The 57,671-nt window shown below is 53.4% G+C and carries 52 protein-coding genes and 1 pseudogene (2 of these 53 cut by a window edge); 30 read left to right on the top strand and 23 right to left on the bottom strand.

Translation table 11 applies throughout. From position 1 onward, the window contains the following. From hutH to EC840_RS04000, 4 genes are all read left to right on the top strand, one after another. Positions 1 to 368, top strand: the 3' portion of a protein-coding gene (gene hutH, locus EC840_RS03985; RefSeq protein WP_132964033.1) for a histidine ammonia-lyase. The gene continues 1,183 nt to the left of window position 1, outside the view; 368 of the gene's 1,551 nt are visible here — the last part of the coding sequence; its start codon lies off the left edge, out of view; the stop codon is at positions 366 to 368. A 42-nt stretch (positions 369 to 410) separates the two neighbouring features. Continuing rightward, the gene (hutU, locus tag EC840_RS03990; protein WP_132964034.1) at positions 411 to 2,093 is read left to right on the top strand and encodes a urocanate hydratase; all 1,683 of its coding nucleotides are present in this window, start codon (positions 411 to 413) and stop codon (positions 2,091 to 2,093) included. Between the two features lie 702 nt (positions 2,094 to 2,795). Then, entirely contained in the window at positions 2,796 to 3,842 is a 1,047-nt protein-coding gene (locus EC840_RS03995) for an oxidoreductase (protein ID WP_132964035.1), read from the top strand. A gap of 79 nt (positions 3,843 to 3,921) precedes the next feature. Then, positions 3,922 to 4,941 carry a bile acid:sodium symporter family protein gene (locus EC840_RS04000; RefSeq protein WP_132964036.1) on the top strand — a complete coding sequence of 340 codons (1,020 nt, stop codon included), beginning with the start codon at positions 3,922 to 3,924 and terminating at the stop codon, positions 4,939 to 4,941. 65 nt (positions 4,942 to 5,006) lie between these two features. On the opposite strand, the gene add is transcribed toward EC840_RS04000, so the two are convergent. The 3 genes from add to malX form a co-directional block, all read right to left on the bottom strand. After that, positions 5,007 to 6,005: an adenosine deaminase gene (add, locus tag EC840_RS04005; protein WP_129638217.1), complete on the bottom strand. Its 999-nt coding sequence runs from the start codon at positions 6,003 to 6,005 to the stop codon at positions 5,007 to 5,009. 115 nt (positions 6,006 to 6,120) lie between these two features. After that, positions 6,121 to 7,308 (bottom strand): MalY/PatB family protein, encoded by a 1,188-nt coding sequence (locus EC840_RS04010; RefSeq protein ID WP_132964037.1) that lies wholly within the window; start codon positions 7,306 to 7,308, stop codon positions 6,121 to 6,123. A gap of 61 nt (positions 7,309 to 7,369) precedes the next feature. Continuing rightward, a complete protein-coding gene (malX, locus tag EC840_RS04015) occupies positions 7,370 to 8,983 on the bottom strand; it encodes a maltose/glucose-specific PTS transporter subunit IIBC (RefSeq protein ID WP_132964038.1) in 1,614 nt (537 codons plus the stop codon). Positions 8,984 to 9,249: 266 nt separating this feature from the next. On the opposite strand from malX, the gene malI reads away from it, so the two are divergent. Then, the gene (gene malI, locus EC840_RS04020) at positions 9,250 to 10,281 is read left to right on the top strand and encodes a Mal regulon transcriptional regulator MalI (RefSeq protein ID WP_132964039.1); all 1,032 of its coding nucleotides are present in this window, start codon (positions 9,250 to 9,252) and stop codon (positions 10,279 to 10,281) included. On the opposite strand, the gene EC840_RS04025 is transcribed toward malI, so the two are convergent. Next, a complete protein-coding gene (locus EC840_RS04025; RefSeq protein WP_129638220.1) occupies positions 10,278 to 11,192 on the bottom strand; it encodes a LysR family transcriptional regulator in 915 nt (304 codons plus the stop codon). The two genes, malI and EC840_RS04025, sit on opposite strands and share 4 nt — an antisense overlap. 252 nt (positions 11,193 to 11,444) lie before the next feature. On the opposite strand from EC840_RS04025, the gene EC840_RS04030 reads away from it, so the two are divergent. Next, on the top strand, positions 11,445 to 12,050 hold the full coding sequence (locus EC840_RS04030; RefSeq protein WP_132964040.1) for a cysteine dioxygenase: 606 nt from the start codon (positions 11,445 to 11,447) through the stop codon (positions 12,048 to 12,050). Beyond that, positions 12,043 to 13,668 (top strand): rhodanese-like domain-containing protein, encoded by a 1,626-nt coding sequence (locus tag EC840_RS04035; RefSeq protein WP_132964041.1) that lies wholly within the window; start codon positions 12,043 to 12,045, stop codon positions 13,666 to 13,668. The genes EC840_RS04030 and EC840_RS04035 overlap by 8 nt, the downstream gene beginning before the upstream one ends. A 43-nt stretch (positions 13,669 to 13,711) precedes the next feature. Here EC840_RS04035 and EC840_RS04040 read toward each other — a convergent pair whose 3' ends face one another. Continuing rightward, the gene (locus EC840_RS04040) at positions 13,712 to 13,978 is read right to left on the bottom strand and encodes a DUF3811 domain-containing protein (protein WP_015697358.1); all 267 of its coding nucleotides are present in this window, start codon (positions 13,976 to 13,978) and stop codon (positions 13,712 to 13,714) included. Positions 13,979 to 14,238: 260 nt separating this feature from the next. Further along, entirely contained in the window at positions 14,239 to 14,610 is a 372-nt protein-coding gene (locus EC840_RS04045) for a protein YebF (protein WP_112287020.1), read from the bottom strand. Positions 14,611 to 14,830: 220 nt separating this feature from the next. Between EC840_RS04045 and EC840_RS04050 the strand changes: the two genes are divergently transcribed. Beyond that, entirely contained in the window at positions 14,831 to 15,730 is a 900-nt protein-coding gene (locus EC840_RS04050; RefSeq protein WP_129638223.1) for an NAD(P)-dependent oxidoreductase, read from the top strand. A 157-nt stretch (positions 15,731 to 15,887) separates the two neighbouring features. Continuing rightward, positions 15,888 to 16,901: an isopenicillin N synthase family oxygenase gene (locus EC840_RS04055; protein WP_132964042.1), complete on the top strand. Its 1,014-nt coding sequence runs from the start codon at positions 15,888 to 15,890 to the stop codon at positions 16,899 to 16,901. 11 nt (positions 16,902 to 16,912) lie between these two features. Here EC840_RS04055 and EC840_RS04060 read toward each other — a convergent pair whose 3' ends face one another. The 3 genes from EC840_RS04060 to EC840_RS04070 all read right to left on the bottom strand — a co-directional run bounded on the left by EC840_RS04060 (position 16,913) and on the right by EC840_RS04070 (position 20,401). Continuing rightward, on the bottom strand, positions 16,913 to 17,962 hold the full coding sequence (locus EC840_RS04060; RefSeq protein WP_132964043.1) for an HlyD family secretion protein: 1,050 nt from the start codon (positions 17,960 to 17,962) through the stop codon (positions 16,913 to 16,915). 48 nt (positions 17,963 to 18,010) lie between these two features. Further along, positions 18,011 to 19,753, bottom strand: coding sequence for an MFS transporter (locus tag EC840_RS04065; protein WP_132964044.1), 1,743 nt, complete (start codon positions 19,751 to 19,753; stop codon positions 18,011 to 18,013). Positions 19,754 to 19,942: 189 nt separating this feature from the next. Further along, complete coding sequence (locus tag EC840_RS04070) at positions 19,943 to 20,401, bottom strand: MarR family transcriptional regulator (RefSeq protein ID WP_120163891.1); 459 nt, start codon at positions 20,399 to 20,401, stop codon at positions 19,943 to 19,945. 200 nt (positions 20,402 to 20,601) lie between these two features. Here EC840_RS04070 and EC840_RS04075 point away from each other — a divergent pair, with 200 nt between their 5' ends. Beyond that, the gene (locus tag EC840_RS04075) at positions 20,602 to 21,015 is read left to right on the top strand and encodes a VOC family protein (RefSeq protein ID WP_112287025.1); all 414 of its coding nucleotides are present in this window, start codon (positions 20,602 to 20,604) and stop codon (positions 21,013 to 21,015) included. 184 nt (positions 21,016 to 21,199) lie between these two features. Further along, positions 21,200 to 22,633: an L-fucose/L-arabinose isomerase family protein gene (locus EC840_RS04080; protein WP_132964045.1), complete on the top strand. Its 1,434-nt coding sequence runs from the start codon at positions 21,200 to 21,202 to the stop codon at positions 22,631 to 22,633. A gap of 133 nt (positions 22,634 to 22,766) precedes the next feature. Here the strand turns inward: EC840_RS04080 and gap are convergent, their stop codons facing one another. Then, positions 22,767 to 23,777, bottom strand: coding sequence for a type I glyceraldehyde-3-phosphate dehydrogenase (gene gap, locus EC840_RS04085; RefSeq protein ID WP_132964046.1), 1,011 nt, complete (start codon positions 23,775 to 23,777; stop codon positions 22,767 to 22,769). Positions 23,778 to 23,855: 78 nt separating this feature from the next. Beyond that, the gene (locus tag EC840_RS04090; RefSeq protein WP_132964047.1) at positions 23,856 to 24,833 is read right to left on the bottom strand and encodes a GlxA family transcriptional regulator; all 978 of its coding nucleotides are present in this window, start codon (positions 24,831 to 24,833) and stop codon (positions 23,856 to 23,858) included. 217 nt (positions 24,834 to 25,050) lie between these two features. Here EC840_RS04090 and EC840_RS04095 point away from each other — a divergent pair, with 217 nt between their 5' ends. The 4 genes and pseudogenes from EC840_RS04095 to yqfB all read left to right on the top strand — a co-directional run bounded on the left by EC840_RS04095 (position 25,051) and on the right by yqfB (position 27,944). Beyond that, positions 25,051 to 25,656, top strand: coding sequence for a transglycosylase SLT domain-containing protein (locus tag EC840_RS04095; protein ID WP_112287029.1), 606 nt, complete (start codon positions 25,051 to 25,053; stop codon positions 25,654 to 25,656). Between the two features lie 128 nt (positions 25,657 to 25,784). After that, entirely contained in the window at positions 25,785 to 26,144 is a 360-nt protein-coding gene (locus EC840_RS04100; RefSeq protein WP_132964048.1) for a cupin domain-containing protein, read from the top strand. Between the two features lie 351 nt (positions 26,145 to 26,495). Beyond that, positions 26,496 to 27,599, top strand: a pseudogene (locus EC840_RS04110) (Fic family protein); the annotation flags it as partial. 39 nt (positions 27,600 to 27,638) lie between these two features. Beyond that, a complete protein-coding gene (yqfB, locus tag EC840_RS25235) occupies positions 27,639 to 27,944 on the top strand; it encodes a N(4)-acetylcytidine aminohydrolase (RefSeq protein ID WP_165929008.1) in 306 nt (101 codons plus the stop codon). A gap of 81 nt (positions 27,945 to 28,025) precedes the next feature. Here the strand turns inward: yqfB and EC840_RS04115 are convergent, their stop codons facing one another. Continuing rightward, complete coding sequence (locus EC840_RS04115; RefSeq protein WP_132964050.1) at positions 28,026 to 28,592, bottom strand: DNA-3-methyladenine glycosylase I; 567 nt, start codon at positions 28,590 to 28,592, stop codon at positions 28,026 to 28,028. A 181-nt stretch (positions 28,593 to 28,773) separates the two neighbouring features. Here EC840_RS04115 and tus point away from each other — a divergent pair, with 181 nt between their 5' ends. Next, positions 28,774 to 29,709 (top strand): DNA replication terminus site-binding protein, encoded by a 936-nt coding sequence (tus, locus tag EC840_RS04120; RefSeq protein ID WP_132964051.1) that lies wholly within the window; start codon positions 28,774 to 28,776, stop codon positions 29,707 to 29,709. A gap of 69 nt (positions 29,710 to 29,778) precedes the next feature. Here tus and fumC read toward each other — a convergent pair whose 3' ends face one another. After that, on the bottom strand, positions 29,779 to 31,176 hold the full coding sequence (gene fumC / locus EC840_RS04125; protein WP_120162570.1) for a class II fumarate hydratase: 1,398 nt from the start codon (positions 31,174 to 31,176) through the stop codon (positions 29,779 to 29,781). A 247-nt stretch (positions 31,177 to 31,423) separates the two neighbouring features. Here fumC and manA point away from each other — a divergent pair, with 247 nt between their 5' ends. The 4 genes from manA (at position 31,424) to fetB (ending at position 35,860) form a co-directional block, all read left to right on the top strand. Next, positions 31,424 to 32,605: a mannose-6-phosphate isomerase gene (gene manA / locus EC840_RS04130; RefSeq protein WP_129638233.1), complete on the top strand. Its 1,182-nt coding sequence runs from the start codon at positions 31,424 to 31,426 to the stop codon at positions 32,603 to 32,605. 134 nt (positions 32,606 to 32,739) lie between these two features. Then, entirely contained in the window at positions 32,740 to 34,275 is a 1,536-nt protein-coding gene (locus tag EC840_RS04135; protein WP_129638234.1) for a YdgA family protein, read from the top strand. A 153-nt stretch (positions 34,276 to 34,428) separates the two neighbouring features. Next, positions 34,429 to 35,100, top strand: a complete 672-nt coding sequence (fetA, locus tag EC840_RS04140) for an iron ABC transporter ATP-binding protein FetA (RefSeq protein ID WP_132964052.1) — start codon at positions 34,429 to 34,431, stop codon at positions 35,098 to 35,100. Continuing rightward, a complete protein-coding gene (fetB, locus tag EC840_RS04145; protein ID WP_129638236.1) occupies positions 35,087 to 35,860 on the top strand; it encodes an iron export ABC transporter permease subunit FetB in 774 nt (257 codons plus the stop codon). The genes fetA and fetB overlap by 14 nt, the downstream gene beginning before the upstream one ends. 52 nt (positions 35,861 to 35,912) lie before the next feature. Here the strand turns inward: fetB and EC840_RS04150 are convergent, their stop codons facing one another. Beyond that, positions 35,913 to 36,608 (bottom strand): GntR family transcriptional regulator, encoded by a 696-nt coding sequence (locus EC840_RS04150; protein ID WP_129638237.1) that lies wholly within the window; start codon positions 36,606 to 36,608, stop codon positions 35,913 to 35,915. A 265-nt stretch (positions 36,609 to 36,873) separates the two neighbouring features. Between EC840_RS04150 and EC840_RS04155 the strand changes: the two genes are divergently transcribed. Next, positions 36,874 to 37,482, top strand: a complete 609-nt coding sequence (locus EC840_RS04155) for a hypothetical protein (protein WP_129638238.1) — start codon at positions 36,874 to 36,876, stop codon at positions 37,480 to 37,482. Positions 37,483 to 37,549: 67 nt separating this feature from the next. Here the strand turns inward: EC840_RS04155 and EC840_RS04160 are convergent, their stop codons facing one another. Genes EC840_RS04160 through EC840_RS04170 form a run of 3 tightly spaced genes read right to left on the bottom strand, consistent with a single transcriptional unit; the run spans position 37,550 to position 41,393 of the window. Then, on the bottom strand, positions 37,550 to 39,280 hold the full coding sequence (locus EC840_RS04160) for an iron ABC transporter permease (RefSeq protein ID WP_132964053.1): 1,731 nt from the start codon (positions 39,278 to 39,280) through the stop codon (positions 37,550 to 37,552). A 19-nt stretch (positions 39,281 to 39,299) separates the two neighbouring features. After that, positions 39,300 to 40,295 (bottom strand): ABC transporter substrate-binding protein, encoded by a 996-nt coding sequence (locus EC840_RS04165; protein WP_165929005.1) that lies wholly within the window; start codon positions 40,293 to 40,295, stop codon positions 39,300 to 39,302. Positions 40,296 to 40,325: 30 nt separating this feature from the next. Further along, positions 40,326 to 41,393 (bottom strand): ABC transporter ATP-binding protein, encoded by a 1,068-nt coding sequence (locus tag EC840_RS04170; protein WP_132964054.1) that lies wholly within the window; start codon positions 41,391 to 41,393, stop codon positions 40,326 to 40,328. Between the two features lie 320 nt (positions 41,394 to 41,713). Here EC840_RS04170 and EC840_RS04175 point away from each other — a divergent pair, with 320 nt between their 5' ends. Continuing rightward, positions 41,714 to 42,040, top strand: coding sequence for a type II toxin-antitoxin system RelE/ParE family toxin (locus tag EC840_RS04175; protein ID WP_240783287.1), 327 nt, complete (start codon positions 41,714 to 41,716; stop codon positions 42,038 to 42,040). Continuing rightward, a complete protein-coding gene (locus EC840_RS04180; RefSeq protein ID WP_112288591.1) occupies positions 42,040 to 42,339 on the top strand; it encodes a helix-turn-helix transcriptional regulator in 300 nt (99 codons plus the stop codon). The genes EC840_RS04175 and EC840_RS04180 overlap by 1 nt, the downstream gene beginning before the upstream one ends. Here the strand turns inward: EC840_RS04180 and xdhC are convergent. The 6 genes from xdhC to EC840_RS04210 form a co-directional block, all read right to left on the bottom strand. Next, positions 42,332 to 43,120 (bottom strand): xanthine dehydrogenase accessory protein XdhC, encoded by a 789-nt coding sequence (xdhC, locus tag EC840_RS04185; RefSeq protein WP_132964055.1) that lies wholly within the window; start codon positions 43,118 to 43,120, stop codon positions 42,332 to 42,334. The genes EC840_RS04180 and xdhC overlap by 8 nt on opposite strands. An 11-nt stretch (positions 43,121 to 43,131) precedes the next feature. Further along, positions 43,132 to 45,531, bottom strand: a complete 2,400-nt coding sequence (gene xdhB, locus EC840_RS04190) for a xanthine dehydrogenase molybdopterin binding subunit (protein ID WP_132964056.1) — start codon at positions 45,529 to 45,531, stop codon at positions 43,132 to 43,134. Next, positions 45,524 to 46,927: a xanthine dehydrogenase small subunit gene (xdhA, locus tag EC840_RS04195; RefSeq protein ID WP_132964057.1), complete on the bottom strand. Its 1,404-nt coding sequence runs from the start codon at positions 46,925 to 46,927 to the stop codon at positions 45,524 to 45,526. Before xdhA ends, xdhB begins: the two co-directional genes overlap by 8 nt. Then, a complete protein-coding gene (locus EC840_RS04200; RefSeq protein ID WP_132964058.1) occupies positions 46,924 to 47,562 on the bottom strand; it encodes a TetR family transcriptional regulator C-terminal domain-containing protein in 639 nt (212 codons plus the stop codon). Before EC840_RS04200 ends, xdhA begins: the two co-directional genes overlap by 4 nt. Beyond that, positions 47,559 to 48,911 carry a guanine deaminase gene (guaD, locus tag EC840_RS04205; RefSeq protein WP_132964059.1) on the bottom strand — a complete coding sequence of 451 codons (1,353 nt, stop codon included), beginning with the start codon at positions 48,909 to 48,911 and terminating at the stop codon, positions 47,559 to 47,561. Before guaD ends, EC840_RS04200 begins: the two co-directional genes overlap by 4 nt. 120 nt (positions 48,912 to 49,031) lie before the next feature. Next, a complete protein-coding gene (locus EC840_RS04210) occupies positions 49,032 to 50,204 on the bottom strand; it encodes an ROK family transcriptional regulator (protein WP_207914739.1) in 1,173 nt (390 codons plus the stop codon). A gap of 307 nt (positions 50,205 to 50,511) precedes the next feature. Between EC840_RS04210 and EC840_RS04215 the strand changes: the two genes are divergently transcribed. From EC840_RS04215 to EC840_RS04245, 7 genes are all read left to right on the top strand, one after another. After that, complete coding sequence (locus tag EC840_RS04215) at positions 50,512 to 51,762, top strand: extracellular solute-binding protein (RefSeq protein ID WP_132964061.1); 1,251 nt, start codon at positions 50,512 to 50,514, stop codon at positions 51,760 to 51,762. Positions 51,763 to 51,833: 71 nt separating this feature from the next. Then, on the top strand, positions 51,834 to 52,736 hold the full coding sequence (locus EC840_RS04220; RefSeq protein WP_112288573.1) for a sugar ABC transporter permease: 903 nt from the start codon (positions 51,834 to 51,836) through the stop codon (positions 52,734 to 52,736). Further along, the gene (locus tag EC840_RS04225; protein ID WP_132964062.1) at positions 52,733 to 53,572 is read left to right on the top strand and encodes a carbohydrate ABC transporter permease; all 840 of its coding nucleotides are present in this window, start codon (positions 52,733 to 52,735) and stop codon (positions 53,570 to 53,572) included. Before EC840_RS04220 ends, EC840_RS04225 begins: the two co-directional genes overlap by 4 nt. Positions 53,573 to 53,598: 26 nt before the next feature. Further along, positions 53,599 to 54,552, top strand: coding sequence for a carbohydrate kinase family protein (locus tag EC840_RS04230; protein ID WP_132964063.1), 954 nt, complete (start codon positions 53,599 to 53,601; stop codon positions 54,550 to 54,552). After that, on the top strand, positions 54,553 to 55,641 hold the full coding sequence (gene ugpC / locus EC840_RS04235; RefSeq protein ID WP_112288576.1) for a sn-glycerol-3-phosphate ABC transporter ATP-binding protein UgpC: 1,089 nt from the start codon (positions 54,553 to 54,555) through the stop codon (positions 55,639 to 55,641). A gap of 111 nt (positions 55,642 to 55,752) precedes the next feature. After that, on the top strand, positions 55,753 to 57,198 hold the full coding sequence (locus EC840_RS04240) for an MFS transporter (RefSeq protein WP_132964064.1): 1,446 nt from the start codon (positions 55,753 to 55,755) through the stop codon (positions 57,196 to 57,198). Between the two features lie 47 nt (positions 57,199 to 57,245). After that, a protein-coding gene (locus EC840_RS04245) for an aldo/keto reductase (protein WP_129638252.1) crosses the window boundary here: on the top strand, positions 57,246 to 57,671 show its beginning. It continues 630 nt past the right edge of the window; only the first 426 of its 1,056 coding nucleotides appear in the window; the start codon lies at positions 57,246 to 57,248; the stop codon falls past the right edge of the window.

Genomic DNA, 57,671 nt, shown 5'->3' on the forward strand with positions numbered 1-57,671 from the left:
CCGCTGCGCTGGCATCAGAAAACAAATCACTGGCACATCCGGGCAGCGTGGACAGCCTGCCGACATCGGCGAATCAGGAAGATCATGTTTCTATGGCGACCTACGCCGCACGCCGTCTGGGTGACATGTGCTTTAACACCAGCGTCGTGGTGGGCATTGAAGCGATGGCGGCGGCTCAGGGGATCGACTTCCACCGTCCGCTGCAAAGTTCGGCCACGCTGGAAAATGAGATGAAAGCCATCCGCGAAAACGTGGCGTTCCTGGAGAAAGATCGCCTGATGGCGCCGGACGTGGAAATGATGCGTCTGTGGGCTTCCCGTGAACACTGGCCGGCTGCGATTGAAGCGCTGCTGCCAAGCTTTGCCTGAAACTATTTCTGAATCCGAATCTGAATTTTAGAGGAAACGACAATGAACGCTCCACAAAAAACGGCGGTTGCCCGTGTTGTCCGTGCGCCACATGGCACAGAACTGAGCTGCCAGAACTGGCTGATTGAAGCGGCGTACCGCATGATCCAGAACAACCTGGATCCGGATGTCGCTGAGCGCCCGGAAGATCTGGTGGTGTATGGCGGGATTGGTAAAGCAGCGCGTAACTGGCCTGCGTTTGAAGGCATTCTCGAGAGTCTGCGCAAGCTACGCGAAGACGAAACCCTGCTGGTGCAGTCCGGCAAACCGGTGGGGGTTTTCCACACCCACACTGACGCGCCTCGTGTGCTGATTGCCAACTCCAACATTGTGCCGCACTGGGCGAACTGGGATCACTTCCACGAGCTGGATAAAGCCGGTCTGATGATGTACGGCCAGATGACCGCCGGTTCCTGGATTTACATCGGTGCGCAGGGCATCGTGCAGGGCACATATGAAACCTTTGCGGAAGCAGGGCGTCAGCATTACAACAGCGACCTGCGCGGCAAATGGATCCTCACTGCCGGTCTGGGCGGCATGGGCGGTGCTCAGCCACTGGCGGGCGTGCTGGCCGGTGCCTGCGTGCTGGCGATTGAATGTCAGGAATCGCGCATTGATTTCCGTTTGCGCACCCGTTATCTCGATTACAAAGCGCACAGCATTGATGAAGCGCTTGCGATGATTGAAAAAGCCTGCGCTGAGAAGAAGGCCATTTCTGTTGGCCTGCTGGGTAATGCTGCTGAAATCATGCCAGAGCTGGTGGCACGCGCCAAAGAAGGCGGTCTGCGTCCGGATATCGTCACTGACCAGACTTCTGCCCATGACCCGCTGAACGGCTATCTGCCGGAAGGCTGGAGCCTGGAGAAATGGCAGGAGTCACGTCAGTCAGACCCGCAATCTGTGGTAAAAGCCGCGCGCGCGTCGATGGCTAAACACGTTCAGGCGATGCTGGATTTCCATGCGATGGGGATTCCGACCGTGGATTACGGCAACAATATCCGTCAGGTCGCTAAAGATGAAGGCGTTGCTAATGCCTTTGATTTCCCGGGTTTTGTACCGGCTTACATTCGTCCGCTGTTCTGTGAAGGTAAAGGCCCGTTCCGCTGGGTGGCACTTTCCGGGGATCCGGAAGATATCTATAAAACTGACGCCAAACTGAAAGAGTTATTCCCGGATAACGCCAATCTTATCAACTGGCTGGATATGGCGCGTGAGCGCATTGCCTTCCAGGGATTACCAGCACGTATTTGCTGGCTGGGGCTGGGAGAGCGCCACATCGCCGGTCTGGCGTTCAATGAAATGGTACGCAACGGCGAACTGAAAGCGCCGGTGGTGATTGGCCGTGACCATCTGGACACCGGTTCTGTAGCCTCGCCAAACCGTGAAACCGAAGCCATGAAAGACGGCTCGGATGCAGTTTCCGACTGGCCGCTGCTTAACGCCTTGCTCAATACCGCGGGTGGCGCAACGTGGGTGAGTCTGCATCACGGCGGCGGCGTGGGTATGGGCTTCTCGCAACATGCCGGTATGGTGATCGTGGCCGACGGCACTAAAGAAGCTGATGCGCGGCTTGAACGCGTGCTGTGGAATGACCCGGCGACGGGAGTGATGCGGCATGCGGATGCGGGGTATGATCAGGCGCAGGCGTGTGCAGAACGGAATCATTTGAACCTGCCGATGATCTGAAATTTCAAGGGCAACACCAAGACCTTGGGTTGCCACCCAAACTGGCCTTAAGGTCAAGACCGTGGGCGTCGGCCCACACCGACCAGAGACCCGGTAACGCGCGGGCCTCTGGACTCCGCGCTTTTTTCACTGCGCGCTGTCGCGGGTATGACGGACATGTTCTGACGCAATCGTGCGTGGCGCAAAATGTCATCGCTGCGCGATTCCCGAATTTCAGGCTTCGAGCCTAAGGTCTCGAACCGTTCATTCGGTGCCATTTTTGAGCACGCCAATCAACATTTTTAAAAGCTGAAACAGCTCTGCTTTTGAATTTAAGATCGTGCGGGCGATTCAGAAATCTTGCTGAACGGAGCGGCTTCGAGACCTATGGCTCGAAGACCGAGAGAAGGAACCGCGCAGCGGCAAGATTTCCAGCCTGTCGCTGCGATACCTGAAACATAGCCAGCGAGCGGAGCGCGCAGTTAAAAAAACGCAGGATTCCAAAGGGTTTCGTTTAAAACCCTTTGGGCCAGTGTGGGCGGCGAGCCCACGACCTTGACCCTAAGGCCAGTGTGGGCGGCGAGCCCACGACCTTGACCTTGACCTAAAGGCCCGTTTGGGCAGCAAGCCCACGAAAAATTTCACTTGTCCAGCTTTGTAAGCTGGTGTCAAATCAGATGATTAGCGTCCTGACGGGCAAGACCGTTAAATAAAGGAAATCATATGACCCAGACCCTCCGCGTAGGCCTCATCGGCTACGGCTTCGCCAGTAAAACTTTTCATTCCCCGCTGATCGACGGCACGCCCGGTCTGGAACTTGCCGTGGTTTCCAGCAGCGATGCCGGTAAAGTCCATGCCGACTGGCCCAATGTGGCGGTAGTTGATTCGCCGGAAAAGCTGTTTGCTGATGCTTCTATCGATCTGGTGGTGATCCCGACGCCTAATACCACGCATTTCCCTCTGGCTAAGCTGGCGCTGGAAGCCGGTAAACATGTGATCGTGGATAAGCCTTTTACCGTCACGCTGGCAGAAGCCCGCGAGCTGGATGCGCTGGCACGTGAAAAAGGCAAGGTACTGTCGGTGTTCCATAACCGTCGCTGGGATTCCGATTTCCTCACGGTTAAAACGCTAATTGAAGAAGGCGCGCTCGGCGAGGTTGTGTATTTCGAATCCCATTACGACCGCTATAAACCACAGGTGCAGCAACGCTGGCGTGAAAGCGATGCGCCGGGCAGCGGCATCTGGTTTGATTTGGGTTCGCATCTGCTGGATCAGGCGCTGCAACTGTTCGGTGTGCCGGAAACCTTGCAGGCTGATCTGGCTGTGTTACGTCCCGGCGGCAAAGCGGTGGATTATTTTAACGCCGTGCTGACTTATCCGCGCCGTCGCGTCGTGCTGCACAGCACCGTGTATGCCGTGGCGGAAACAGCGCGGTTCATCGTGCAGGGCGAAAAGGGCAGCTACGTGAAATTTGGTCTGGATCCGCAGGAGGACCGGCTGAAAGCCGGTGAACGTTTACCAAAAGCTGACTGGGGATTCGACAAACGAGATGGCGTGATTACGCTGAGTCACGATGGCGTGTTGGCTGAGAAATCACTGCTGACCATTCCGGGCAATTATCCGGCCTATTATGCCGGTGTGCGCGATGCGATTAACGGACAGGGCGATAACCCGGTTCCTGCCGCAGATGCTATCCGCGTCATGGAAATGATCGAACTGGGGATCCAGTCCTCAGAACAACAGGCGACGCTGAAAGTCATTAAGAACTAATAAGTCGTCTGCGTTTATGAAGTGTCACTTTCGTGGCACTTTTATTTTTTATTTGTTATTCACTTTGCAAGGAAGGTTCATGTCCTGGTTACAACGTCTGAAAATCGACAAATTTTTGCTGATCCTGGTCTGTGTCGTCGTCGTCGCTTCATTTTTCCCGTGTGAAGGGATTTATAAAACCTTCTTCGGCTACCTGACCACGGCCGCTATCGCGCTGCTGTTCTTTATGCATGGGGCGAAGCTTTCCCGTGAAGCCATTATGGCGGGGATCAGCCACTGGCGCTTGCATCTGGTGGTGTTCCTCAGCACCTTCGCGCTGTTCCCGTTGCTCGGTCTGGGCATGAAATGGCTGGTGCCGGTGGGTATTTTGACGCCGACGTTGTATTACGGTTTCCTGTATCTTTGCGCACTGCCAGCGACCGTGCAGTCGGCGATTGCTTATACCTCAGTGGCGGGCGGTAATATTCCGGCGGCGATTTGCAGCGCGTCGGCATCCAGTATTCTCGGCGTATTCCTCTCGCCGGTGCTGGTTGGCTTGCTGATGCACACGCAGGGCGGCACCAGTGACACCTTGCACGCCATCGGATCTATCGTTTTACAGCTGATGGTGCCGTTTATTATCGGACATCTGTGCCGTCCGCTGATTGGTGCGTGGGTGCAACGTCATAAAAAAATCGTCAATGTTACTGACCGTTCTTCGATACTGTTGGTGGTTTATGTGGCATTTAGCGCTGCCGTGGTTGAAGGGATATGGCACCAGATCGACGGATGGTCACTGCTGGCGATCCTCGGTTGTTCGATTGTGCTGCTGACGATTGTGCTGATCATCAACACTTACGTGGCGCGTCTGTTTGGTTTCAATACCAAAGATGAAATCACCATTGTGTTCTGCGGTTCGAAGAAAAGTCTGGCGAACGGTATTCCGATGGCGAATGTGCTGTTCCCGGCGGCGGCTGTGGGCGCGATGGTGTTGCCACTGATGATTTTCCATCAGATCCAGCTGATGGTCTGCGCGGTGCTGGCTTCGCGTTATGCCAAACGTGTGGCGCGTGAAGAAGCTGAAGCGGTAGTGAAGAAAGAAGAAGTTAAGCCGGTTTAACCCGCTGAATAAAAAAGAAAAGGGCGGGAATAGTATCCCGCCCTTTTTTGTTGCTTAAAAAACAGTTACGCGGACACTTTATCGCGAATAGCCTGCTTCTCAGTTTCAGTCAGGAACGCCATAGTCAGGCCATTCTTTTGCGCCTGACGGATTTCTTCCTGAGTCAGACCAGCAGCTGGCGCGGCAACGTTATATTCGTTGGCAATCTCGATACCCTGAACAGCCGGGTCATCGGTATTGATAGACGCCAGCACGCCATGGCGCAGGAATACTGCCAGCGGGTGGTTTTCGAAAGACCCGACGGTGCTGGTCTGAATGTTTGAAGTCAGACAGGATTCGATACCAATCTGGTGCTTCGCCAGGAAGTCCATCAGTTCAGGGTCTTGCGCCGCTTTCACGCCGTGGCCGATACGTTCTGCACCCAGTTCACGGATAGCCTGCCAGATGCTTTCCGGACCTGCCGCTTCACCGGCATGAACGGTAATGCGCCAGCCCGCGTCACGTGCGCGGTTAAAGTGGCTGAGGAACAAGCTGCCCGGGAAGCCCAGTTCATCACCGGCCAGATCCAGTGCGGTAATGCCATCGCGGTGCGCCAGCAGGCCTTCCAGCTCCTGCAGACAGGCGTCTTCACCAAAAGTACGGCTAAGAATGCCGATCAGACGCACATCGATATCATGATGTTGCTGACCTTCGCGGATCCCTTCAATCACCGCTTCCACCACGCCCGCCACCGGCAGTTTGTGGTTCATCGCCATGTAGTAAGGGGAGAAACGCAGTTCGGTGTAATGCAGACCGGCACGCGCGGCATCTTCAACGTTCTCTTTAGCAATGCGACGGCAGGCATCCAGATCGCCCAGCACTTTGACGCCCCAGTCGAGTTTTTGCAGAAAACTCACCAGATCCGGTTCGGTATGCATCACCTGCACGTGCGGGCGCAGGGCTTCGAGTTCATTGGCAGGCAAGGTCAGATTAAACTGACGTCCTAAATCGAGAATGGTTTGAGCGCGGATGTTGCCATCAAGGTGGCGGTGAATATCGGTCAGGGGAAGGCGTGTGTCGATCATGGTGTGCACTCATTATTATTGAAATGTGCGGGGCATTATAACTGTAGAATCACCCTGAATGAAATGTTGTTGCGCAACTAAGCTCCTCCCCTTCGCAGGGGAGGGAGCTGCACGGTTATTGCTGCAAGTTTTTTATCGCGCGGATCAAAGCCTGCACACCGGCCTCTACCTTCGAACGCGGGCAGCCGACGTTCAGGCGCAGGAAGCCGTTGCCTTCTTCGCCGTAGGTATAACCCGGCATGATCGCGACTTTTTGATGTTCGATCAGCTCATTTTGCAACTGTTTATCGTCAAGTCCCAGCGGACGCAAATCAATCCACGCCAGATAGGTGGACTGCGGCGGTTGCCAGTTCAGTTGCGGGAATGCGGCATTCAGCTGGTCGGCGACGTAACGCAGGTTGGCTTGCAGGTATTCACGCAACGCATCCAGCCAGGGTTCACCGTGATGATACGCTGCCACGTGGGCGTGAACTGCCAGCACCGCCGGAGACGATAACCCGTCGCAGGCTTTCAGCTGATGCAGGTAAGTTTCGCGCTGCGTCTTGTGGCTGATCAGCCCGTAAGCGCCGGTCAGCGCAGGGATGTTGAAGCTTTTCGAGCCTGACGTCAGTAATGCCCATTCTCCGCACGCCACTTCATTCCACGGCGTATGCTGATTGTCGCCCCAGACCATATCCATGTGGATTTCATCACTGATCACCCGCACGTTGTGACGTTCACACAGATTAGCGATCAGCGTCAGTTCTTCGCGCGTCCAGACTTTACCGGTCGGATTGTGCGGGCTGCACAGCAACAGCAAGGAGCAGGCCGGTTGCGCCAGCAGGTTTTCCAGATGTTCAGCATTCAGCGACCAGTCGTTACCGTTTTTGATCAGCGGACAGGCCAGCATCTGGCGCTGATTGCCATCCACTACTTTGAAGAAGGCGTCGTAGGCGGGCGTAAATGTCACCACGCCGTCACCCGGCTGGCTCCACTGGCGGATAAGTTGCGCAACCATATAAATCACTGACGGGCCATACACCACCATGTCAGTGTCAATCTGGCTGTTAAAACGCTGCTGATACCAGTGCGCCACCGCGCCAAGAAAATCGTCATGATGCCAGCGGCTGTAACCGAGAACGCCGTGTTGCATGCGTTTTTGCAGCGCGTCGAGAATGCACGGCGCGGCGGGGAAATCCATGTCTGAGATGGTAAAGGGCAACAGGTCGGCGCTACCAAAACGGTCGGCGACATAATCCCACTGGGTACACCAGGTGCCATGACGATCGGTCACGGTATCGAAATCAAAAGAAGCTGAGGACATTCGTTTCACTCCCTGAATAAAGCAGAAAAGGGCGACATAAGTCGCCCTGTTAATCAGAATCTTACGCGGTGACCGGTTCCGGTGCGCTGTGACTGGCCGCGGTGCGGATCAGGTAATCCAGCTCATCTTTCACCGACTGCACCTGCGGGCCGATAACCACTTGCAGGTTGTGCTCGTTAAGATGCACGACACCAATTGCACGGTTAGCTTTCAGCGTAGCATCGTCAACCAGTGACATATCCGCAACCGAAAGACGCAAACGGGTGATGCAATTATCCAGTGAAACGATATTACCGGCACCGCCCAGTGCGCTCAGAATAACCGGCACGTTGTAGCCAGATTTGCTGGAAGACGGTACGGCTGCTGCGGCTGGCATATTCTCAGATTCACGACCCGGCGTTTTAATGTTAAAGCGCGTGATGGAGAAACGGAAGATTGCGTAGTAAGCCGCGAACCAGATAGCGGCCACCAGCGGCACCAGATACCATTTGGTCGCTGTACCGTGCAGGATACCGAAGACCACGAAATCAATGATGTTGCCATCAGTATTACCGATGGTTACACCCAGAACCGACATGATCGTGAAGCCCAGACCGGTCAGCAGTGCGTGGATAACATACAGAACCGGTGCCACGAACAGGAACAGGAATTCGATCGGTTCAGTCGTACCGCCAACCACACAAGCCACAACGCCGGAAATCAGCAGGCCTTTAATTTTATGACGGTTTTCTGGTTTCGCACAGTGGTACATCGCCAGTGCCGCACCCGGTAAGCCGCCGAGGAAGGCTGGCATTTTACCCTGAGACAGGAACTGCGTCGCGCTTTCAGAGAAACCGTGAGTGGTCGGGCAGGAAAGCTGCGCCTGGAAGATAGTCAGTGCGCCGCTCACTTCGCGACCGCAGACATCCAGCGTGCCGCCTGCTTCAGTGAAGCGGATCAGCGCAACCAGAATGTGATGCAGACCGAAAGGTAACAGCAGACGTTCGCCGGAACCGAAGATCATCGGACCAAACACGCCCGCGCCCTGGATCAGACGGCCAAGACCGTTGATCCCTGCGGCAAAGAAAGGCCAGATCAGCGGGATAATCAAACCAACCAGACCCAGCACCACGGTCGTCACGATAGGGACGAAACGGGTACCGCCGAAGAACGCCAGTGCATCCGGCAGACGGATGGTGTTGTAACGTTCATGCAGGATGTAAACGATGATACCGACGATGACCGCGCCCAGAATACCGGTGTCGATAGACTGGATCCCGAGGATCATCTGAATGTTGTTGGCTTTCAGAACCGCCGGATCCGCTGTCGGCAACGTGCCGTTAGCGGTCAGGAAGAAGTTGATGGCCAGGTTCAGCACTGCGAAACCGACAAAGCCGGAGAACGCGGCGACACCTTTGTTTTCACGCGCCATGCCCAGCGGGATAGCGATAGCAAACATCACCGGCAGGAAGCTGAACGCGAACGAACCGACCTTGCTCATCCAGACGAAAATCAGCTGCAGAACCGGATTACCTAAAGCAGGCAATAACGTCACCACGTCGTGGCTGCTTAACGAACTGCCGATACCCAGCATGATGCCGCAGAAGGACAGCAAGGCGACCGGCAACATGAAGGTTTTCCCTAAGCTTTGGAAGAATTCCCAAAGTGTGACTTTTTGTTTTTTACTGGCAGGCATACCCGCTCCCTGAGTTGTTTTATTAAGCTGTGTTTTGATGGCGGCTAAGATAAAACGTTTTACCTAATTAATACGTGTTGTACTTCACACTATTCGATCATGCCCGCACTGCAGTGGTAAAGTGGAGGTTAAACGTTTTACTCATTACATCGAATTAGGTATAACTGTCTGACCACGCTAATTTTTCCTGCGGTAGAATTCCGGGGGGATGCAGCGGACGGGAAAGGATCCCGTTTCATGGAGTTTGATATGAACGACAATGTCTGATGAATCATAAAAAAATAACCATTATCGATGTGGCGCAGCATGCTGGTGTTTCGGTCACCACCGTTTCTCTGGTGCTCAGCGGCAAAGGGCGGATCTCTCAGACCACAGCAGAGCGGGTGAACCGCGCCGTGGATGAACTCGGTTTCGTGCGTAACCGTCAGGCCAGTACGCTGCGGGGCGGTGAATCCGGGGTTGTCGGGCTGATTGTGCGCGATATCTGTGAGCCGTTTTATGCCGAAATGACCGCGGGTCTGAGCGAAATGTTTGAAGCGCAGGGGAAAGTGTTATTTCTGCTGCAAAGTGGTTCAACCGGCAAAGGGCTGATGCGCTGTTTTGTAACCCTACTCACGCATGGCGTGGACGGCATTGTGATCGCCGGCGGGGTGAATTCAGTCGCAGGTCTGAAAGAAAGAGCCGAAGAGCAGGGCGTGCCGCTGGTGTGTGCCGCGCGTTCAGGCGGTATTGAAGGTATCGATGTGGTGCGCCCCGATAATATGCTGGCCGCAAAAATGGCCACGGAATATCTGATCAAGCATGGTCACAAACAAATTGCTTATCTTGGCGGCGAAAGCCATTCGTTAACCCGCGCGGAACGTCTCGGTGGTTTCTGCGCCACGTTATTACAGTACGGCCTGCCGTTTCGCAGTGAATGGATTATCGAGTGCGATTATCAGCAAAAATGTGCGGCCGATGCAGCAGAAACCTTGCTCTCTCACTACCCGAAAATCAGCGCGATTGTTTGCCATAAATCGTCTGTCGCTCTGGGCGCTTACTTTGGTGTGTTACGCACCGGCGCTGAAGTCGGCGGCGGGGCGGTAGACAGTTTTTATCAGCAGAAAATCGCCCTGATCGGCATGGAAGACGCGCCTGAATCTGAACTGACCGAACCGCCGCTGACGTCGATTGCCAACTCAGCCCGTGAAATTGGTCATGCCACGGCAAGGCGTCTGCTGCTGCGGATCGGCGGACAAAATCTTGAAGCACAAAACATCATTGTGCCTCCGGCGCTGGTGGAAAGGGAATCCGCTTAGCAGGTTGAAGGTTTATGCACGTCTGCCAAATCTAATCCTTCTGCAATCGCTGCCGCAAACGCATCGATTGCAGGGATCTGACTGGCCGGGACATTCGGATAGATAAGCCACAGCTGACTGCGAGGGGCGAAATCTTTCAGGGCATACAATTCCAGCTGATCGCGCAGCGCGTGGTGTTCAACCAGAGCGCGGGGCATCAGTCCCAGTCCGCGACCTTCAGCGATCAGCGATAACTGCAACGTCGTTCCAAACGCTTCGAGATTAATCAGCAGCGGCAACCCTTGCTCGGTCAGCGCACGTTGTAACGCGGCACGAAAACCACACCCCTGCGGATTCAGGATCCATCCGCGCTGATAGCAATCCTCCAGTCTCTGCGGCAAAGCCTGCTGATCCTTCGGTCCGACAACCACCAGATCCACCGCGCCCAGCGGTTGATTTTCCACACCTTCCGGAAACTGTTTGCTGAGCGGAAACAGCACGACGGCGGCTTCAAGCTCCTGGCTCTGCACGCGCAATAACAGCTCCTCGCCCCAGCCGCTCGACAAACGTGGCTGGATCTCCGGGAACTGCGATGAGAGTTTTTTCAGTGCCGGCAGCAGACTGCTTTCGCTCAGGCTTTGTGGTACCGCAAGACGCAGCAGGCCGGACGGCGGGCTGTCGGCGGCAACCAGATCGGTCAGGGCATCCACTTCGCGCAAAATATGACGGCATTGCTGATAAACACGGTTGCCCATCAGCGTAGGTTTCAGCGGTTTGGTCTGGCGGTTGAGAAGCGCAATGCCCAGCGATTCTTCGAAATTCTGTACCCGGCGGGTAATGGCCGGTTGCGTCAGCCCCAGTTCATCGGCAGCGAGGCGGGTGGATTGCAGGCGTATCACTGCCACAAAAGCAGTCAGGTCTTCAATTTTCATCAGCACTCTTTATGTAATTGGCTCGCTTAATTGGCCATTTCTACGGGCATTTTCTTGCCCGACATCGTCATTGGTCAGTCAGGCAGAATAAATCAATTTTAAGCGGGAAGCTGGATCCTGCTGCACATTTTTATGTGTGATTTGCATATTAGCTTATCCATAAAATGAATTTTGGTTGTGTTTCGCCGGTGCTAGCCTGTGGTGATAACAGTGCTGAGTTGTCTCTGATGAGACAAAGAGAAGAGGAAAGCCATGACAACATTACAGGTCGCGCCGCTGCGGCAATTTCTGGCGGATTTCACGCGGCTGGTGCAGGAACCGCACGGGCAGACAGAAATTCTGGCGCGGGGAAGTCGTCTGCTGGGCGAACTTATCCGCCATGACAGCTGGCTGCCCGACGAGTTTGCACAACCGCATCCTGAGCATTATCAGCAATATTTGTTGTACGCCGATCCGCTTTCGCGTTATTCCGTCGTTAGCTTTGTCTGGGGGCCGGGGCAAAAAACGCCGATTCATGACCATCGTGTCTGGGGGCTGATTGGTATGCTGCGGGGCGCGGAAATCAGTCAGAACTATGCGCGTCATCCCGATGGCTCACTGCAACCGGAGGGTAAACCCGTCACCCTGCAAGCGGGTGACGTCGAGAAAATTGCGCCGAATGTGCTGGATATTCATCAGGTGAGCAATGTTTACAGCGACCGGGTGTCGGTCAGTATTCATGTTTACGGCGACAATATCGGTGCGGTATCGCGGGCGGTCTATCTGCCTGATGGCACTGAGAAAACCTTTATCTCCGGCTATTCCGGTTCCTGTCTTCCCAATATCTGGGATCTGTCCAAAGAGAAAACTCATGACTGATTTGCATGCGTGGCCATTGCGCCATTTTTCCGGGCTGCATGAAGCCCTGCGCGAAGGGCAGGAAGTGGCACTGATTGATGTGCGCGAGGAAGCGGCATTTGCTACCGGACATCCGCTGTTTGCCGCTAATCTTTCACTGTCGAAGCTGGAACTGGACGTGTTGGATCGTATTCCAAATCGTCGCACGCCGATCACGTTGTACGACAATGGCGAGTTTTACGATGAGGCCCGTGGTGAGCGTAAAGCAGTGCGTGCCGCTGAATTTCTTAAGTCGCTGGGTTATCAGGATATCGCTTTGCTGGCTGGCGATCTGGCAGGCTGGCGTGAAGCTGGCGGCGAAATCTTTATTGATGTGAATGCGCCAGGTAAAGCCTTTGGCGAATGGGTAGAACATCATTACCACACGCCATCGCTGACCGCAGAACAGGTGCAGGCGCTGCAACAGCAGGGCGCAAACATTGCAGTGCTGGATGTCCGGCGCTTTGACGAGTTTCAGACCATGAGTATTCCCGGTGGCGTCAGCGTTCCGGGCGGAGAACTGGCGCTGCGTCTGCGCGATGTAGTGCCGGACGAAAAGACACATATCGTGATCAACTGCGCCGGACGCACCCGCAGTATTATCGGCACGCAGTCGCTGATCAATGCCGGAGTTAAACAGCCGGTGACTGCCTTACGCAACGGAACAATTGGCTGGACGCTGGCAGGTCAGGCTCTGGCGCATAATCAGCTGGCGCATTTTCCTGAACTCAGCGAAAGCGCCAGAACATTTGCCCTGAAAGGCGCGCAGGCTCTGGCGATTCGGGCTGGTGTACGCTCTGTGACGTTGTCACAAATTCATGACTGGCAGCGGGATGATTCGCGCACGCTGTATCTGTTTGATGTGCGTACCGCTGACGAATTCCGCGCCGGTCATCTGGCTGGATCACGCCACGTCCCTGGTGGTCAGCTGGTTCAGGAAACCGATCACACGGCGAGCGTGCGCGGTGCCCGCATCGTGCTGGTGGATAATGACGGTGTACGCGCAAGGATGGCGGCTTCGTGGCTGGCGCAGATGAACTGGGAAGTGTATGTGGCCGATGTTCAGCCGGATGATCTGAATGAGCAAGGCGACTGGCAGGCACAGGTGGCGCCCGCTCCGGCGGTTGAGTCGGTTAAACCCGAGCAACTGCTGAACTGGCTGAGCGACGAAAACACCGGGGTGCTTGATCTGACCACCAGCGCCAACTTCCTGAACCGCCGTATTCCCGGTGCTGTCTGGACCACACGTGCTGACATCCCGCAGATTATCGCTGCACAGCCTGAAAAACAGCGCTGGGTGATCACCTGCACCAGCGGGTTACTGGCACGTTACGCTGTCACCGAAGTAACGGCACTTACCGATAAAGAGGTATATCTGCTGGAGAAGGGAACGGTAAGCTGGATTGCGGCCGGGTTGCCTCTGGAACGCGGTGAATCGGCGTATCTGGACAATGCGCAGGATCGCTATAAGCGTCCGTATGAAGGAACGAATGTCAGCCCGCAGGTCATGCAGGATTATCTCGACTGGGAATATGGTTTAGTCGCGCAACTGGAGAAGGACGGGACACACGGTTTTACGTTATTAGCGGGTCAGGCTTAACGCTGTGGCCTCTGCGTGAGGAACGCAGAGGCTGCATTAATACTTAACGGCGGCCGCGCGGATGGGTGCGGGCTGTCCAGTCATAGGTTGCGGAGGTACTTGGAACGGCTTTATTACGACGCTTTTCAGCACGGGCTTTAGCAGCCACTTTTTCTTTTTCTGCCATCAATGTATCGATGTAATCATCTTTGATTCGGTTATTTTCCGAATTCGTCAGCTCACGGCCCTGTGCTTTACGGGCTTTATCCAGCAGAGTTTTCAGCTCACGCTGCTCGCTTTCCGTCATATCTTGTTGAGTCAGTCTTTTCATGGTTACTGCATCCTGTGAGGAAAGTGGCTACCAGTGTAGTCGAATTACGTCCCCGAGTCGCTGCAGGCGCTGACTTTATCTTTGTTACCGTTCTGACGTCGGTGCAGGACAGAAAATAAACCCTTCTGATCTGATGGGAATTACTCCGATCAATAAGGGGATCCCGATGATCGGCGCTGATCTTTCGTTTGATCAACGGCATAAAGCGATCCCCTGCATCAAGTTACCGGACGACGTTGCTTTCAAAACCCGCTAAACGACTATTCGACGGTGGAATACTTCACATAATGGTTGGAGCAGTTGAAGTGTGCGACATAACCCAGCGTGCCATTCGGGCCTTTAGCGCTGAAGGGAATGTTGTAAGTCCCTTTGTCTTCTTTCACATCATCGCTGATAAAGTTCAGAACCGGCACGGAAGTGCCCATATTGTCTTTATCATTTCCCCAGTTCGGAATGCGGTTTTCCATGTAGTCACGGGTCACCGTATCAATGGCGTTATCTTTGGTTATCTGAGCACAGGCGCCTTCAGTTGAACGCTGCATCCACCACGGATACACATAGACGGAACCCAGCATCAAAACCATCAATACGAAAATGACTGAAATGATCCCGATTAAAACGACTTTACTCATAATGCTTGTTACTCCTGAAAATTATCAGTCAAATCATAAGCTACCCGGATAAATCCCGGTCACGCCCGAGCATGAAAGCGCGTATGTTACGCCACTTAGTCAGCATAGGTTAAGTAATATCAGCCTTTCTGTTGCATTCGCTTACAGAACCCACTATCGCAGCCCAGACCTGTGATGTTAGCCTTTTTACATTATTGATTGTTATCACAAGGAGTAAGGCATGAGTCAGCAAACCGATTCGCAACAACCTGTCGTCGCCGTGCTGGGACTGGGTGCAATGGGGCATGCATTTGCCGCAAACCTGATTAAAAAAGGATTCACCACCCGCGTGTGGAACCGTACCTCTTCCCGTGGTGATGATTTAGTGTCAGCTGGCGCGGTGCGAGGACAAACCCCGCGTGAAGCGGTACTTGGCGCGGATGTGGTGATCACCATGCTGTCTGACGGGGCAACGTCGCTGGACGTGTATCAGGGCGATAATGGTCTGCTTGCCGGTCTTAAACAGGGCGGGATTATTGCCCAGATGGGCACGCTGGGCGTCGAAGGTACCGAATCTCTGATTGCACTGATTAAGGCGCAGCGTCCGGATGTCATCTTCTTTGACGCACCGGTTTCCGGTACCAAGGCGCCGGCCGAGCAGGCGCAGATTGTGGTACTGGCCAGCGGCGATCGCGAAAAGGGCGCTGCGGTTGAGCCGGTCTTTGACGCTATCTCTAAGGCGACCAAATGGCTGGGCGAAGCAGGGCGCGCCTCGAAAATGAAGCTGGTCGTTAATGCCTGGCTGATTGCCATGATGGAAGGGATTGCAGAAAGTACGCAACTGGCAGAGGAACTGGGCTTCACTACAGATGACCTGTGGAACGTGCTGGAAGGCGGGCCTCTGGCGGCGCCGTATATTAAAGGCAAAATGGAGATGTTCAAAAGCGGCGATTATACCCCGCAGATGCAGCTGACCTGGGCGCTGAAAGATATCAATCTGGCGATTGAAGCAGGCAGTCAGCTCGAACTGCCGGTGATGAAGCGCATCAGTCAGACCTGGCAAAGCGCCGTTGACGGCGGTTATGGCGATCAGGATCTGGCAGTGGTGTATCGCTACCTTGGCAGCAAATCGTCTGCGTAAATCCTCCCTCTGGCTCACGGAAGAGCCGGTAATTTCCGTATTTTTGCGGGATTTTTTTTCATAACCTCACAATATAAACCAGACCATCTGGCTATTGGTCACCCGTTCTGACGTTGTGATAGCGTTGAATGCTGTTCCTGTCACTGCGGAGTTCGCGATGAGCCAGACTGTTACCTCTATTCCCCTGATCGACTTCAGCCAGTTTTCGGGTTCGCCTGATCAGCGCGACGCGTTTCTTTCACAGTTGCGCTATGCCGCCCGGGAAATCGGTTTCTTTTATCTTAAAAATCACGGTGTCGATGCGCAATTGCTCCGTGCGGTGCAACGGGTCTCGCGCGAATTCTTTGCGTTGCCGGAAGAAGAAAAACTGTCGGTGGCGATGATCCACTCTTCGCATTTTCGCGGCTATAACCGTGCCGCCTCGGAAATCACACGGGGTCAGCCGGACTGGCGCGAACAGTTTGATCTCGGTGCCGAACGTCCGAAACTGCCGGTCAGTGACAACACCCCGGCATGGGCACGATTGCAGGGGCCAAATCAGTGGCCCGCCGCGCTACCCGAACTGCGGCCGTTGCTGCTGCACTGGCAGCAGGAAATGACAGCGATGTCATTACGACTTCTGCGCGCCTTTGCGCTGGCGCTCAGACTCCCGGAGGACGCGTTTGATCCGCTTTACGGCGAAAAACCCAATGAGCACATCAAGCTGATCCGTTATCCGGGACGTTCAGAAAGCAGCGGGAACCAGGGCGTGGGCGCGCATAAGGATTCCGGATTTCTCAGCTTTTTACTTCAGGATCAACAACGCGGCTTGCAGGTTGAAGTCGAGGAAAATCAGTGGGTAGATGCGTTACCGGTGGCAGATACGCTGGTGGTGAATATTGGCGAACTGCTTGAACTGGCGACTAACGGCTATCTGCGTGCCACCGTGCATCGCGTGGTTTCGCCACCCGCCGGAGCAGAGCGGTTGTCGCTGGCCTTTTTCCTGGGGGCTCAGCTGGACGCCGTGGTGCCGCTGTTTCCGTTGCCTGAGGATCTGGCAAAAGAGGCGCGGGGTGAGGCCAGCGATCCGCTCAACCCGCTATTCCGCGACGTTGGTTTCAATTATCTGAAAGGGCGGCTGCGCTCACATCCCGACGTAGCGCAGCGTTATTATGCTGATATTACAGGCTGAGCCTGATGGGCTCAGCTTTCTGGTGCCTGTGAAGTATCGACGCTGACGACGGTCGACATGCCCGGCCGGAGTTGATCACTTTGCAGCTGTCCGGGTTCCAGTTCGATACGCACGGCGATGCGTTGTGAAATCTTGGTGAAATTTCCCGTTGCGTTGTCGGCTTTCAGCACGCTGAACTCTGAACCCGCTGCGGGAGCAATCCTCACCACATGCCCCTTAAAAGCGTGATCGTTAAGGGCATCAACGGTGAATGATGCTGGTGTCCCGACCGCCATGCCCGCCAGCTGGCGCTCTTTGAAATTGGCGGTCACCCAGACCATTTTCGGGGTAACCGAAGTTAACTGCGTGCCGGCGCTGACGTATTGTCCCAGCCGCGCACTCACTTCACCCAGTTGGCCGTCAGAAGGCGCCACAATCTGCGTATGTTGCAGGTTGATTTGTGCGACTTCTACCCTGGCCTGGGCGGCTTTAAATGCGGCGGCCAGCGACGCTTTATTGGCATCCACCAGTGCCAGACTCTGGCGGGCGATATTGACCGATGCGCGGGCTTTGGCCACGTTTGCCTGTGCGGTCAGCAATGCTGCATGAAGTTCGTCGCCGGTGGTTTTGGAAACCAGCCCTTTCTCCAGCAGCGGGCCGTTACGGCCGGTATCCAGCGTCGCTTTGCTTTGTGTGGCCTGTGCACTCTGCAGCTCCGCTTCAGCCAGTTGCAGGCTGGCCGCGCCGGAAGCCCGGTTTTGCTCGAAGTTCTGCAACGTCACCTGAGCCTGCGCTGCCGCGGCTTGTGCCTGCAGAAATTCCTGGCGATAAGTGCTGTCGTCGATAACAAACAGCAGGTCACCTTTTTTCACCGGCATAAAATCCTGTACTTTCACATCGGTGATATAGCCGGAAACCTGCGGGCTGAGCAGGGTGACATTGCCGCGTACGTAGGCGTTGTCCGTCGATTCGACCTGAGAATTAAACGGAAATAACTGCCAGCTGTATAACACAATCATGACCCCGATAATCCCGAGGCAAAGCACCACCATAATGGATGGATAACGAAATATATTTTTCATCAGTTTTTCCGTTTCACTCTTTTTGATTCATCAGCAAAAGCCCGTTATTTATGCAACAGCCTCAGCGGCTGCACGTTTTTTTGTCTGGATCCTTCCGACCCAAATATGTGCGCAAAGGACGGCAAAACAGCCCAGCGACATATAAGAAACCACCATGAAAACATCGTTGTAAGCCAGCAGTCCGGCTTGTTGTGTGACTTTCTGGCTGAGAAGGGCCAGACCTTCAGCGTTGAGCTGGTTGCCATCGTTTAAGACCGGTTTCAGCAGGTGGCTGTATTGCGCAATACGTTCGGCAACCAGCGGATTTTGCAAATTGATATGTTCCACCAGTGCGGCTGAGTGAAACTTTTCCCGCAGGATCTGAATGGTGCCCAGGAATGCGCTGCCTACCTGCGCACCGACGTTTTGCGTCGAGAGAAAAACCAGCACAAAACTGATGATCTGACTTTGCCCGAACTGCAACGCGCGGACAAAACCGAGCCACAATGAGGTCGGCAGGAAGATGGCACCGGCAAACGCGATCATTCCCTGTGTCAGGTAAAACTGTTCGGGGCGGGTGTCCACCGTCGAACTGGCATCCATCAGCGAGGCAATGCCGATCAGTGCAATCGAAAAAAGATGGATGTAAACAATCCGTTTGGCTTTATGAATGATGCTGACGACAACCAGCCCGGCAAACGTTGCCGCCAGGATCACCAGGAATAAGGTCACCAGCTGATCATTAAGCAGTCCAACCAGATTCAGAAATCCCACCATACCGGTGGTTTGCTCTGACAGCAGCATTCGCACGAACAACATGGAGCCGGTAAACAGCAACATCTCCGGCGTCATCAGCCAGCGCAAATCAATGATCGGGTTCTTACGTTTTAACTCGACCATAAAAGAGAGTGTGAGCGCGATAATACCGACCACCAGCACTTCACCAATCCAGTCTTTTTCCTGCCACCAGTAATAACGACCCATAGTCAGAACTACTGACATACAGGCCACTGCGGTGGCGATCAGCGGATAACTTATCCAGTCGGTACGCTCAAATACTTTCACCCGCGGCGGGTGAGTCAGCGGCAAAATCCAGATGATCGCCAGGCAGATCAGCGACAGCCCGGATTCCAGCGTGGTCAGCTGATGCCAGTGCCCGAGATCAAGCAGATGCGGTGAAATTATGCGGGATACCGGCAGGGCAATCTGGCTTCCCGCCAGACCAAAACACAATCCGGCGGTCAGCTTTTTGGCCGGGGGGAAGATTTCAAACATATAAAACAACGCCAGCGGGCCGAGCGATGCCATCGCAAAACCCATCACCGCGCGCACGGCCAGCGCGGTCTGGAAATCATGCGTAAAGGTTTGCGCCATAGACGCCACGGCAAAAAACAGCAGCCCGTATTCCCCGAAGCGGCGAAAACCAAACTGTGTGCGAATTTTATAAAGCAGGATCGTGCCGGTCACGCTGGTCGCCGTGTAGGCCGCCACCAGCCAGTAACTTTCAACGTTGGAAATACCCAGCGACCCCTGAATTCCCGGCAGATTTGAACTGACCAGGTTGATGCCCAGCCCCTGGGTCATACCGATAATCAGAGATGCCAGTGCATACACTGCAATACGCAGACGCGGATACTGCAAAAGCCAGGTGCTGACCTGAACCGCAAAAGGGTGATGTGTTGACGGCGGAACCGGCGGTGCAGTCTCTGTTTTCGATGAGGCGGCTTCTGGTGGAACTGTTTGTGGTGATGCATCCCGTGTTGATAATTCACCGGCATCCTGCCGGACATCTGAATCAGAACGCGTCGTCATCGTTATGCCTTGTAAGTCATTACCTAACTAGTTTGTAGCTTGCTACATAATGTAATAAGACGTGTCATACGTGTCTAGTTCAATTATTCATATCAGTGATATTTACAAATGCAAATAGCGAATAACTAATCAGTAACGAAAGTAATTAATTAAAAAGGAGGGAGATAACGGGAAGGAGTAAAACGCCACTTACAATGCGGCGATATTGGCGGTGATACAGGCGAGAACGCCGCGGGCGATATCCACGTTTTCAGGCGGAATGCCTTCCATCACGCTGATAAGAATATCATCGGTCATGCTGCGAACCTGATTGGCAAGTTCGGTGCCGGCTTCTGTCAGCTTAATGTCTTTAGAACGACGGTCGGTTTCACCGGGGCACCGTTCCAGCAAGCCAAGCTCAGCCAGACTGTCGAACAGGCGGATAGCGGTTGGGTGTTCGACTTCCAGCAGCGAGGTGAGTTCACCCTGAGGCAGGCGGCCATTGGCGGCTTCCAGATGTAATAACACCTGACCGCGGGCCAAAGTCAGGCCAATAGTTTTGAAGCGGGCATCACAATAGGTACGCAACTGGCGACCAATATGAATGGTCTCCGGTAAAAAACGAACGGCGGGAGAGGTTGCTTCCGGGCGGCGGCGTAATGTGGTCAAAGGTTCCTCACTGTCGGAGCGTAAGCAGGTTTTAGTCGCGTCAGAGTAGCACGATGGGCAACATTTACCAGAAAAGGGAGGGCGCTGTTAACATTTTGAGACAAGTGGAAGCAGGATCTAAGCAAAGTATTCAAAAAGTATTTATTCTGTCAGCAAGGTCTTTTTCATAATCACTTTCATCCCTCTGACGGAGAATAACGATGCAACCAGTCATCAATATGATCACCCTGGGCGTTAAAGATTTAGCCATCGCTACGGAATTTTATCAGCACGGACTTGGCTTCCCTAAAGTGGTCATTGATTCTGACGGCGTCAGTTTCTTCGAGTTAGCCGGTGCCTGGTTGTCATTATTCCCCTGGGAAGAACTGGCAAAGGATGCGCAGGTCAGCGCTGAAGGACAGGGTTTTCGCGGTATGGCATTAGCACAAACCGTCGCCAGTGAGGCTAAAGTGGACGCGGTATTAGCGCAGGCAGTGAAAGCGGGCGGCAAACTGATCAAACCCGGACAAAAAGTCTTCTGGGGCGGATATTCGGGGTATTTCGCCGATCCGGACGGACATCTGTGGGAAATTGCTTATAACCCGTTTATGCAGATAGGGCCGCAGGAAGAATGATTTCTTCTTTTCCCGGCGCTGACAAGCGCCGGGGTGCGTTGCAGTGGATTGCGATCCTGCTTCCAACTTTTTAATTTAATGTTTTTATTGCCACTCCTCTTTTGTTTATGGCCTTCACGCAAAGGTTCAATGTCATCTCTCTCCTTAGACTCCTCCTCAACGTGTTATCAGCTGAGGAAAAACTATGCGCAATTCACGACCGCTCAACGCAGCCTTGTTCGGGATAGGGCTTAATACCTACTGGCCACAATTCACCGGACTGGAAGCACGACTGACAGGCTATCTCGGGCGAATTGAGCAGCAACTTACTTCGCCGGAGATCCTCATTCATAACGGCGGGCTGGTCGACAGTGTGGAAAAAAGCGACACGCTTGCCGCTGAACTGAAACAGGTTTCTCCGGACGTCATTATTATTGCCATCAGCACTTACGCTCTGAGTTCAACAGTGTTACCGCTGGTGCAGCAATTTCAGGTTCCGGTGCTGATCCTGGCTCTTCAGCCCGAACGAAATCTTCCGTATCAGGTTATCAGTGAAATGACCGATCGCGGGGCGCGCACCGGTGAATGGCTGGCACATTGCCAGGCATGCAGCGCGCCGGAACTGGCCAATGTGTTTAACCGTGCGGGCATTGCATACGAGATGATTGTCGGCGCGCTGAATAATGACCCGTATGTCTGGCAGCAAACACAGCAATGGCTGACCGCGATTGGCGTAAAAATCCGGCTGGGCAAAAGTACGGTGGGAGTACTGGGGCATTATTACAACGGCATGGTGGATGTGTATTCCAACATGACCAATCTTTCAGCCAAATTAGGTGTCCGCTTTAAGCCCCTCGAGATGTGCGAGCTAAACAGTTGGCGTGAGCAGGTCAGTGATGCGCAACGTGAGGCGAAACAGAAGGAAGTCGGGAGAAGTCTCCGCACAGATACCAGTTGCGATAAAGCCGAGCTCGAAAGGGCAGTGACGACCGCCGTCGCGCTTGACCAACTGGTCGATAATAACGGGCTGGATGCACTGGCCTATTATTATGAAGGGGCGCCGGGCAATGCTTACGAGAACATCGTGACGTCGGTGATCCTCGGCAATACGCTGCTGACGGGGCGCAATATTCCCGTTGCTGGTGAATATGAAATCAAGAACGTTATCGCCATGAAAATCATGTCGCTGCTCGGAGCGGGGGGATCGTTCTCTGAACCTTATGGCATTGATTTTGATGATGATGTTGTGCTTTGGGGACACGACGGGCCAGCTCATCCGCTGATGGCAGAAGGTGAAGTGCGTCTGGTGCCGTTACCTGTCTATCACGGCAAACCGGGGAAGGGCATTTCTATTCAGATGAGCGTGCGTAAAGGCCCGGTAACGTTCCTTTCTGTCATCGAAGACATCAATAACCGTGTGATTTTACAATATGCCGAAGGGGAGTCGGTGGAAGGAGAAATCCTGGATATCGGGAATACTAACAGCCGTTACCGTTTCCCATTGTCAGCGCGGGAATTTACGAAAGACTGGTCATGCGGAGGAGCAGCACATCATTGCGCGATAGGGATCGGACATCAGGGCGAAACAATTGAGAAACTGGCGACATTACTGGGCGTGGTAACACAGAGGATTTGTTGAAACATTAACAGGAATAGGTATTTTAGTTACAACATACAATATATAGCTTTTAATAACGGTGACCGTCTGTTAGCCATAAAAAAACACCGCCATACGGCGGTGTCTGTCATTATTCTTGCAGGAAAAAAGGGAATTATAGACCCCGTTTTTCCATCAAAAGAGCCAAATCGACCAGACGGTTTGAGAAGCCCCATTCGTTATCATACCAGGCGAGGATCTTCACCAGTTTGCCGCCAATCACCAGCGTAGAAAGCCCGTCGACGATAGAAGAGCGCGGGTCGCCGCGATAATCGCTGGAAACCAAAGGTTCTTCGCTGTAACCCAAAATTCCTTTCAGAGGGCCAGATTCAGCCGCCTTACGGAATGCGGCATTGATTTCCTCAACAGTGGCTTCACGTTTCAGATTGACCGTCAAATCAACGATGGAAACCACAGGGACCGGCACACGCAGTGAATAACCGGTCATACGGCCATCCAGTTCAGGAATGACTTTACCGATGGCTTTTGCCGCGCCGCTGGAATAAGGAACAATAGATACGGCCGCCGCACGGGCACCGCGCAAATCTTTTTCCGGCTGGTCATGCAATGCCTGACTGTTGGTATAGGCATGTGTGGTATTCATCAGGCCATGTTCAATGCCGAATGTCTGATGTAAAACCTGCGCCGCAGGAGCCAGACCATTAGTGGTGCAGCTACCGTTACTGACAACTTTATGTTTGGCCGGGTCATACTGGCCATCGTTTACGCCCATCACAATCGTGATGTCATCGTTTTTGGCCGGTGCGGAAATGATGACGCGTTTAGCACCACCTTGGGTGATATGAACTTCCGCTTTTTCTTTCTCAGTGAAGAAACCAGTGGCCTCAATGACGATGTCAACGCCCACGCTGCTCCATGGAATAGCCGCAGGATCTCTTTCAGAAAATACGCGGACAGTTTTGCCATCAACCAGCAACTGACCTTCGTCAGCTTTCACGTCTGCCTGTAAGGTACCGGAGAGAGAATCATATTTAAGAAGGTGAGCGAGGGTTTTGCTGTCAGTCAGGTCGTTTATAGCGACAACCTGAAAATCATCGCGACCGAGCGCAGCACGCAATACGTTACGTCCAATCCTGCCGAATCCGTTAATACCAACTTTGACCATGATGAACTCCTTAGTTATCTGACGTAGAGTTAATCTAATCTGAAGAAGGTATGGCGTAAATGACAACAATAGATCTATTTACGCCAACACGCGTGAGCAAAAACGTTCTCTGTATTCTGTAGGAGTCAGTTGTAAGTTTCTCTCAAAGACACGACGCAGATTAAGGCCGCCACCAAATCCCGTTGTGAGTGCAATTTGCTCTACGCCTTGTGTGGTTTGTTCAAGAAGCTGCCTTGCAGCATTGAGGCGTACTTCTTCGACATATTTCGCCGGTGTAATCCCCGTTTCACGGGTGAATACCCGGGTAAAATTACGCGGGCTCATTGCCACGCGCCCGGCCAGTTCTTCAACAGATAAATCGCCGGTAAGATTTTCCGGCAACCAAGCCTGAAGCTCGCGGATAGGGCCATCGCTGGCCTGATTCAAAAGATAGCGGCTATATTGCGCTTGTCCACCAGGCCGGCGGAGAAACATCACCAGATTTTGTGCGACGTTTCTGGCAACGCTGAAGCCGTGATCATCTTCTACCAAGGCCAGGGTGAGATCGAAACCTGAACTGACACCGCCGGATGTCCAGACTTCACCGTCCTGAACGTACATCGGTCCGCGTTCGACTTTTACCTGCGGAAATTTCGCCTGCAGGGTATCAAGCAGCCGCCAGTGTGTGGTGGCATGACGGCCATTGAGCAGACCGGCCTGAGCCAGCAACATCGCACCGCCACAAATTGACACCACCCGCCGCGCGTGGGGTGCCGCGTTTTTCAGCCAGTTAACAACGCTTGAGCCTTCTTCTTCAGTCAGACCTTTACCGGTGATAATAATCGTGTCACGGGGTTCTGTCGGATCGAGATCACACAGCCGGTGGTCGGCCAGCAGGTTCAGACCTGAAATACCATGAACGACACGGTGCGATTGCGTGGTGGCCACGGCGACCTGATAAGGCGAACTTTGGGGATTACCGGGCAGCAGCTGATTGGCCTGCATCAGGATATCGACGATACCTGCCGCTTCAAATAACATGCCCCCGTCAGGAACGATAACCAGAATGGTTGTCATGGCTTTAAATATACCTTTCATACAAAATGAGTCAGATTTGAGTTTAGCAAATAACAACGTTTTACGGCAGTAAAAAGCGAAAGCAGGGCGCAGATGCCCATTCTTCCATGTCTGTCACAGGTTTTCGGGTAAAAAAAACAGATTTATGCATGATCCTGAGGGATGATATCGGTATCTTGTCAGTGCTGAGACTCACTTATTTAAACCGTGGAAATTCATGATTTCTCTACTAAAAAAACCTTTCAGACTCAGTATGATTATCATGCTGATGATTTTGGCTGGCTGCTCGAGTAAGCCGAAATATAAGAAATACGATACGCATGCCTATGATGATGAAATTGAAGATGCTGCTGACCAATATAAGGTCGATAGAAAACTCGTTAAGGCTATCATCCAGGTCGAATCAGGTTTTAATCCCGAAGCCGTAAGTCGTTCAAATGCCATTGGTTTGATGCAACTTAAAGCATCAACCAGTGGCTGTGATGCTTACCGCTATAAAGGCAAACGCGGCTGCCCTGATGATGATGATTTGCTGGATCCGGAAACCAACATTGACCTCGGAACCGCATACATCAGCGCATTGCAGCGTCAGCAACTAAACTGGATCAACGATCCGCTGACACGCCGTTATGCAACCGAAGTGGCTTATGCAAATGGTGCGGGCGCATTATTGCGAACATTCTCTGCTAATCGCCAGACCGCGATTCAGATGATCAATCAGCTGACGCCCGAAGCGTTTAACTGGCATGTCCGGCAGTATCATCCGGCTCCACAGGCACCGAGATACATGGCCAAAGTCGAGAAGGCTTATGCAGGTTTATAGCATGTAGATATGCTGAAAATGGGTGCGTTACGTGAAATCTGCAGCATTGTGGTACTGATGCGATTCCAGAATTCACGTAGCGCGATCAGTTCAAAGTGTGATTTCTCATGTCAAAAGGTGGAAATGAGATGGTGACGAATCTGTTTAAGGATTTTCCTGTTAATGCACAGGAGGGAAATGAAGAAACGTTCGAGTCATTATTGATGAAGCCCGATATGCGTATCGAGAGAATTATTTCAACCGGTCAGGCGAGTCCCCCAGGATTCTGGTACAGCCAGCCACATAGTGAATGGGTCGCAGTGCTTCAGGGCTCGGCAGGTTTGAAATTTGAAAACGAGAAAGAAGTGCGCGTGATGAATTCCGGTGACTTCGTAAATATCCCGGCGTTGTGCAGACATCGTGTGGAATGGACAAGTACTGAAGAGCCAACGATTTGGTTAGCCATTTATTATGCTGAAGAAACCCAGGAGAAAGCAGGTGAGGTATGAACGGCGTTAGATATTGAGGTGCTGGTACGTAGCTGATATCCTATTTAACATAATATACATTATACGCACCAAATCGCGGATTATACGATCCTTGATTAAACGGCATTACCGATACCTTTCAGACTCACACGGTATCCGGAAGTTCTTGCCCCGGATACCGCTCAACTCAATTGCTTGCGGATCTACTCACGGATAATCTGACCGACGTCTATGCGGTTGCCATCGGGATCAGCAAAAACAAAAGCACGGATACCGTACTTTCCCTACCCCGTAAATCAAGAACGTTTACAATCCCTATTCGGCTCGTATAATGAGCCGAATAAGATCGCTAATCGGCTCACAGGACTCTAAATGGATAACCGGCAATGGATTTGGCAATCACCTGAGTGGCCTCAGTTCAACTGGGATGACGATATCATTCAGCCCCAACTGCGTCAGACACGCCTGAAAATAGGTAAACTTGTCGGTAAAGCCGAATCACGGCCCGGCCATGATGCTGCCGAATATTCTCTTGATGCGATGCTAAGTAATATTCTTTCATCATTCGCTATCGAGAATGAGCGGCTTGATGCACATTCTGTCCGTTCATCGCTGGCCAAACGTCTTGGTCTAACCTGGCATCTTCCTGGAACCACCACAGAACACTCGGAAGGCTTAGCCAAAATGATGATGGATGTTTTCAATCCTCAAGCGGGCGATCTAACTGAATCCCTTATTTTTCAATGGCATTGCTGGTTATTTCCGGATCCAGCGCCGGCTTTTTTACGACGTGGAGAATGGCGCGGGGATGCAACAATGCGTGTCGTATCAGGCCGGATTGGAAAGGAAAAAGTGCATTATCAGGCACCGCCACGCGAACAACTTTGTGCTGAGCTCACCGCTTTTATGCAATGGTATAATCAGTCACGCTATCGGGCGGCGCTGGATCCTCTCCTTCGTGCGGGGCTGGCACATTTCTGGTTTATCACACTTCATCCTTTTGAAGACGGGAACGGTCGGATTACTCGTGCCCTCACTGATATGGCTTTATTTCAGGCCGACGATCAAAGCGTACGTTTATACGCTGTTTCAGAGGCCATTCTCAATCACCGGAAAGATTATTATAACGTGCTGGAGGCCACACAGCGCGGAACGATGGATTTAACGGCCTGGCTCAGCTGGTTTATTAAAATGCTCGAAACCAGTGTAGATAATGCGATCATGCGTATCGATCAGACTTTGGCAAAAACGCTTTTCTGGCAAGTGCACCACAACAGCGCACTCCCTGCTGAACAAGTTAAGGTCCTGAATCGTTTGCTGGACGGAGGTAATAACGGATTTGCCGAAGGGATCAGCGCGGGACAGTATCAGAAAGTGGCGAAAGTCAGTAAGGCGACCGCTACCCGTCATCTCGCTGATCTGGTCGCTCGGGGCTGTCTTACCAAAACCGCAGCAGGTGGACGCAGCAGCCGTTATATAATCAATAACACCTTTTCTCCTTTTATTGGAAACTTTATGAAAGACATCACTTTTTACGGCAGATTTGAAGATGATATTCTTGCCGGACGCAAAACAATCACCCTGCGCGAAGCCAGTGACGCAAATTTTTCTGCCGGTGATAAGGTGCGTGTCAGCCGTTATGAGGATGACGTATTTTTCTGCAATATCGAGGTAATCTCGGTAACGCCAGTGATGTTCGATGATCTGAATGAAAAACATGCCGTGCAGGAAAACATGACGCTGGAACAGTTAAAGGATGTCATTAGCGAAATTTATCCGGGCCTGAAAGAGCTGTTTATGATTGAGTTCCGGCTTATCTGAGGTCATTTCGACACAGCTAAACAGGCGCGCTATGGATCAGTCCGCGCGCCCTTTTCTACTTATTCGTTAAGTTTTTTAAAATCAGGCTTCTTTCGCCACCTGTGTTCGGCGAAAACACTCCAGATGGTGAGTGTTGATCAGGCCGGTAGCTTCCAGCCAGGCATACACAATTGTTGGTCCCACAAACTTAAAACCCCGCTTTTTGAGATCCTTTGAAATACGCTCGGAAAGCGCATCTTTCGTCGGAACCGGACCCACGTGCTGAATTGCCTTTCCGCCGATTTGTGCCCAAATCCACTCACCAAACTCCTCGCCAGCCTGCTGCATCGCAAGATACGCGCGGGCGTTATTAATGACCGCCGTAATCTTGATGCGGGAGCGGATAATATCGGCGTTATTCACCAGTCTTTCGATGTCATCTTCAGTGAATTCAGCCACTTTCTCCGGTTCGAAATGGCTAAATGCCAGCCGCAATGCATCGCGTTTTTTCAACACAATTCGCCAGGATAATCCGGCCTGAAAACCGTCGAGCATCAGTTTTTCCCAAAGTGCCCGGCTGTCACGTACAGGTTTTCCCCATTCTTTGTCGTGATACTCAAGCATCATCGGGTCAGTTGTGCCCCACGGACAACGGATAAGGTCAGTCATAGCGAACTCCTGCAACGGATACATCCTTTATTCTAACCTGACAGGTATCAGGACGTGATAAACTTTGTTCCCCGCCCTTATAAGCGACTAAAACTCCGAAACTGATGATTTCCCTGAAGTTCATGTGTGCACGTTTTATCGTTATGCCCTACACTGTATGTTGTAACTAACTGGAGGGTTTATGGCGGATTATGATTTAATTGCCCGGATGAACGGTTGTTTTAACGAACTGGAACTGGCGTTGCAGGATCTTGGGAATTTCCTGAGTCAGCTGGAACTATTGCAGGCGCGTGTCTTTGCGCTTCCTGAAGTTGTCAAAGGTGAAGAACATAACCCCGCAGACAAAATCATCGTAACACCCCATACCGGCGAAGCCGCGCAACAACTGGCGTTACAGCATTTTCAGCGCCTGTTTATCCATCATAATAATGAGAATGTCAGCAGCAAATCCGCCGTACGTTTGCCCGGTGTGCTGTGTTATGCCGTTGATCCCGCAGAACATCAGTCTGCCCTGCTCCTGATTGAAGAAGTGAACAAGCTGAAAGCCGAACTGGAACATATTGTGACGGTGGAGTCCGGCCTTGCCCGCGAACAGCGTTTCGAGTTTGTTCATACACACCTTCGCGGGCTGATTACGCTCAATGCTTACCGCTCGGTGACGTATCTGACTGACCCGGATTCGGTGCGTTTTGGCTGGGCAAATAAGCACATTATTAAGAATGTCACCCGTGATGAAGTGCTGGCACAGCTGGAAAAAAGCCTGAATGCAGGGCGTGCCGTTTCGCCTTATACGCGCGAACAATGGATGGAAAATATTAATCGTGAGATGAGCGATGTGAAACGTCTGCCGGAACATGCTGCGCTGAAATTTAAACGACCGGTGAAAGTGCAGCCTATCGCCCGCGTGTGGTATCGCAACAGCCAGAAACAGATACAACATCCCTGCCCGTTGCCGCTGATTGCTTTATGCCTGCGCTCTCCGATGATGCAGGTGCCGAAGTTAGGTGAACTGCATGATTACGATGTCACAACCATTAAGCATAAATACAAGCCGCAGTCACAGCCGCTGAGTCTGCTGATTAAGCGCCTGCATTTGTACACCGACTACCCGCTATAAACCTCAAAGTACCGCCATAAAAAAGGTCCGGTTTCCCGGACCTCATTCGTTTACGTCAGAACGGAAACGTTATGCTTTCATACTGCCGACCATGGCTTCCGGACGCACCCATTCATCAAACTGTTCTTCAGTCAGATAACCGAGTTTCAGTGCAGAACCTTTGAGCGTCAGCCCTTCTTTATGGGCTTTCTTGGCAATTTCAGCGGCTTTGTCATAGCCGATATGCGTATTCAGCGCCGTCACCAGCATCAGCGATTCATTCAGCAACTGAGTGATCCGGTCGCGGTTTGGTTCGATACCCACAGCGCAATGCTCGTTAAAACCACGCATTCCGTCGGCCAGCAGACGCACCGATTGCAGGAAGTTATGGATCACCAGCGGACGGAAGACATTCAGCTCAAAGTTACCGGAAGCCCCGCCAATATTCACCGCGACATCGTTGCCCAGCACCTGCGCGCACAGCATGGTCATGGCTTCGCACTGCGTCGGGTTCACTTTACCTGGCATGATGGAACTGCCTGGCTCGTTTTCGGGGATAGAAATTTCGCCAATACCACAACGCGGGCCGGAAGATAACCAGCGTACATCGTTGGCGATTTTCATCAGTGAGGCAGCCAGACCTTTCAGCGCCCCATGTCCGTGAACCAGCGCATCGCAGGTGGCCAGCGCTTCGAATTTATTCGGCGACGTGACAAACGGTTGATTGGTCAGTTCCGCCAATGCTTTCGCCACGCGCACCGCATATTCCGGGTGCGTATTCAGGCCGGTTCCCACTGCGGTACCGCCCAGTGCCAGCTCGGCAATGTGCGGAATGCTGTTTTCAATGTGGGTTAAATTGTGCGCCAGCATCGCCACCCAACCGGAAATTTCCTGACCCAGCGTCAGCGGCGTGGCGTCCTGTAAATGGGTGCGGCCAATTTTGACGATGTCGCGATACGCATCCGCTTTTGCTGCCAGCGTTTTGTGCAGCACTTTCAGCTCCGGGATCAGCGTTTCACGCAGTTCGATCACCGCGGCGACGTGCATCGCGGTCGGAAACACATCGTTGGAACTCTGGCTTTTATTCACGTCATCGTTCGGGTGAACTTTACGCGCTTCGCCCCGCTCGCCGCCGAGAATTTCACTGGCACGGTTTGCCAGCACTTCATTCATGTTCATATTGGTCTGAGTACCGGAACCGGTCTGCCAGATAGCCAGCGGGAATTCTGCCGGATGCTGCCCGGCAAGCACTTCATCAGCGGCGGCAATAATGGCGTTTCCGCGCTCTGCCGGCAGCAACCCCAAATCCATGTTCACACTGGCGGCCGCACGTTTGGTCAGAGCCAGCGCGTGGATCAGCGCTTCAGGCATTTTTTCAGAAGAAATACGAAAATGCTCCAGGGAACGTTGCGTTTGTGCGCCCCAAAGTTTATCTGTCGGAACATCAATTGGCCCCATTGAGTCTTTTTCAATGCGTGTTGCTGCCATTACTGTCTCCTTAGATGCTTATTACGATGATAAATCAGGTTTTTTTGCAGGTTTTTGAATGCCGCTCGCGCTCCCACGCATCCGTTGGCGACGGATCAATTATAGTGACTTATAAGGCTGGCGTATAATTCGATTCGATCTCCATACCGAAATTACGCGCTCATGGCACTTTTTGGGGCTTCGCAGTTGTAATGCCTGCTTTGGCATTGTTTACTAGGCGGCAATATTTTCTATTCAGGATGAAGCAATGCAAAAGATGCATAACGGTGTACAGAATTACGCCTGGGGCAGCAAAGACGCGCTGACCAAACTCTACGGAATTACCGACCCGCAAGACCGTCCGATGGCCGAATTATGGATGGGCGCTCACCCTAAAAGCAGTTCTCAGGTTGAGAATGCCAGCGGTCAGACCGTCTCTCTGCGTGATCAAATCAGCGCTGACCTTAACGGTCAGTTAGGGACTAAAGTCGCTAAACGTTTCGGCGAATTGCCATTCCTGTTCAAAGTGCTTTGCGCCGATCAGCCACTTTCCATTCAGGTTCACCCAAGCAAAGGTGCCGCTGAAATTGGTTTTGCGAAGGAAAATGCTGCCGGGATCCCGCTGGACGCCGCCGAGCGTAATTATAAAGATCCGAATCACAAACCTGAGCTGGTTTATGCCCTGACGCCTTTCCAGGCTATGAACGGTTTTCGTGAGTTGCGCGACATTGTTTCTTTATTGCAGCCTGTCGCAGGCGCGCATCAGTTGATCGCCAGCTTCCTGAGCTTCCCGGATGTTGACCACCTGCGTACCCTGTTTGCCGGTCTGCTGAGCCTCGAAGGTGAAGAAAAATCCCGTGCGCTGGACGTTCTGAAATCCGTGCTCGATGATCAACACGGCGAGCCGTGGGACACCATCCGCAGCATTTCTGAATTTTATCCAGATGACAGCGGCCTGTTCTCTCCGCTGCTGCTGAACGTGATCACCTTGCAACCGGGCGAAGGCATGTTCCTGTATGCTGAAACTCCGCACGCTTACCTGAAAGGCGTTTCTCTGGAAGTGATGGCGAATTCCGATAACGTGCTGCGCGCCGGTCTGACGCCAAAATACATCGATATTCCTGAATTACTGGCCAACCTGAAATTCAATGCGAAACCGGCCGCTGAATTACTCACTACGCCGGTCGTAAAAGGCGCAGAACTCAACTTCCCGATCCCTGTCGAAGATTTTGCATTTTCAATTCACAGCCTTGCTGCAGAACCACAAACGCTGGAACAGGACAGCGCTGCTATTGTCTTCTGTATTGAAGGCCAGAGCGTTCTGGCAAGAAATGATGAAACGCTGGTGCTCAGCCCTGGCGAATCATGTTTCTTGTCTGCCGGTGAGTCTCCGGTCACGGTCAGCGGTAACGGTCGCATTGCACGGGTGTTCAATACGCTGGTGAAATGATCTGAAGCCTAAACAAAACGGGGCTAACTGCCCCATTTTGATGATTTTTCTGCTGATTCAGCTACACTCTGAAGACTAATAACGCCGTAAGGCGTTTTTTATTTTCGGGATATTTCATAAGGATAAACAGAGATATGAAGAAGTCACTAGTCGCTGTAAGCGTCATTGTAGTCCTTGGCGCGGCCTGGACAGGCGTCTCCTGGTACACGGGTAAACTGATTGAGCAGCATATGGATGAGCAGGTCGCCAATGCCAACAGCCAGCTGCAAAGCGCTTATCCGAAAGCCGGTCTTAAAGTCAGCTATGAAGATTACCAGCGCGGATTGTTCAGCAGCAAAATGCGCATCGTTCTGCGTCCGGATGCTGCCGCAGCCACCGCAGGCAGCAGTGTGCTGAAAACCGGTGACGAAATTGCCTTTATCGAAACCATCGACCACGGTCCGTTCCCTGCCGCTCAGTTGAAAAAATTCAACCTGATCCCAAGCATGGCCTCTGTTCATTCCGAACTGCAAAACACGCCGACCGTTAAAGGCTTGTTTGATGTGACCAAAGGGAAATCCCTGGTTACCGTCGATACCCGCGTTTCTTATAGTGGCGCGAGTGCATCGGCGATTGACATCATTCCTGTGACGTACCAGAAAGACGAAAGCCAGCTGGCCTTCTCCGGCGGTACCATCAATGTGGATGTTGATAAAGACCTGACCGCCATGAAGCTCGATGCTAATACCGACAGCATCGCGCTGACGTCTAAAAACCAGTGGGGGCAACTTGAGAAAGTGACTCTGGCCGGTTTTAGCATGGACAGCGATACCCGTCAGGGGAAATTCCAGGTAGGCGTGGGCGATCAGAACCTGACCGTGAAGCAAATCCTGGTGAACGTTGATGGCAAAGACGCCGGTTCTCTGGACAACTTCAAGCTGGTGAGTAAATTCTCTGAAAACGGCAATAACATTGGCGGTCAGCAGGATTACACCATCGATGCACTGAAAGTTCAGGGTCAGGATTTCGGTTCTGCAAAACTGACCCTGAAGCTGGATAAGCTTGATGGCGCAGCCCTGAAACAGTTTGCCGACAACTACAATCAGCAGTCACGTGAGTTGCTGATGAAGCAAGGTGAACTGGACCCTGCGGCTTATCAGCAGCAGGCTGCGGATTTACTGCTGGCAAATCTGCCGTTACTCCTCAAGGGTAATCCGACCATCAGCATTGCTCCGCTGAGCTGGAAAAACAGCAAAGGCGAAAGCAGCTTCAATCTGCTGCTGGATCTGAAAGACCCGGCTGCCACCCCGGCACAAACGCAAGATCAGATGCTGTCTCAGCTGGTGAATAAAGTGGACGCCAAACTCACGATCCCTCTGCCGATGGCGACTCAGGTGACCACACAGGTTGCGCAGATCGAAGGCTATAATGCTGACGATGCCACTAAACTGGCTCAGCAGCAGGTTCAGGGGCTGGCGGCGATGGGTCAGATGTTTAAACTGACTACAGTGAAAGACGACACCATTACCAGCAGCTTCCATTACGCTGACAATCAGGTTGACCTGAATGGCCAGAAAATGACGCTTCAGGAATTCGCCGGTCTGTTCGGTATTCTGGGTGGGCCAGCAGCGCCAGCCCCGACGCCTGAGCAGGAATCTCCGGTAGCGCCAGCGCCCGTTCCGGCTCAGTAATCTTCTTTACTCCTCCCTCTGCGAAGGGGGAGGCTGGGAGGGGGTTTATACACGACACCTTCTGGCCTGTTCTGACCTACCCCCCTCCCCAGCCTTCCCCTCGTGAGAGGGGAAGGAGTAAAACATCCTCCCGTTACCAAAGGATTTTCAGGCGTGACCACTCCTACTGACCTCCTTCGTCTGCAAGACGTCTCTTTTACACTCAACAATATTCCGCTTCTTGAACCTGTTTCCCTCACCCTCAATCCGGGTGAATTCACCTTACTGACCGGTCCTTCGGGCAGCGGTAAAAGTACGTTGCTGAAGATCGTTGCTGCGCTTCAAACGCCGACCGGCGGAACGCTCTGGTTTAAAGGTGAAGATATCGTGCAAATTAAGCCCGAAACCTACCGCCAGCGGGTGTCCTATTGCTTCCAGACGCCATCGCTGTTTGGCGAAACGGTGTATGACAACCTCGCCCTGCCTTATCAGATCCGTAATAAAAAGCCTGATGACGCGCAACTTCGCGACTGGCTGAAACGGGTGAATTTATCGGAGGATATGCTGACCAAGCGCACGCAGGAACTTTCCGGCGGAGAAAAGCAGCGTGTCGCCCTGCTGCGTAATCTGCAATTTATGCCGGACGTACTGCTGCTTGATGAGATCACCAGCGCACTGGATGAAGAAAATAAGAAAAACATCAACGAGATCATCGCGGATCTGGCTGACAGAGAGCGGATCGCCGTATTGTGGGTAAGCCACGATCAGAATGAAATCCGCCACGCGAAAAATGTCGTCACTTTGACCCGTCATTCACAAGGAAGCACGGCTCATGAATCAGCATAATATTACTAACCAGTCGCTGGCTCTCGCACTGATCCTGGTGGTCGTCGCCCTGCTGGTCAGCAAAAAAGAAAAACTCGGTCTCGAAAAAGACATTATCTGGAGCGTCGCCCGCGCCGTCGTGCAGTTAGTGATTGTCGGCTATGTGCTCAAATACATTTTCGATATCAATAACAGTCTGTTAACGGTACTGATGGTTTTGTTCATCTGCGTGAATGCCGCACTGAACGCCAAAAAACGCAGCCGCAACATTGATAACGGTTTTATTATTTCGTTTATCGCGATCACGACTGGCACCGCGCTGACCCTGTCCATTCTGATCCTCAGCGGCTCGATTGAGTTTCTGCCCATGCAGGTTATTCCGATTTCAGGAATGATTGCCGGTAACGCGATGGTGGCGGTAGGGTTGTGCTACAGCAATCTGAATCAGCGTTTTCTCGATAATCAGCAAAAAATTCTCGAGATGCTGAGTCTGGGTGCGACGGTAAAAATGGCTTCAGGGCAGATTATTCGCGACAGTATTCGTGCGGCGATGATCCCGACGGTCGATGCCGCCAAAACGGTGGGGATTGTGAGTTTACCGGGGATGATGTCAGGGCTGATTTTTGCCGGTATCGATCCGGTGAAAGCGATCAAGTATCAGATTATGGTGACGTTTATGCTGCTGGCGACCGCCAGTTTATCGACAATTATTGCCGGTTATCTGTCTTATAAACGTTTCTACAATGACCGTGCGCAACTGCGCGATTTGCAATCATCATAATCTTTTCTTGCCCGTCAGCGATTGCACTGGCGGGCACTCTGCCTTTACGGCGTTATAAATCCGATAACGCCTGACGCAAATTCACTTCCCCGGCGGCCTCATCGTCCAGATCCAACACCCCTTCCAGATCGTCGAGATGTTCCTGCATGATTTCTGCCGCCAGGGTGTTGTCACCGGCTTCCAGCGCATCAATGATCGCCTGATGCTCATCACACTGGCATGAAGGAACTTCATTACGCTGATACAGCGCGACAATCAGGGAGCTGCGCACCATCAGATTCGACAGAATTTCACTGAGCACGTCGTTACCTGAAATTTCGCCCAGTATCAGATGGAACTCACTTAATTCACGCACGACGGCACGGCGGTCTTCAGACGATACCGCTTCTCGCTCACCGCGCAAATGGGCAGTGATCCGCTGACGATGACGACGAATAACATCTGGTCCGATGCATTCCACAATGGCGCGTTCAATAGCACGGCGGGCAATGAAGACTTCGCGCGCCTCTTTCGCTGTGGGCTGAGCCACCATCGCGCCACGGTTAGGTTCGATGGTAACAATACGCTGTAAAGCCAGACGTTGTAACGCCACCTGAACATGATTGCGGTTAGCGCTGAGTGCCTCAACGAGTTGAGATTCAACCAGACGTGTTCCGGGACGCAGGCGTTGCTGGGCAATGGCTTTTGATAAAACGTCGACAATGCGCTGAACTTCCAGCTGCTTGGCGGTTGTAGTTGGATTACTCATGGAATGCTAAATGGCCTCTTTCTGGCAGTTTCCCTGCACGCTAACATCAACCGTTTGCTTTCGTCATTAGTAAATGACGTGCAGTCCCAAATCATGCAAAAAATCCTATAAAATAGCACTTAACATTCATAGTAATTATCATTCCAGCACACATTCCCAATATCCCCGCGATGACCTTCCGTATCCTTGCTGTACCTCACGCTATGCAGATAAATGTTCAGAACATGTAAAGTAAGCGCACCAACGTATTGAAAACAGGACAATAATGAAACACACACTTTTGAAACATTTACTCAATTTTATCGTATTAGCACTGGGAGCAGTCTTCACTGCATTGGTCATCTGGCTGGATGTGGCAGTATTCAAAGACGGTGTGCAGGAAATTTCCGCCACTGAAATCCTGCAGGAACTGACACTGCTGGTCATCAGCGCACTGTTTTTCCTGCAGGCCAAAAAACATCCGGCATTACGCGGCGGCATGATCCTGATTGGCGGGTTCTTCTTCTGTATGCTTATCCGCGAACTCGACGCCTTGTTTGATCAGATCCACTATGGCTCATGGGTCTATTTTGCCAGTCTGATCGCGGTCTATTGTATTGTCTGGGCATGTATCACCCCGAAAACCAGCCTGCGCGGATTATCTGCTTTTCTGGCCCATCCGGCCTGCCATTATATGGTTTGCGGTCTGGTGTTGATCTTGGTCTTTTCCCGTGTCTTCGGAATGAACCTTATCTGGAAAGCCGTGATGCAGGGCGACTATGTCCGTGAAGTGAAAAATATTGTCGAAGAAGGCACCGAAATGATGGGTTACCTGTTGTGCCTGGGTTCTGCCATTGCTTTCTGGAAACGTAGCGAGCCGCTTAAAACGCTGTAAACCGCTATCTAAAACGATAACTGTTAAAAAAAAGCCTGATGCGAGTTTATGCAGCAGGCTTTTTCATTCATATCCGCCAAGGCAAGACGCCTTCAGGAAGGCGACGCGCGAACAGCGAGGCCAGCAGCATAAACCCCAGCACGACGACAATCATCAGACATCCCACCGCAGCGGCCAGGGTTGATGAACCGCCTTCATCCAGAAAGACAATCATCGGCCCGAGGGTTTGAGTGCCGGACGTCACCAGCAAAATCGACACCTGAATTTCATTGAGTGCGGTCAGGAAGACCAGAATAGTTCCGGCCATCGCCGAAGGCGCGGCCAGCGGCATCAGGATATCGCGCATTCTTCGCAGGAATCCCGCACCAAAGATTTGCGCGGCTTCATCCAGCGAGCGTTCGATCTGGGCGAATCCGGCCAGTGTCGGGCGCAGCACCAGCGCCATGAAATTCGAAAGATATGCCGCCAGAATGATCCAGACGGTGCCGTAAAGGCTGATGTGCAGCAGCGGCAATGGCCTGAGGAAAAACAGGATCGCCGCAATGCCCGTGACAATCCCCGGAAATGCGTACGCCAGTTCCGTGAACAGCTGCAAAATCCGCACCAGACGCGTACGTTGCCAGCTGAGAAAATAGGCCAGAAACAGCGAAACTAGGGTCAGTATCAGCGCGGTCATCACGGTCAGCCCCAGACTGGTGATAAATGCGTGTCGTATAGCCGGGTAGCCAAACAACGCATTAGCATAATTGCTCAGCGTCAGGCTTTGTATCGTCAGCGCCTGACCAAAGCCTGTTGTCAGCGAGGTGGTCAGCAACGCGGACATTGGCAGTATGAGCGTCAGCACCATCCATCCCCACACGGCTACCTCAACCGGAAAGCGCCAGCGACCGAGTGTCTGATGCAACGCCCGCGGCGTACCGGTGACCCGCACATCCTGCCGGCCGCCCAGCCAACGGCTGAACATCAGTCCGGCCAGCGTAATCGCGGCAATCAGCAATGAAAGCACGGCCATATCCGCCAGAGCCGATGCGCCCACGCTGTTGAGCTGCTGATAAACCAGCGTGATAAGCGTCGGGATCCGCCCCGGAATACCGAGCATCGCCTGAATACCAAAATTGCCCGCGGAGGTGACAAAAGAGAGTGCCGCACCCGCAAAAATAGCCGGACGTACCAGCGGCAAAATCACTGTAAACAGCACCCGCCAGGGTTTAGCTCCGCCGCTGCGTGCCGCTTCCACCAGTTCAGCCGGAAGCCTGCGTAATCCTGCACGCACCATCAGAAACACCAGCGGCGCGTTATGCAGCCCCAGCAAAACAATAATGCCGGTCAGCGAATACAACGGTGAAGGTGAACCGGCGGGTAAACTGAGCCCCAGGAATTGCAAAACCGGGCTCGACGGTGAAAGCGCCTGCACCCACGCCAGTGCCGTAACCTGCGGCGGGATCATCAGTGGCAGAATAAAGGTAAATACCCATGCCTGCTTACCGCGCAGATTGGTCAGCGCAATCAGCAGCGCCGCCACCGTACCCAGCAACATCGCCAGAAGTGTTGAGATAATGGCAATCGTCAGCGTATTCACCGTGGCGGACACCACTTTGCGGGTACCCAGCAGATGCATAAATCGTGTGATGTCCGGCACGCCATCGGGGGCAATTGCCGCCCAGACCAGCCGTGTGAGAGGCGCTATCGATAATATGCCTATCAACAGCGTTAGTCCCCAGAGCACCACTTTCTCACTGCCCGGCCACCCACGACGCGAAGGGGTTACCCGGCGCTGGATTTCACTCATCACGCTCATTTATCTGCCCTTTGTGCTGTCAGCCACCAAAGATTTCAGTGAATTTTGCGCGGACTTCTTTGTCGTCTGCGACGGCTTTATCTGAATCGAGGGTCAGCAGTTTGATTGAATCCATCGGAGCAAATCCTTCGGGCGCCGCAACGCCGGCATCAATCGGACGGTTGCCCTGCTTCGCCACGAGTTGCTGACCCTGTGGCGACAGCATGAAATCGACAAACGCTTTTGCTGCCGGTACGTTATGCGCTCCGGACAGTATCGCGACCGGTTCCGTCACGGAAGAAGCCCCTTCTTTCGGATAAACCAGATCTATCGGTGAGCCCTGTTTTTTGGCACGGATAATATCGGCGTCCGTGATCACACCGTATTTCGCCATTCCGCTGGCGACCGCCTTCAGCGCTGGGCCATTACCCCCTTCCGGTGTAATACCGTTTGCCGCCAGTTTCTGATAGAACGCCCAGCCAATGTCAGGCGTATTAATCGCCGTATGCAGATGATATAACGCCGCACCGGAATACAGAGGACTTGGCACTGCCACCTGACCTTTGTTTTGTGGATCGGTCAGCGCCATCCAGCTGTCTACGGGTTTGGCATTTTTAGTGTTATAGGCAATCACCGTGGCAATGATTTTGGTGCCAAACCATGTTTTATCTTTGTCATAGAAATTCGGGCTGATATTCCCCACCGGTGCATCGGCATAAGCCATCAGCTTGCCGTCTTTTTTCAGCGCACCCAGATTGATGGAATCCGCGACCAGCAGCACATCAGCTTTCACATCACCGGCCATCATTTCCGTCTGCAACACATTCATTAACTGCGTGGTGCCATTTCGCGTCCATTCCACCTGTACATTTGGATATGCCGCCTTAAAGGCATCGATGGTCTGTTGCGCGATTTCAGGAGCCTGCGAGGTATAAACCACCAGTTTGCCTGAAGCAGCATCTGCGGCGTATGCCGGAGCTGACAGCGCCACTGCCAAAGTCAAAGCGGAAGACGTAAGTTTTATTTTATTAAACATGTTCGTAGCCCTGTCCTTAAGAAATGAAAATTACTGAGGAATGATCCAGCCGTCAGTGATGATAAAGGTGACATTGTCACCTATACACCAACGTCTGCCGGCAGATGAATGCAGTGAAAGCCGCAGTTCGGGGGCGCTTAAGGGTTCAACGTCATACTGATGATATCCCCCGCGATAAATCACCCGGGTGATACGGGCAGCGATACCCTGTTCACCGGCCTGAGCAAAGCGTAAATCATCGGCGTGAACACAAACTTGTGCGCTGACAACCGGAGTCTGGTCAGGTGATGCCCGCAAGCGGACTCGCATCCCCAGAATCTCAGCCAGAGCACTGCCGCCTTCTGCTGGCAGGATGTTTTGTGCCGGAATAACGCGACCATCGTCGATAAAGGACGCAACCATGGCGTTAGCCGGTTCCCGGTATAACGTTTGCGGTGTCGCGAACTGCATGACCTTACCTTCATTCATCACCACAACGCGGTCAGCAATCGCCATCGCTTCCTGCTGATCGTGCGTGATATACAGCAACGTCGCGCCGGTATGCTGATGAAAACGGCTGAACTCCTCCTCCATCGCTGCACGCAAATGCACATCGAGATTCGCCAGCGGCTCATCCAGCAGCACCACACCGGGGCGTGTCACCAGGCAACGCGCGAGTGCCACACGCTGCCGCTGACCACCGGACAGATCCGCAGGACGACGCGTCGCATAATCACCTAAACCGACCAGCGCCAGCGCATCCTGCGTTCTGGTGCGGCGTTCATTACGATCCATTCCCGCCACTTTCAGGCTGTACGCCACGTTCTCCTCAACAGACATGTGCGGCCATAACGCGTAATTCTGAAACACGATGCCCAGGTCACGTTTCTCCGGCGCCACATGAAAGTCAGATGATGAAAACAGACGATCTCCCACGGTGATCGTACCGCTGCTGACCGGCTCAAAACCGGCAATAGTGCGCAGTAAAGTCGTTTTTCCGCAGCCGGAAGGCCCGAGCACGGCCACGAACTCGCCGTGCCGGATATTCAACGAAACATCATTTAACACCGGCTGGATGGTGAAGGATTTGCTCAGGTGGGAGATCTGGATAGCAGACATGCGTCGGAGGTTTCCTCAGTGCGGCAATGGCCTGTTCGATGAGGAAACAAATTACTGCGGTTTTGTGACTGTTTTATGAACCGGTGGCGAAGGTTTGGTTTGACTGATGTTTCAGTGAGTTATTTTTTGCGAGACATCGCGGAGGAAAACACCGTCCATCTGATCACGGTGAAAAAGAGGGACAGAATGCTTGTTCGTGATCACACGAAACGGCGGAAGCAGGCAGAAATACGAGACAGCTTCCGGTTTGAAAAGAATCATAAATGATTACTTCCTATTTGAACAAAGAGTAATCATACTCCACCGCAAGGAAAGCGATTGTGTACGACGTAACCCTGTTGCCCAGTGCTCAGAAAACACTTCTGAAATTGCCTATGACACTTTATGCCGCTGTCGTTGATGCACTGGAAGATCTTGAGAACTACGGAGCTGATCTGCAAGAACCCTTAGTAAGATATGTTGGAAAAGGATTACGAGAGATTCGGGTTACCAGCCGGGATGGTCTGGGCAGAGCGTTTTACTTTTTTATGAAGGGTCGCCGTATTTATGTCGTCCATATACTTCATAAAAAGACGGATAAGACGCCTCCCCATGATTTAGAGCTGGCTATAAAACGTATGAAAACGGTCAAAAGGAATGAAGCATGATTGACGATGATGATGACTATGAACTGATCCCCTTTAGCGTGGTGAAAGCGGAAGCGATGAAGAATCCCGAGTTTGTCGCCGCTTACGCCGCACACAAAATGCATAAAAAAATGGTCGCAGATCTCAAAGCCATGCGAATTGCAGAGTCCCTGACACAGCAAGACATTGCACGCCGCACCGGGCTTAAAAAGCAAAATATTAGTCGCCTGGAAAACGGTGTCGCGTCCCCAACTCTGACCACCATCAGCCGTTACGCCGTCGCACTCGGCGGCACCTTCGAGTTCAAAAAACTCAGCTGACCACCTGACTGTGCGCGCCATACGCGGCAATAAACTCTCCGGCAATGGCTACGGCGATTTCTGCGGGGAGTTTGCCGCGTACATCAGGCAGCCCGACCGGGCAGCGCATTCTTGCCAGCTGCTCCTCCGAAATCCCTTTCCCCGATAACCGGTAGTCAAAGCGTTTACGCTTAGTCTCCGAGCCAATCAGTCCGAAATAGCGGAAATCTCCACGTTTGAGGATCCCCTCGCTCAGGGCGAAATCCAGCTGATGATCATGCGTCAGCACCATGAAATAACTGCCGGCGGGCATCTGCGGCACGGTACCTTCAGGTTCTTCATCGACGATGCAGGTAATTTGTGGATCCACTACCACGGGGAATTCACTGGCACGGGCATCTACCCAGGTAATACGGCACGGCAACGTGCTGAGAATATTCACCAGCGCCCGTCCGACATGCCCCGCGCCATAGACCACCACATGCGGCTGCGGTTGGCCGAGCGGTTCGAGCAACACCGACGCCATGCCGCCGCAACATTGCCCGAGCCGGGCTCCTAAGGAAAAGCGTTCGAAACGGGAGGTTTTGGCTCCAGATGCAAGCATTTCACGGGCAATGCTGGTCACCTGAAATTCCAGATTACCGCCGCCAAGCGTAAAAAATATCTGGTCAGCGGTGATCAACATTTTACTGCCCGCATCACGTGGCGTGGAGCCCTGATTCTCGACCAGCGTCGCTACCACACACGGCTCGCCGCGCCGTTGCAGATCGTGCAGACGGGTTATCCAGTCATCAGTACGCATGAGAACCTCCGTTAGCCGGTAACGTTGACGCGTTCGGCAGAATCACAAATGACAACGTCACATGAAAAATGTAACTGATTCAGACCGTTAAGCACTCTTTCTGGCGTGGCGGGCGCATCGATATGCGGATGCACGCGGTAATCAGCAAGACTGGCAACGGCGTCTTTAATTGCACACCAGACCGAAATCCCGAGCATAAACGGCGGCTCACCGACGGCTTTGGAATGGAAAACCGTGTCCTCCGGGTTCTTGCGGTTCTCCACCAGTTTCACGCGCAGGTCCTGCGGGATATCGCCGATAGCCGGAATTTTGTAGGCTGCCGGACCACTGGTCATTAACCGCCCTTTGTCGTTCCACACCAGTTCTTCCGTCGTCAGCCAGCCCATGCCCTGCACAAACCCGCCTTCCACCTGACCGATATCAATCGCCGGATTGAGCGAATCGCCGACGTCATGCAGGATATCTGCCCTGAGCAGTTTGTATTCTCCGGTCAGCGTATCGACCAGCACTTCTGCGCAGGCTGCGCCGTAGGAGAAGTAATAGAAAGGATGTCCGGCGGCTTTGCTGCGGTCGTAGAAAATCTTCGGCGTTTTGTAATACCCGGTACTGGACAGCGGCACCTGATTCAGCCAGCACTGGGTGGCCACCTGTTCAAAACTGAAATACTGATCGTTAACCCGCACCTGGCCGTTACTGAAAGTGATGTCCGTTTCCTGCGCATCATAAACACGCATCAGCATCTCAACCATGCGCCCTTTGATAATTTCCGCCGCATTCTGCGCGGCCTTACCATTCAGGTCAGCGCCGGATGACGCGGCGGTTGGCGACGTATTCGGCACTTTGCCGGTATCAGTGGCGGTGATCTGAATGCGGCTGATATCGACCTGAAATACTTCGGCTACCACCTGCGCAACTTTGGTGTTCAGCCCCTGTCCCATTTCGGTGCCGCCGTGGTTGAGCTGAATACTGCCGTCGGTATACACCAGTACCAGCGCGCCAGCCTGATTGAGGAAACTGGCGGTAAATGAAATGCCGAATTTTACCGGCGTCAGCGCCAGACCTTTTTTCAGATAACGGTTGTGGCGGTTAAATTCTGTGACAGCGTCACGTCTCGCTGTATAGTCTGCACTCTCTTCCAGTTGCGCCGTCATCTCCTGCAACAAGTTTTGCCCGACCGGCTGGTGATAATGCGTAACGTTGCGGCTTTCCTGACCATAGTAATTATTTTTACGCACGGTCAGCGGATCCAGCCCCAGTTCACGGGCGATGTGATCGACAATGTGCTCAATCGCCACAATACCCTGCGGCCCGCCAAATCCGCGATAAGCGGTATTCGACGCCATATTAGTTTTGCAGCGATAACCGGTGATCAGCGCATCGCCGAGGTAATAGGCGTTATCAGAATGAAACATCGCGCGATCGACAATAGAACCGGAGAGATCCAGCGAATAACCACAGTTAGCCGCCAGTTTAATGTCGATGCCGTGAATGACGCCCTCATCAGTAAACCCGACGTCATAACTGACGTGGAACGGATGACGTTTACCGGTGATCAGCATGTCATCCTGACGCGCCAGACGCATTTTCGCCGGACGTCCGGTCAGATGCGCCGCCAGCGCCGCAAGGCACGCCGTCCCCGCCGCCTGCGTCTCTTTGCCACCAAAACCGCCGCCCATGCGACGCATATCAACCACCACTTTGTGCATCGGCAAATCCAGCACCGAGGCCACCAGCTTTTGCACTTCGGTCGGATGTTGTGTCGAGCTGTACACCAGCATCGCACCGTCTTCACCGGGCATCACCGAAGCAATCTGCGTTTCGAGATAAAAATGTTCCTGGCCGCCTATTTCCAGTTCACCCTGCAAACGGTGCGGCGCACAGGCCAGCGCCATTTCAGCGTCCCCGCGTTTATGCTGATGCGGCTCTTCCACGTAATGTTCCAGCGCCAGCGCCTGTTTCACGGTCAGTACGGCGTCACGCGGCTGATATTCCACTTTCGCCTGCGCGACTGCGGCACGGGCGGCCTCCATTGAGGTTGCCGCCACCACCAGCACAATCTGGCCGACATAGTGCACGATGCCCTGCGCCATCAGCGGATCACCAAAAGTGAGCGGCGCAATGTCCGGATTGCCCGGCACATCTTCGGCGGTCATCACCCGCACCACACCGGGCACGGCGTAACAAGGTTCGGTATCGATATGCAAAATGTCGGCGTGCGCATGCGGGCTGAGCAGCGGCACCAGGTGCAACTGATTGGGGAATTCCAGCCGGTCGTCGACATACACTGCTTCGCCGCTGACGTGTTTATCCGCGCTTTCATGCTTCTGGCTTTTGCCGACGCCGCTCTGCAATCCTGCCCGGAACAGCGTCTCCATTTCCTGTTGCGAAAGAGCCGGTTTAGATTCAGACATAGTGAGTTACCCGCATCAGGGTTTCAGGAGAAGTCATTTCGATATGACAGCGGCGCAGCAGGTTTTTCGCCACCTGCATACGGTATTCGCGACTGGCACGGAAATCGCTGACAGGGGTGAAATCCAGTTCCAGCGCCTGACAGGCACGCTCGATAGTCATCGTCTGCCAGGGTTGACCGAGCAGTTGTGCCTCGCAGGAAATAGCGCGCTTCGCCACTTCCGCCATGCCGCCGAACGCCACGCGGGCATGTATCACCACGCCGTTTTGCACTTCGATGTGCAGAGCCGCGCAGACGGCGGAAATATCATCCTCCAGCCGTTTCGACACTTTATAAATCCGCAACTGGCGCGCCGCCGAAGTGCTGCGAGGGATGCGTATTTGTTCGATAAATTCGCCGGGCTGTAACGCCGTTTTGCGATAACCGAGGAAGAACTTATCGAGCGGCAATTCGCGTTGTTCCGCGCCCCGCCGCAGTAACAACGAAGCACCCAGCGCCAGCAGTACCGGTCCGCCGTCTCCAATGGGCGAACCGTTGGCAATATTGCCGCCAAAGGTGCCCTGATTACGGATTTGCTGTGAGGCGAAGCGTTCCAGCAACTCGCCGAATTCAGGGAATTCATCGTGTAAGACCGGCATACAGTCGCTCAGCGGTGCCGCCGCACCAATGTGAATAGCCTGACCGGTCAGCGTAATAACTTTGAGTCCGGGAATATGGCTCAGCGAAATCAGTTCAGGCAGACGCTGATAGCGTTGAGTAACCTCCAGCGCCAGATCCGTCCCCCCGGCCACCAGTCGGGCATCAGGTTGAGCAAGATAACGGTCGGCCAGTTCATCAATACTGACCGGTTCTCCGGTGGCTGAAATCGCACGGAGTTTCTCCAGCGTCAGCCCGGCATCGGCATCAAACTGATCCGGTTGCGGCGCGTCGCAAATGGCTTTCGCCGCATCCATGATCGACCGGTAACCGGTACAGCGACAAAGGTTGCCGGAAAGCGCGTGCTGAGTCTGTGCGACGCTGAAAGTTTGCTGCTGTTTTTCCAGCGCAAACAGGGACATCACAAACCCCGGTGTGCAGAAACCGCACTGTGAGGCATGGTTATCCACCATCGCCTGCTGCACGTGATGCAGTTCGCCACGGTGTTTGAGATCTTCCACGGTGATCAGTTGTTTACCATGCACCGCGGGCATAAATGTCAGACAGGCATTGACGGTCCGGTAGGACAACGCATCACCTTGCGGTTCAGCCAGCACCACCGTACAGGCGCCGCAATCACCGGAAGCACACCCTTCTTTAGTACCGCAACGCCCTGCATCGCGGCGCAGATATTGTAATACCGTCGTGTCAGCGGGCAGATTTTCCGTGTGGATCCTGCCGTTCATCAGAAATTGGATCATGCGCAGTCTCCTGTCTTACAGCCGTTCAGAATCAGTGTCGTCACTTCATCGATAATGTGCTCACGCGCCTGTTCATCGCCTTCAAAATTGCCGTACATATGCTTCACCTGAACCGCAAAATCGGCGTAATACTGCGTCACCGCCCAGATATGCATGATGAAAAGACGGGCATCCAGCGCGCGGATTTTGCCCTGTTCAATCCACTGATGGATCAGGTTCTCTTTGCCGGTGATATTCTGCGTGGCCTGCGGCCAGTATTTGTGAAGATAATGACCGCCTCCGAGTACTTCGCTGGTGAAAATGCGCGACAGTTCGGGCTGGTCAAAACTGAAATTGAGTTTGTTACGGATATAGCGACTCAGCACCGCTTCCGGTTCGCTGAGCGACGGGTCAAACTGGATGATGTCGCCCCAGACTTTCAGTACTTTCTGCAAGAGTTCTTCGTACAACTCTTCTTTCCCGGCGATGTAATAGTGCAGCTGGGCTTTTTTGATCCCCGCACGCCGGGCAATGGCCTGAGTCGTCGCGCCCTGAAAGCCCTTTTCACTGAATTCTGCAATCGCGGCAGCGTGGATATTTTCCAGCGTGCGCTCGCGTGCAACGCGGACTTTGCCACCGGTTTCATTGTTCATCATGCGCAACATTCCCCCTGCCCAGCATCCCGCGCATAGACCTGTTCGCCATCGACATACGTGCAGTAAACATTGCGGTCGTCACCCAGCGTCATCAGCACAAACAGCTTTTCGGCCAGCGTTTTGCTGTTGGAGGCGCGCAATTTTTGTAATGCACTGACACCCGGTTCGAGCACCACGAAATCGGCCTCTTTACCAGCGTTGAAATTGCCAATCTTGTCGTCAAGATGCAGCGCCCGTGCGCCGCCGAGTGTGGCGTGATAGAACGCTTCAAAGGCGGATAAACGATAGCGCTGAAGTTGTCCGACTTTATAAGCTTCCGACAGTGTTTCCAGCATATTGAAAGTGGTACCCGCACCGACGTCCGTGCCCATCCCGACGCGCACCTGCTTCTGCCAGGATTTCTGCAAATTAAACAGGCCGCTGCCCAGAAACAGGTTGGACGTTGGACAAAAAGCAATGGTCGAATCGGTGTCGTGCAGGCAATCCCATTCGCTGTCATCCAGATGCAGGCAGTGCGCAAACACACAGCGTTCGCCGGTCAGACCGTACTGATGATAAACGTCGAGATAATGCTGATGTTCCGGGTGCATCTCTTTAACCCACGACAGCTCGGCAACGTTTTCGCTCAGATGGGTATGCATGTAGACATCGGGGAATTCTTGTTTAAGCAGTCGAACTTTTTGCAACAGCTCCGGCGAAGATGTCGGCGCAAAACGCGGCGTCAGCGCGTAGCTCAGGCGCTGACGGTTGTGCCAGCGCGCAATCAATTCGCGCGTATCACGCTCGCTTTCTTCAGGGGTTTCCAGCAAGGCATCGGGGGCGTTTTTGTCCATCATCACCTTGCCCGCCACCAGGCGCATATTGATGTCGGATGCCTCTTTAAACAGTGCGTCGACCGACTGCGGATGCACGGTGCCAAACACCAGCGCCGTGGTGGTGCCGTTGAGTAACAGCTGATCGAGGAAGAATTTCGACATGCGCTTTGAATAATCCGCGCAGTGATATTGCTGTTCGGTCGGGAAGGTATATCGGGTCAGCCACTCGAGCAGTTGCTCGCCGTAAGCGCCGATCATTTCAGTTTGCGGATAGTGGATATGCGTATCGACAAAACCGGGCACGATCAGTTTGTCGCGATAATCATCGATTTTCAGGCCTGCGGTTTTTTGTGCCAGCGCCAGCCTGCCTTCACCCTCCTGCCAGTTGCCCAGCCAGACGATGTGACCGCCGCTGAGCAACATCAGGCCGTCTTCGATATAGCGCACCTGCGCTTCAAAATCTTCCGGCCGCAACACCGGCTCGCGGATATCGAAGAAATTGCCGCGTACAGCGCGGGTGATGATCTGACTCATGGCATTTACCTTCTCTGCAACATTCACATTCATGATTGATAACAGAACATGTGCAAAGCGTATGCCAAATCTGACCGATTGGTCAGACCGTGTGGATGTTTTTTAGAGCCGGAGGAAACTCTACTTCAGTAACACCTCATATTGCGGATTGAATTCGTCGAAGATCGGCAGTGCCGCCGCACCCAAGGCCGCAGTGTCACTGCCGGACATGCCGAGACGGATGCGGGCACTTTGTGCGTAGCGGCTGCGGACCGAACTGTAGAGTGGTGTCAGACGCTGGATCAGCTTCTCCACCAGAGGCTTAGGCATCGTTCCGCCGATAACCACGCTCTGCGCATCGAACACGCATTCCATAATATTGATGGCCTGCAACGCCGGTTCGACAGCGGTATCCAGCCATTGATCAAACAGCTTTTCGTCCACGGTAAGCAGGTCTTCCGGCATCGCAGACAACGGTTCCAGACCGCAGGCTTCATACGCGGCCTGCAAAGAAACATAGCGTTCCAGGCAACCTTTGTTGCCGCAATAGCATTCCCGACCGCCCGGTTGCACCACAATGTGGCCGACCTCGCCCGCATTGTGTGCATGACCGGTGTAAATCTGCCCGTCGGTGAAGATACCTGCGCCGAGTCCGGTGCCGATATACAGATACACAAACGACGATAACTGCTTAGCCACACCGTGAAAACGCTCACCAATGGCGGCGACGGTGGCATCGTTTTCCAGCGTCACCGGCCAGCCGGTCGCGGCGCTTAAACGGGCTTCAATATCAATGTGATCCCAGCCGTGCAGCGTGGTCGGCCCCTGTGACGAAATCCCTTCCACGCCAAACGGGCCCGGCATCACCACACCCATACCCAGGATTTTTCGCCAGTCAATTTTCACCTGTTGGCGCATTTCTTGCAGAACCTGATCGATAAGAGCCAGCGTGGGCTCTGGCTGAGGTTTCTGTACATGGATCAGTTTGCGAAAGCGGACGGTTCCCGTCAGATCCACCAGCACAATCAGCAGCGACTGATGATCAAGATGGATGCCGATAGAATAGGCGCTGTCAGGATTGAGTGTCAGTGGCGTTGCTGGTTGACCACGCCCTCCCGCACGGCGTGGCAGATGGGAAGACAAAATCCCCGCCTGCTCGAGTTCGGTAGCGATGTTAGAAACGGTTTGCGGAGTCAGTGACGTCAGCCGGGCAATTTCGGCACGGGTGAGTTCACCGTTAAGGCGAATGGCTTCAATGACCACCCGGCGATTGTGAGCACGGGCGTGCTCAAGATTGGTGCCAGAAGTTGTTATCACATGCCTCTCCACGGTGAAGACCTTGAGGGCAGTATGTGGCGACTGATTACAGCAATCAAATTGATTTTATAAATAACAGAATATGAATATGACGGTGCCATCACAGCTTTGAATGTTATTGCCATGTTAATAATAATCGCCAGTCACTATTCGCTTTCCAATGTTTTTAAGATTCACCTTCAGATCCAGTAGCACAATCCGGCAGGGACGCAGGGACTGGCAGAACTATGCCTTCCCATTTTTTTTAGCCGATTAAAGCAATCAAATTGATTTAATAAACTTAACCCTGTTTCGGAGAATGACGATGAGCCTACGACTTTCCCCTGCGGCCACCCTGTGCGCCCTCTCTGCTCTCACCCTGGGATATTCCGTCAATGCGCTGGCGGAAACCACGCTCAGTGCCCTGTTTATGACGCAGGCGGCGTACAGCGAAGCGGATATCCGTGCCATGACCGCAGATTTCACTAAGCAGCATCCGGATATCAAAGTGAATCTCGAATTTGTGCCTTACGAAGCGCTGCATGACAAAATCGTTGCCGCACGCGGTGCCGGAGACAAAGGCTACGACGTGGTGTTATTCGATGCCATCTGGCCTGCTGAATTCAACAAATACGGCCTGTTGCAGGACGTGACGGCGCGTATTCCTGCGGACGAAAGCAACAAGATTTTTGACGGCGCGATTTCTACCGTGACCTACAAAGATAAACGCTGGGGAATGCCGTGGATCCTCGACACCAAATATCTGTATTACAACAAAGCCATGCTGGCTAAAGCCGGGATCACCACTCCGCCTGCCACCTGGGCTGACGTTGAGAAGCAATCTGAGATCCTCAAAGAAAAAGGCATCGTGAAATATCCGCTGGTCTGGAGCTGGTCACAGTCCGAAGCGCTGCTGTGCGACTACACCACACTGGTTTCCGCGTTTAAGGGCGATTTCTATAAAGACGGCAAACTGAATTTCACCAATTCCGGCGCGATGAAAGCCATCAATTATATGAAAGAGACGCTGGATAAAGGGCTGACCAACCCGAACTCCCGCGAGTATCTGGAAGAAGATGTGCGTAAGTCATTCTCCAACGGCGACGCCGCTTTCGCACTGAACTGGACGTACATGTACAACATGGCCAACGACCCGAAACAGAGCAAAGTCGCGGGTGACGTCGGCGTGATCCCGGCGCCGGGTGAAGCCGCAGGTGGCGCTTCAGGCGTTAACGGTTCGATGGGTCTGGGCATCGCCAAAGCCAGCGCGCATCCGGATCAGGCGTGGGAATACATCAGCTACATGACCTCGCAACCGGTACAAAACAAATACGCCAAACTTAGCCTGCCAATCTGGAAATCTTCTTATGAAGATCCGGCAGTACAGAAAGATCAGGAGCAGTTGATCGCTGCGGCGAAAACCTCGCTGAACGTGATGTTGTCGCGCCCTGTGACGGCGGATTACTCACGTCTGTCGAACATTTTGCAGCAAAACATTCAGGCGGTATTGCAGGGTAAAACCCCGGCAAAAGACGGTATGGAAGCCTCAACAACCGCCGCTGACCGTTTACGTTGAGTTTTTAAAAGCCAACACAACGCCCTGAAGGTACTGGCCTGACGGGCGCACCAACACCACGGAAATTCATTATGTTGACTTTACCGCAACGCGAGCGCCGTCAGGCCTGGCTGCTTCTGGCACCCATGTTGTTGATGATGTTTCTGCTGACTGCCTGGCCGCTGGCCCGCACGCTGTGGCTCAGTTTTACCGATGCCGGCCTGATTGGTGACGGTTCTGCGCCCAACTGGGTGGGCAGCGATAATTTTATCTATGCCCTGACGGATCCTGATTTTCGCGCTGCACTCTGGCGCACACTCTATTTCACCGTGGTTTCTGTGATTATCGAAGGCATTATCGGCGTGCTGGTGGCACTGTTGCTGAACCAGCAATTTTGGGGACGCAGCGCCCTGCGCGTGCTGGTAATTTTGCCATGGGCTCTGCCAACTATCGTCAACGCGACGATGTGGCGGCTGAATTTCAATCCGGATTACGGCAGCATCAACGCCCTGCTTTCCCAGCTCGGGCTGATTGATACTTACCGCAGCTGGCTGGGTGACCCGTCTTCCGCCATTAATGCCGTGATGTTCGCTGATATCTGGAAGAACTATCCGCTGATCACGCTGCTGGTGCTGGCGGCGCTGCAAACTATTCCGGAAGATTTGTTCGAGGCCGCGCGACTGGACGGCGCATCAGCTTTCCGTCGTTTCCGTAAAATCACCTTACCGGCGATTGCCGCCCCGCTGGCCGTGGCGCTTATCCTGCGCACCATCGATGCGTTTAAAATCTTCGACATCATTTATGTCATGACACGAGGCGGCCCGCTCGACAGCACAAAAACCGTCAGTTTCTTTGTCTATCAGGAATCTTTCAGCTATCTGCGTGCAGGCAGCGGCGCGGCTTACGCCATTCTCATGACGCTGATCTGCGCCCTGCTTATTCTGATTTATATGGTGATGTTATTGCGCCAGCGTCGTTCAGGGAGCGCCGAATGAAACAAAAAATCCGGCTCGTTTTACGCTATTTCGCCGCACTGTTGCTGGCGGTGTCGATTATTGCGCCGCTGTTATGGATGTTCCTGATGAGCGTCAGCTCGGCGGAAGATCTGACCCGTATTCCGCTCGAATGGCTGCCGCGTCACTGGGATTTCAGTCGTTACGCCAGCCTGCTGACCTTGCAGGCCGGTCAGCCCGGTGCATTGTTCTTGCACGCGCTCGGTAACAGTTTGCTGGTCGCCTGTGGCGCAACGGTGATTTCCCTGCTGCTGGCCATTCCTGCCGCCTACAGTTTTTCCCGTTATCCCGGTCGCGACGGCTGGCTGTTTGGCAGTCTGGCGATTTACATGGTGCCGCCGGTGGCCTTCGTGCTGCCGCTGTACTTCATCCTGGAAAAGCTGACTCTGCTGAACACGCATATCGGGCTGATCCTGGTGTATTGCTCAATGATTTTACCGTTCCTGACCTGGATGCTGAAAAACCAGTTTGATGCGTTGCCGGTGGATATCGAACAGGCATCACGCCTCGACGGGCTTCGTTACTGGCAGGTGTTGTTGCGCATCACATTACCGCTGGCAAAACCGGCGCTGGGTGCTTCGGCAATGTTCGGCTGGCTGCTGGCGTGGGATGAATTTTTCTACGCATTGCTGTTTACCAACAATATCAACGCCCAGACGCTGCCGGTAACCATCGCTGGTTTCACTGCCGGGCGCGCCACCGATGACGGGCTGATTGCCGCCGTCGGCATTCTGGCGGCCATTCCGCCGCTCTTTATTGCACTCTGGCTGCAAAAAACGCTGGTCAGCGGGTTAACCGCCGGCGGCAGCAAGGGCTGATTATGAACATCAGGGAAACCTCATCAATGACTACCCGACCGGACGCCCGCGCCACGCTGTACGTGGCGGGCAATATCAATGTGGATTTGATCATGAGCACGCTGCATGAATGGCCGAAAAAAGGCACCGAAGCGATGCTCGAAAGCAGCACACTGCGCCCCGGCGGTTCTGCGGGAAATTGCGCGCTGGCGGTCTCGGCGCTGGGAGCGCCCTTTCGTCTGGTGGCGAATCAGGGCAATGACCAGTTCAGCGGCTGGCTGGCGGCAATGTTCCCGGAAAGCGCACCGCTCTGGCCGACGTACGATTGCGAAACCTCGCTGACCTTTGGCGTGACGCATCCGGATCACGAGCGGACGTTTTTCAGCAATCAGGGGCATATCGTCCGTTTATCCATGCAGGACGTACTGGCACAAATCCCGCAAACCGCCCGGTCTGGTGACTGGGTATTGCTGTGCGGCACCTGGCTGTGTACCGCACTTTATGCTGACTATCCGCAACTGCTGGCAGCGCTGAAACAACGGGGTTATCAGGTGGCTGTCGACAGTGGCTGGCCGCCGGAAGACTGGAGCGACGCGTTACGTGAACAGGCGGCAAACTGGCTGCCATTCTGCGATGCGCTGCTGCTCAATGAAGTCGAAACGCTCGGGCTGGCGGACGCTGAAACGCTGGATCCTGCGGCGCTGGGGTTACTGTCGCAGATGGCTGAGAATGCTTTTTGCGTCGCGAAATGCGGGCCGGAGGGTGCGCGTTTATGGGCGAAAAACCTGACGTTGCATCAGCACGCTGAACCGGTCGATGTGGTCGATACCATCGGTGCCGGAGACAGTTTTAACGCCGGATTTTTATCCGCGCTGATTTATGGCCTGCCGCCTGCCACGGCGCTGCAATGGGGTGTGCGCGTCGCCGGTTGCGCGATCAGCAGTTCCCCGCGCCGTTATCCTGACTGGCAATCGCTTTTTGGCCTTGTGGAGAAAATCTAAATGGCTCTGGTTGAACTGGTAAAAGTCGCCAAACATTATGGCAAAGTGCAGGTCCTCAAACCGCTGGATCTGACCATTCCTGACGGCAGTTTCACCGTACTGGTCGGCCCGTCTGGCTGCGGGAAATCCACGTTGCTGCGCCTGCTGGCGGGGCTGGAGTCACTGTCTGACGGCGATATTCTGCTCGATAAACAGCAGATCAATAATTTTGACCCTGCGGATCGTGATATTGCAATGGTGTTCCAGAGTTACGCGCTGTACCCGCATCTGACCGTGGCTGAAAACATGGCATTTCACATGCAGGTGAAAAAAGTGCCTAAGGCTGAACAGCAAGCCAAAGTGCAACAGGCCGCGAAAGTGCTGGGCATTGATCATCTGCTGAAACGCCTGCCAAAAGATTTGTCCGGCGGTCAGCGTCAGCGCGTGGCGATGGGCCGTGCGCTGGTGCGTAATCCGAAAGTGTTTTTGTTCGATGAGCCTCTTTCCAACCTCGATGCCCAGTTACGCATGGAATTGCGGGCAGAAATCAAATCCCTGCATCAGCAGTTTCGCACCACTACGGTGTACGTGACGCACGATCAGATAGAGGCGATGACGCTGGCCGATAATATCGTGGTGATGAAAGACGGTTTTATCGTACAGCAAGGCGACCCGCTGTCGATTTATGACAAACCGGTCAATACTTTTGTGGCGCGTTTTATCGGTTCGCCGCCAATGAACCTGCTCAATGGCGTATTCCAGAATATCGACGGGCAGCCGGGCGTGACCTGCAATCAGTTGTGGTTCGCACTGCCGGAAAAATGGGCGTTGCAGGCACGGCATTCCGAAGGACAGCCGGTCACCCTCGGCCTGCGGCCGCACGATATCAGACCGGTGCAGCACAGCGTACAACCGGCAGCCACACTGCGTTTGCTTGAAGTCACAGGGGAAAGCAGTTTGCTGCATATCGACTGGAGCGGTTTTCCGCTGCATGTACAGTTCGCCGGACGCGCCCGCGTCAGCGCCGACCAGCCGTTGTATCTGGAAGCCAACAGCGAAGCGATCCATCTGTTTGATGCGGCAACGGGTGAAAGGCTGGCGGAAGTCTGAGTCTTACTCCTTTGTTCTCCCCCTTATCCGGGGGAGACGCTAAATCATTGACGCTATCCTGCGATGCGCTATGCTCAGACCTTGCCTGATTCATTAGCGCGCTTACCTTCTATGAGCTTCTTCTCAAACAAAAAATTCTCACTTCCGCCAGGTTCTGCGTTGCCACTGCTGGTCGCAGGGGCTTTCTTTATGGAAAACCTCGATGCCACGGTGATCGTCACCGCGCTGCCGCAAATGGCGAAAGATTTCGGCGTGCATCCGGTGGATATGAACATCGGCGTTTCAGCCTATATTCTGACGCTGACCGTTTTTATTCCTGCCAGCGGCTGGATTGCTAACCGCTTCGGCACGCGCAATGTGTTCTCGATGGCGCTTGTTCTGTTTACTCTCGCCTCGGTACTGTGTTCCGCCAGCGTGAGTCTCGGCACGTTTACGGCGGCGCGCATGTTGCAGGGATTCGCAGGTGCGCTGATGGTGCCGGTCGGGCGTTTAGTGGTACTGAAAAATACGCAAAAATCGGATTTGATCCGCGCTATCGCCACCATCACCTGGCCTGGGCTGGTGGCGCCAATCCTCGGGCCACCGCTCGGTGGTTTCATTACCACTTACGCTTCCTGGCACTGGATTTTTATCCTCAATGTTCCGCTGGGCGTGGTCGCATTGCTGTTTGCGCGCAGGCTTATCCCGCAGCTCCAGGGCGAAAAAGGCGTGCCCTTTGATGTTACTGGTTTCGTACTGACCGGCATTGCCTGCCTCGGGCTGATCTTCGGGCTGGATAAATTCAACGAAGGAAATTTCGACTGGAAACCGTTCGCCATGATAGGCGCCGCGCTGGTGGCCGGCGCACTGGCAATATGGCATTCAAAGCGCGCTGCGTATCCGCTGTTACCTCTGGTGGCGCTGAACATTAAAAGTTACGCCGTCACAATTTATGGTGGATCGCTGTTTCGCGTGGCCATCGGCGCCCTGCCTTTCCTGCTGCCGCTGATGTTCCAGCTGGCGTACGGCATGAGCGCCTTTGATGCCGGTTTGCTGGTACTGTCGGTCTTCGCCGGAAATCTGGCGATGAAGCCTTTTACCTCGGCGATTTTGCATCGTTTCCGCTTTAAGTCGATTATGCTGGTTAACGGCCTGCTGAATTCAGTGACTATTTTTGCCTGTGCGTTGCTCACGCCTCAGGTCCCGACCGCACTGACACTGTTACTGTTGTTCGCCAGTGGCATGACCCGCTCCATGCAGTTCACGGCACTCAATACACTGGCTTTTTCGCAGGTTCCGGCCGGGCAAATGAGCGGCGCGAATACGCTGTTTAATACGGCTCAGCAGCTTTCAACCGGCCTCGGAATTGCCATCGGCGCACTTTCCCTGCGTATTGCCGGACACTTCTTACCGGCCAGAGAGACATTGCAAACCGACACGTTTCACATTGCCTTTATCATCATTGGTCTGTTTTCGCTGGCGGGCACGCTCGACAGCCTGACTCTCGATAAAACCGCAGGCGATGAAATAAGGCGTAAAAAAGAATCTGTACCCCGACCGGCTGTGCCGGAAAAATAAAGGCGCAGTCAGACTGAAATCACGTTTCCGAAAAATGGAGAAATACCATGGAATACCGTTTGTTAGGCCATTCTGGTCTGAAAGTTTCAGTTCTAAGCCTGGGCACCATGACGTTTGGTGGTCAGGGCAAATTTGCCAAAACCGGACAAACTGACGTCGGTGCCGCCCAGCGCCAGATTGGATTGTGCCTCGATGCCGGCGTTAATCTGTTCGATACCGCGGATGTCTATTCAGGCGGTGAATCAGAGGTGATTTTAGGCAAGGCGCTGGGCAGCAAACGCCACGACGTGCTGGTCGCCAGTAAAGCCCGCTTCCCGATGGGCGAAGGTCCGAACGATCGCGGCTCATCCCGCCACCATATTCTGCGCGCCTGTGAAGCCAGCCTGAAACGTCTGAACACCGATTATCTGGATTTGTATCAGTTGCATGAATGGGATGGCCTGACGCCGCTGGAAGAGACGCTGCGCGCGCTG

The sequence above is a fragment of the Rahnella sp. JUb53 genome (assembly GCF_004346065.1).
GTDB classification, from domain to species: Bacteria; Pseudomonadota; Gammaproteobacteria; order Enterobacterales; family Enterobacteriaceae; genus Rahnella; species Rahnella variigena.

What these genes read in the sequence shown, in the direction of transcription:
- add (WP_129638217.1), bottom strand. Translation starts at nt 6,005, where the DNA reads ATGATCGACACACGCCTTCCCCTGACCGATATTCACCGCCACCTTGAT.
- EC840_RS04095 (WP_112287029.1), top strand. Translation starts at nt 25,051, where the DNA reads ATGATTTCTCTACTAAAAAAACCTTTCAGACTCAGTATGATTATCATG.
- EC840_RS04150 (WP_129638237.1), bottom strand. Translation starts at nt 36,608, where the DNA reads ATGAGTAATCCAACTACAACCGCCAAGCAGCTGGAAGTTCAGCGCATT.
- EC840_RS04000 (WP_132964036.1), top strand. Translation starts at nt 3,922, where the DNA reads ATGTCCTGGTTACAACGTCTGAAAATCGACAAATTTTTGCTGATCCTG.
- gap (WP_132964046.1), bottom strand. Translation starts at nt 23,777, where the DNA reads ATGGTCAAAGTTGGTATTAACGGATTCGGCAGGATTGGACGTAACGTA.
- EC840_RS04215 (WP_132964061.1), top strand. Translation starts at nt 50,512, where the DNA reads ATGAGCCTACGACTTTCCCCTGCGGCCACCCTGTGCGCCCTCTCTGCT.
- EC840_RS04050 (WP_129638223.1), top strand. Translation starts at nt 14,831, where the DNA reads ATGAGTCAGCAAACCGATTCGCAACAACCTGTCGTCGCCGTGCTGGGA.
- xdhA (WP_132964057.1), bottom strand. Translation starts at nt 46,927, where the DNA reads ATGATCCAATTTCTGATGAACGGCAGGATCCACACGGAAAATCTGCCC.
- EC840_RS04025 (WP_129638220.1), bottom strand. Translation starts at nt 11,192, where the DNA reads ATGAAAATTGAAGACCTGACTGCTTTTGTGGCAGTGATACGCCTGCAA.
- EC840_RS04060 (WP_132964043.1), bottom strand. Translation starts at nt 17,962, where the DNA reads ATGAAAAATATATTTCGTTATCCATCCATTATGGTGGTGCTTTGCCTC.
- EC840_RS04090 (WP_132964047.1), bottom strand. Translation starts at nt 24,833, where the DNA reads ATGACAACCATTCTGGTTATCGTTCCTGACGGGGGCATGTTATTTGAA.
- EC840_RS04240 (WP_132964064.1), top strand. Translation starts at nt 55,753, where the DNA reads ATGAGCTTCTTCTCAAACAAAAAATTCTCACTTCCGCCAGGTTCTGCG.
- EC840_RS04065 (WP_132964044.1), bottom strand. Translation starts at nt 19,753, where the DNA reads ATGACGACGCGTTCTGATTCAGATGTCCGGCAGGATGCCGGTGAATTA.
- malX (WP_132964038.1), bottom strand. Translation starts at nt 8,983, where the DNA reads ATGCCTGCCAGTAAAAAACAAAAAGTCACACTTTGGGAATTCTTCCAA.
- EC840_RS04055 (WP_132964042.1), top strand. Translation starts at nt 15,888, where the DNA reads ATGAGCCAGACTGTTACCTCTATTCCCCTGATCGACTTCAGCCAGTTT.
- yqfB (WP_165929008.1), top strand. Translation starts at nt 27,639, where the DNA reads ATGAAAGACATCACTTTTTACGGCAGATTTGAAGATGATATTCTTGCC.
- guaD (WP_132964059.1), bottom strand. Translation starts at nt 48,911, where the DNA reads ATGAGTCAGATCATCACCCGCGCTGTACGCGGCAATTTCTTCGATATC.
- EC840_RS04040 (WP_015697358.1), bottom strand. Translation starts at nt 13,978, where the DNA reads ATGAAAAGACTGACTCAACAAGATATGACGGAAAGCGAGCAGCGTGAG.
- EC840_RS04165 (WP_165929005.1), bottom strand. Translation starts at nt 40,295, where the DNA reads ATGTTTAATAAAATAAAACTTACGTCTTCCGCTTTGACTTTGGCAGTG.
- xdhC (WP_132964055.1), bottom strand. Translation starts at nt 43,120, where the DNA reads ATGCGTACTGATGACTGGATAACCCGTCTGCACGATCTGCAACGGCGC.
- tus (WP_132964051.1), top strand. Translation starts at nt 28,774, where the DNA reads ATGGCGGATTATGATTTAATTGCCCGGATGAACGGTTGTTTTAACGAA.
- malI (WP_132964039.1), top strand. Translation starts at nt 9,250, where the DNA reads ATGAATCATAAAAAAATAACCATTATCGATGTGGCGCAGCATGCTGGT.
- EC840_RS04220 (WP_112288573.1), top strand. Translation starts at nt 51,834, where the DNA reads ATGTTGACTTTACCGCAACGCGAGCGCCGTCAGGCCTGGCTGCTTCTG.
- EC840_RS04045 (WP_112287020.1), bottom strand. Translation starts at nt 14,610, where the DNA reads ATGAGTAAAGTCGTTTTAATCGGGATCATTTCAGTCATTTTCGTATTG.
- EC840_RS03995 (WP_132964035.1), top strand. Translation starts at nt 2,796, where the DNA reads ATGACCCAGACCCTCCGCGTAGGCCTCATCGGCTACGGCTTCGCCAGT.
- EC840_RS04075 (WP_112287025.1), top strand. Translation starts at nt 20,602, where the DNA reads ATGCAACCAGTCATCAATATGATCACCCTGGGCGTTAAAGATTTAGCC.
- EC840_RS04160 (WP_132964053.1), bottom strand. Translation starts at nt 39,280, where the DNA reads ATGAGCGTGATGAGTGAAATCCAGCGCCGGGTAACCCCTTCGCGTCGT.
- EC840_RS04115 (WP_132964050.1), bottom strand. Translation starts at nt 28,592, where the DNA reads ATGACTGACCTTATCCGTTGTCCGTGGGGCACAACTGACCCGATGATG.
- ugpC (WP_112288576.1), top strand. Translation starts at nt 54,553, where the DNA reads ATGGCTCTGGTTGAACTGGTAAAAGTCGCCAAACATTATGGCAAAGTG.
- EC840_RS04225 (WP_132964062.1), top strand. Translation starts at nt 52,733, where the DNA reads ATGAAACAAAAAATCCGGCTCGTTTTACGCTATTTCGCCGCACTGTTG.
- EC840_RS04035 (WP_132964041.1), top strand. Translation starts at nt 12,043, where the DNA reads ATGACTGATTTGCATGCGTGGCCATTGCGCCATTTTTCCGGGCTGCAT.
- EC840_RS04155 (WP_129638238.1), top strand. Translation starts at nt 36,874, where the DNA reads ATGAAACACACACTTTTGAAACATTTACTCAATTTTATCGTATTAGCA.
- manA (WP_129638233.1), top strand. Translation starts at nt 31,424, where the DNA reads ATGCAAAAGATGCATAACGGTGTACAGAATTACGCCTGGGGCAGCAAA.
- hutU (WP_132964034.1), top strand. Translation starts at nt 411, where the DNA reads ATGAACGCTCCACAAAAAACGGCGGTTGCCCGTGTTGTCCGTGCGCCA.
- fetB (WP_129638236.1), top strand. Translation starts at nt 35,087, where the DNA reads ATGAATCAGCATAATATTACTAACCAGTCGCTGGCTCTCGCACTGATC.
- EC840_RS04010 (WP_132964037.1), bottom strand. Translation starts at nt 7,308, where the DNA reads ATGTCCTCAGCTTCTTTTGATTTCGATACCGTGACCGATCGTCATGGC.
- EC840_RS04030 (WP_132964040.1), top strand. Translation starts at nt 11,445, where the DNA reads ATGACAACATTACAGGTCGCGCCGCTGCGGCAATTTCTGGCGGATTTC.
- EC840_RS04100 (WP_132964048.1), top strand. Translation starts at nt 25,785, where the DNA reads ATGGTGACGAATCTGTTTAAGGATTTTCCTGTTAATGCACAGGAGGGA.
- EC840_RS04170 (WP_132964054.1), bottom strand. Translation starts at nt 41,393, where the DNA reads ATGTCTGCTATCCAGATCTCCCACCTGAGCAAATCCTTCACCATCCAG.
- EC840_RS04200 (WP_132964058.1), bottom strand. Translation starts at nt 47,562, where the DNA reads ATGATGAACAATGAAACCGGTGGCAAAGTCCGCGTTGCACGCGAGCGC.
- xdhB (WP_132964056.1), bottom strand. Translation starts at nt 45,531, where the DNA reads ATGTCTGAATCTAAACCGGCTCTTTCGCAACAGGAAATGGAGACGCTG.
- fumC (WP_120162570.1), bottom strand. Translation starts at nt 31,176, where the DNA reads ATGGCAGCAACACGCATTGAAAAAGACTCAATGGGGCCAATTGATGTT.
- EC840_RS04080 (WP_132964045.1), top strand. Translation starts at nt 21,200, where the DNA reads ATGCGCAATTCACGACCGCTCAACGCAGCCTTGTTCGGGATAGGGCTT.
- EC840_RS04135 (WP_129638234.1), top strand. Translation starts at nt 32,740, where the DNA reads ATGAAGAAGTCACTAGTCGCTGTAAGCGTCATTGTAGTCCTTGGCGCG.
- EC840_RS04230 (WP_132964063.1), top strand. Translation starts at nt 53,599, where the DNA reads ATGACTACCCGACCGGACGCCCGCGCCACGCTGTACGTGGCGGGCAAT.